The following is a 57,671-nucleotide window of genomic DNA, read 5'->3' as shown; positions in this document are numbered from 1 at the left end:
ACCTTCTCCTTCGACAGCAACCCGGAGGAGACCGCCCGGCTCGGCGACCCGGCGCTCGGCGGCGGCGGGATCCTCGACGTCGGCTGCTACTGCACGTCCCTGGCGCGGCTGGTCGCGCAGGCCGCGACCGGGCAGGAAGTCGTCGAACCGGCCGAGGTCAGCGGGATGGCGCACCTGTCCGCCACCGGCGTCGACGAGTGGGCGACCGGCCTGCTGCGCCTGCCCGGGGACATCCTCGCGACGATCTCGTGCGGGATCCGGCTGACCCGCGAGGACGGCATCCGCGTCTTCGGCTCGGACGGGCAGATCCACATCCCGCGGCCCGCGTGGATCCACCCGTTGCGCAAGCCCGGCGTCTCGCAGATCATCCTGACCCCGGCCGGCGGCGAGCCGGAGGTCATCGAGGTCGAAGCCACCCAGGGCGTCTTCGCGCGCGAAGCGGACCACGTCGCCGCGCACGTCGAAGACCGCCAGGCGCCCGAGCTGACCTGGGCGGAGACCCTGGCCAACCTGCGGACCCTGGACCGCTGGCGCGAGGCCGTCGGCTACGGACGTTCCTCGTGATCCTGATCCTCGGCGGGACCGGCGAAGCCCGGCAGCTCGCCGAAACGCTCACTGCGCGCGAAGTCCGCGTTGTCTCTTCGCTGGCCGGACGCGTCGCACGACCGAGGCTTCCCGCCGGCGAAGTACGCGTCGGCGGCTTCGGCGGCCCGGCGGGCCTGGCGCGGTATCTGCGCGAAAACCGGATCGACGCCGTCGTGGACGCCACGCACCCCTTCGCCGAGCGCATCGGCGCGAACGCGGCGGAAGCGGCCGAGCTGACGGAAACACCCCTCCTCCGGCTCGCGCGGCCCGGCTGGCGGCCGGGCCCCGGGGACGTCTGGCACTGGGCCGACGACCTCGCCGACGCCGCGCGCCGGCTGCCGGACCTGGGCGAACGCGTCTTCCTCACCAGCGGCCGCCAGGGCCTCCCGGCCTTCGCGCACCTCGACGACCTGTGGTTCCTGATCCGCTGCGTCGACCCGCCCGAGCCGCCGCTCCCGCGGCACCACGAGCTCCTCCTCGCCCGCGGGCCGTACGAGGTGGCAGCCGAGCGCGAGCTGCTCGGCCGGGTCGACGTCCTGGTCACCAAGGACTCCGGTGGGGCGCAGACCAGCGCGAAGCTGACCGCGGCCCGCGAGCTCGGGAAGCCCGTCCTGGTGGTCCGGCGGCCGGCCCGGCCGCACACGGAGACCGCCGAAACCGTCCCCGAGGCCGTCGAATGGGTCCTGCACCGATGATCGAAGAGTTCTACGAAGTCCTGCGCAAGCGGCGGGACGTCCGCGGCGAGTTCACCGGCGCGCCGATCCCCGAACCCACGCTCACGCGGATCCTCGAGGCCGCGCACGCCGCACCGAGCGTCGGGCTCACCCAGCCGTGGGACTTCGTGCTGGTCGAGGACCACGCGACGCGCGAGAAGTTCGCCAAGCACGTCCACGAGGAACGGGAGGTCTTCGCGGGGCAGCTCGGCGAAGACCGCGCGAGCACGTTCGCGAACATCAAGGTGGAAGGCATCCTCGAAGCGAGCCTCGGCATCGTCGTCACCTACGACCCGGCGCGCGGCGCGCCCGACGTGCTCGGCCGGCACGCCATCGCCGACGCCGGCCTGTACTCGGTCTGCCTCGCGATCCAGAACCTCTGGCTCGCCGCGACCGCGGAGGGCCTGGGCACCGGCTGGGTCAGCTTCTACCGCGAGCCGTTCCTGAGCGAGCTGCTCGGCATCCCGGACGGCGTCCGGCCGGTCGCGTGGCTCTGCGTGGGGCCGGTGAGCAAGCTGGAGACCGTGCCCGACCTGGAGCGCCACGGCTGGCGCAGCCGCCGTCCCCTGGCCGCGGCGATACACCACGGGCGATTCACCCCGCGTGATCCGGGGGCTGCGTCAGCCGCCGACCTCTGACCCGTTAGCGTTGCGCCGATGCGTCTGATTGCCGTAGCGCTGGGGTTGCTCTCGGCCTTGTGCGCGCTGGCTTTCCCCTTCCTGCCGGTGGTGCAGGACACGGCGGAGGTCGTCTGGCCGACCGGCAGCGACACCCGCTCCGTCAACGCGCCCTTGACCGGGTACTGGGCCCAGGACCTGCGCGCCGAGCTGCCGTGCGCGGCCATCCGCTCGGTCGACGCCCGCACGAACGGCCCCGGCCTGCTCTTCGCCACCGTGCCGGACGGCCGCACCGACCCGAAGGCCGGCAACGGGGTCGGCCTGCAGCTGCGCGTCGACAACGGCGTGCTGCTCGCCTCGAGCCAGGGCCAGCAGATCGCCCAGCAGCCGCTGCCCGCCGAAAAGTGCGACGTCGAACTGGACGTCGACGCGACGCAGATGACGCTCGCCGTCGCCGGGACACCGATCTTCCACGCGGGCGGCGACGTCCGGCCCCGCGTCGTCGGCATCTACTCCTCGATCAACTCGAGCAAGGACCCGATCGCCGGCCTGCACGTCTCGGTCGTGCCGGACACGCGGTACCAGACGTCGCCGACCGCGCTGAAGATCGTCGTCGGCGTGCTCGCCGTGCTGTCGCTGATCGGCTGCCTGATCGCGGTCTGGCGCCGCGACTCCGGCTTCGCGCGCCGCGCCCCGCGCTGGGCGCCGGTCGGCTGGTGGCGGCTGACGGCGCGGGACGCGACGGTGATCATCGCGCTCGGCGCCTGGGTCTTCATCGGGCCGGTGACCTCCGACGACGGCTACATCCTCACCATGGCCCGGGTCACCGAGGCGACCGGCTACCTGACGAACTACCACCGCTGGTTCGGGGTCGCCGAGGCGCCGTTCGGCTGGTTCTACCACGTCTTCGAGCTGATGACGCACGTCAGCACGGTGCCGCCGTGGATCCGGCTGCCGTCGTTCCTGCTCGGCGTGCTCAGCTGGCTGCTGATCAGCCGCGAGGTGATGCCGCGGCTGGGCACCCAGATCCGCACCAGCCGCCCGGCCAGCTGGGCCGCCGCGACGGTGTTCCTGATCTGGTGGATGCCCTACAACAACGGTGTCCGCCCGGAACCGGTGGCCGCGCTCGGCTCGCTGCTGGCGATCTGCGCGGTGGAGCGCACGCTGGTGACGCGCCGGCTGCTGCCGCTGTGCCTCGGCCTGACCGCGGCCGGGTTCACCCTGGCCGCGACGCCGACCGGGCTGATCGCGGTGGCGCCGTACCTGGTCGCGGCACGCCCGCTGTTCAAGCTGATCCGCCAGCGCGCGAACGAGCACGGCTGGCTGCCGGTCCTCGCACCGGTCGCCGCGGCCGGGCTGCTCGTGCTGGTCGTGGTGTTCGCCGACCAGACGTTCGCGACGGTGCAGGAAGCGACCCGGATCCGCACCCAGGTGGGCCCGAACCTCTCGTGGTTCCAGGAGCTCGCGCGCTACCAGCTGCTGTTCGCCGACCTGCCGGACGGCTCGGCGCCGCGCCGGTTCCCGGTGCTGCTGGTCGTGCTGTGCACCGCAACGTGCCTGGTGATGCTGCTGCGCCGCAGCCGGATCCCCGGCGCGTCGCTCGGCCCGGCGCGGCGACTGATCGGCACGACCGCGCTGTTCTTCCTGCTGCTGGCCCTGACGCCGACGAAGTGGACGCACCACTTCGGCGCGTTCGCCGCGGTCGGCGCGTCGATGGCGGCACTGACCGCGCTCGCGACCAGCTCGACGGTCCTGCGGTCCAAACGCAACCGCGCCGCCTTCCTCGCCGGGCTGCTGGTCGTCGCCGCCCTGGCGGCGACCGGGCCGAACACCTACTGGTTCGTCTCGCGCCTCGGTGTCCAGTGGACGAACGTGGCGCCGTCGATCGGCGGCATCGGCCTGTCCACGATCTTGCTGATCGCCGCGGCGATCGCCGGGGTGTACGCGTTCGTCGAGAACGTCCGCGCGCACCGGCCGGGCCTGCCGGACCAGCCCCAGGAAGGCCGGCTGCGCGCGCTGCGGCTCGGGTCGCTGTCGCTCGTGGTCGTCTGCGGCCTGGTCGCGGCGGGCGAGTTCGTCACGATGGCGTGGGCGATCCACAACCAGTCCGGCAGCTACAGCCTCGGCGCGGCCAACGTCGGGCACCTGTTCGGCAAGAGCTGCAACCTCTCCGACCACGTGATGGTCGAGCGCGACGCGGCGACGAGCATCCTGCACCCGCAGGCCGAGCAGCGGACCGTCGCGGAGAAGCCCAAGGAGACGGACTCGCCGCTGCCGAACCCCGACCAGGACAACGGCCGCGTCCAGACCGGCTTCCACACCCGTCCGGTCGACGACAAGGACCCCCTGGCCGAACCTCCGCACGGGTTCACGCCGGACCAGGTGCCGATGTGGTCGAGCTACCTCGACCCGGAGACGCGCGCCGGGCGGCTGCGCAGCGACTGGTACGCGCTGACGGAGAAGCCGGGAGACGGCCAGATCGTGGTGGCGGCGGCGGGTGCGGCCCGCCGTCCGACGTCGGTCAGCCTCGACTACGGCGTCGACACCCCGGACGGCGTGAAGGTCCTGCGCAGCCAGTTCATGCTCCCGCCGGGCGCGGGCACCAACGGCTGGAACGACACCCGCATCAACCTGCGCGACCTCCCGCCGGAGACGAACGCGGTCCGCATCAACATCATCGACAACGACCTGACCGAGGACGGCTGGATCGCGGCATCGGCCCCGCGCGTTCCGACGTTCACGACGCTGACGGACCGCATCGGCTCGAAGCCGGTGTACGTGGACTGGCCGGCGTCGTTCGTGTACCCGTGCGTCCAGCCGGTGACGTCCCACGACGGGATCTCGCAGGTCCCGGACTACCGCATCACGGCGGGTGGCCTGGCGGACGAGGCCCAATGGGCGTCCTCGACGAACGGCGGGCCGATCGGCTGGCTGGAGGAGCTGGCCGAGGAGCCGGAGGTGCCGAGCTACCTGATCGGCCAGCCGAGCCAGTCGTGGGGCCAGCTGCTGCAGATCGAGCCGTTCACCGAGGGCATCGCGCCGACGGTGGTGCACGGGGAGAAGACGGTGCCGGGCTGGTGGTCACCGGGCCCGGGACCGCGGCAGCCGAACGGCAAGGACCCGACGCGCTGAGAAGTGTGAGGCCGGGTCGCGGCCCGGCCTCACGTCAGTAACTGCGGGGCGTCCAGACGATGCCGTTCTCCGCGCGGGTCTTCGACGAACCCACGATCAGCAGGCACCGCATGTCCACCGTCGCCGGGTCCAGGTCGCCCAACGTCGTGATGCGGATGTCCTCCTCCGGGCCGCCGACGTCGCGGGCCACCACCACCGGGGTGCCGGCAGAACGGTGGCGGAGCAGCACCGCGCGGGCGTCGGCCAGCTGGGTGGTCCGGGTCCGGGACGCCGGGTTGTACAGCGCCAGCACCAGGTCCGCCGCGCCCGCCGCGTCGAGGCGCTTCTCGATGATCTCCCACGGCTTCAGCCGGTCGGACAGCGACAGGACGCAGTAGTCGTGCCCCAACGGCGCGCCCACCCGGGACGCCGCCGCCTGGGCGGCCGTCACTCCGGGCACGATCCGGACCCGGACGCCCGCTCCGTGCCCGGCCGACACCTGCTCCAGCACCGCCGAGGCCATCGCGAACACCCCCGGGTCGCCCGAGGACACCACCGCGACCCGGGAGCCGGAAGCGGCCAGGGACAACGCCTCGCGCGCCCGGTCCGCCTCGACCCGGTTGCCCGACGCGTGCCGCTGCTGGCCCGCCTTCTGCGGCACCCGCGCGACATACGGCCCGTACCCGACGACGTGCTCCGCGGCGTCGAGCTCCGCAGCGGCCTCTGGCGTGAGCCACTCCGGGCCCGCCGGACCGAGACCCACGACGACGACCTCACCGGCCGAAGGGGTGGCAGCAGGAGGTGACGCCGGCGAAGACCGGCGTGACGCATAAGCCGGCGAAGGCAGCAACGCCAGCGAGAAGTACGGCACCGTCGAAGGATCCACCGAGGCCAACGGCTCGATGCGCTGCTGCCCCCACGTCGCGCGCTCGACGTAGACGGCGTCGTCCAGCTTGCCCGCCTCCGCGAACGCCTCGCGCACGGACGAGAACGTCCGGCCCAGCTTCAGCACCGCCGCCGCGTCGGTGTCGGCGAGGCGCCGGGCCAGTTCGGGGGCCGGCAGCGTGCCCGGGAGCACCGTCAGCACCTCGTCGCGCTGCACCAGGGGACGGCCGAAGACCGACGACGCCGCGCTCACCGACGTCACGCCCGGGACGACCACCGCTTCGAAGCGGCCGGAGAGCCGTTCGTGCATGTACATGTACGAGCCGTAGAAGAACGGGTCGCCCTCGCAGAGCAGGACCACGTCGCGGCCCGCGTCGAGGTGCTCGGCCAGCCGCTTCGCGCTCAGCTCGTAGAAGTCGGCGATCGCGCCTTCGTACCCGCCCGGGTGGTCGGTCGTCTCGGTCGTGACCGGGTAGACGAGCTTCTCCTCGATCTGCCCCTCGCGCAGGTACGGCTCGGCGACCGACCGCGCGATGCTCCGGCCGTGCCGCGCGCAGTGGTACGCGATCACCGAGGCTTCGGAAATCAGGCGGGCAGCCTTGACCGTCATCAGTTCCGGGTCGCCGGGGCCGAGCCCGACGCCGTACAGCGTCCCGGTCATTCTTCGGCGCTCGCGAGGGCGTTGATCGCCGCGACGGCCATCGCGCTGCCGCCGCGCCGCCCGTGCACCACCAGGTACGGTGCCGGGGCGCGCTTGGCCAGCTCCACTTTGGACTCCACCGCGCCGACGAAGCCGACCGGGACGCCGATGATCGCCGCGGGCGCGCCGACGCCTTCGTCGAGGATCTCCAGCAGGCGGAACAGGGCCGTCGGGGCGTTGCCGATCGCCACGACCGAGCCGGGCAGCTTGTCGCGCCACAGTTCCAGCGCCGCCGCCGACCGGGTGGTGCCCATGCGTTCGGCCAGCCCGGGCACAGAAGGGTCCGACAGCGTGCAAAGCACCTCGTTGGCCGCGGGCAGGCGACGGCGGGTGACGCCGCTGGCGATCATCTGCGCGTCGCACAGGATCGGCGCGCCGGCTTCCAGCGCGGCGCGGCCGGATTCGACGACGTCGAGCGTGTAGCGCAGGTCGTCGACCAGATCGACCATGCCGCAGGCGTGGATCATCCGGACCGCCACGCCGGCCACGTCGTCGGGCAGGATCGCCAGGTCCGCCTCCTCGCGGATCGTGGCGAACGAGTGCCGGTAGATCTCGGCACCGTCCCGCAGGTAGTCGATCACAGCTTCCCTTCCATCTCGTCGAGCGGCACCCACCGGCCGTCGATGCGGTAGCCCCCCGCCTCGGCGACAACGTCCACATGGGACTGCGACGGCTTTCCGCACCGCCGCTCGCAGCCCGAGAAGTGCGCGCGCAGCCCGGGCCGGAACACCGCGTCGGCCCGGACGTCGGCGCGCGACTTCGCGCAGCCCGGCCGGCCGATGCACGCGGTGGTCCCCAAGGCGACGCCGCCGAAACCCAGCCGCGTGAAGACGTCGGCGGGCGCGTCCGGCAGGACCACGGACTTCCACGGCGTGACCAGCGCCGTCCCGAACTCCGCCAGCGCCCGCGCCTGCGTCGCGGACAGCTGCCCGAAGCGCGGGACGACACCGGCCGCGAAGCCGCCGTCCCGTTCGACCAGCCCGGCCGGGACCTCGGCCGCGGTCCGCGGCACCGGCGTCCCGCGCCAGGCCGGGTCGTCGAGTTCGGCGACGCGCCACGCGGCCCCGCGCACCCGGCAGAACTCCAGCGCCACCTCGATCAGCACCGCCACGGCGTCGGCGCGGGCCACCCGTCGTCCCGTGTCGCCGCCCGCGAGCAGCAGCGTCCCGGTTCCGGCGTCCACCGCCCGCCAGCAGACGTCGGCGCCTTCGCCGGCGACGTCCCCGCGTCCGTCGTCGAAGGCGAAGAGGAATCGCCCGGGCAGCGCCGCCAGCTCCGGCGTCGAGCACAGCACCAGGTCCAGCGACGCCGCCAGGCCGCGGACGTCGGCGAGGCCGCCGCGCACTCCGCTCAGCGGCGACGCGAGGACGTTCCGGACCCGCTCGTGCGACGGCGATGGCAGCAGACCCGCGTCGCTCAGCCGGGCCGCCAAGCCGGGCCGGGTGACGCCGCGCAGCTGGACGTTGCCGCGCGAGGTGAGGTGGAGGTCGCCGTCGCCGCAGGCTTCGGCCGCGTCGGCCAGCGCGTGCAGCTGCACTGCGGAAATCGTGCCGCCGGGCAGCCGCACCCGGGCCAATGGTCCGTCGGCGGCGTCGTGGGGTGCGAAAACACCGGGGCACGCGTCGGCTCGCACGCGTGCAGGGGTCGGCATGGGGTCACTGTAGCTGGCCGTTCCGGCGCTCCGGCGGGTCCGAACGCGGGCGGATCCGGGCCGTTCCGGCGTCCAGGTCCACGTCACGCCAGGGAGGCGCGCCTTCGGCGTCCTGCTCGACGAGCATCGACATCGTTTCCCGGTGTTCCAGCTCACGCCGCTTGGTCCCGTAGAGGAACGCGGTGGTCTCTTCGATGTAGGTCGCCGACAGCCGCGCCTTGAAGCGCGAGCCGTTCTTGCGCGGCCGCAGTTCGATCGCGGCCATGACCAGCAGGATCACCACGCCGCCCGGAAGGGCGAGCCCCAGCCAAGTTCCCATGCCCCGCGAACCGGATGACCGCGGGTCAAGTTCCCGGGACAGCAGAAGTCCCATCGAATGTAGTAGGTATGCTACATTCGATCGCATCAGTCAGAGGGGGTGACCGTGATGAGAGATCCAGCCGATCCCGTCGTCCGCGTGCACGGGCTGCGGATGCGGTACGGCACCAGCGACGTGCTCCACGGCGTCGAGTTCGAGGCGTACCGGGGGGAGGTCGTCGGCCTGCTCGGGCCGAACGGCGCGGGCAAGACGACGACGATCGAAATCCTCGAGGGCTTCCGCATGCGGTCGGCCGGCGAGGTGAGCGTGCTGGGCGTCGACCCGGCGCACGGCGGCGAGGACTGGCGGGCACGGCTGGGGGTCGTGCTCCAGTCCTGGCGCGACCACGGGAAGTGGCGTGTCCGCGAGCTGCTCGCGCACCTCGGCCGGTACTACGCGCCGTACTCGTCGGCGGCCCGCCCGCGGCCGTGGGACACCGACGAGCTGATCGCGACGGTCGGGCTCACCGAGCAGGCGCACAAGAAGCTCAAGCAGCTCTCGGGCGGGCAGCGCCGGCGGCTCGACGTCGCCATCGGCATCGTCGGGCGCCCCGAACTGCTGTTCCTCGACGAGCCGACCGCGGGCTTCGACCCCGAGGCCCGGCGCGAGTTCCACGACCTGGTGCACCGCCTGTCCGACGAGCTCGACACGACGATCCTGCTGACCACGCACGACCTCGACGAGGCCGAGAAGCTGGCCGACCGGATCCTCATCCTCAACGGCGGCCGGATCATCGCCGACGGCTCGGCCGACCAGCTCAGCCGGCAGATCTCCGACGAGGCCGAGGTCCGCTGGAGCGTCGGCGAACAGCGCTTCGTCCACTCGACGACCGAAGCGACGAAGTACGTGCACGACCTGTTCAAGCAGCACGGTGAGGCCGTCGCGGACCTCGAGGTCCGGCGGGCGTCGCTGGAGGACACCTACATGACGCTGGTCCGCCGCGCCGAGACCGGCGGCGAGACGGAGCTCGGCCTCCAGGAAGCGGGTGCGCGATGAACGCCAGGACCACCGCACTGCGCGCCGGGCTGGCCCGCGGCTGGATCGAGTTCAAGCAGACGTGGACCAACCTCGACGACGTGGTGGGGCAGCTGGTCTTCGTCGTGCTCTTCCTCGGTACGTTGTTCTTCATGCGCAACGCCACGCTGCCCGGCACGTCGTTCTCGCTGGGCGCGGCCACCGTGCCCGGCGTGCTCGGCGCCGGCATCGTGTTCAACGGCCTGACCGCCGCGGCGGGCTACCTGGCCGTCGACCGCGAGGACGGCACGCTGCTGCGGGCGAAGGCGACCCCGAACGGGATGCTCGGGTACCTGGTCGGGAAGACGACCGCGCTGTCGCTCGCCCAGCTCACGTCCATCGCCGCGGTCCTGGTCCCGTGCCTGTTCGCGTTCTCCGTGCTGGCGCCCGACGGGGTCTGGTCGTACCTGCACCTGCTCGGGGTGGTGGTGCTCGGCATGATCGCGACGATGCCGATCGGCGCGGGGCTGGGGGCGCTGACCAGCAGCCCGCGCACGGTCGGGCTGATCACGCTGCCGGTCATGGGCATGGGCGCGATCTCGGGGATCTTCTACCCGATCACGGCGCTGCCGGGCTGGTTGCAGGACGTCGGGCAGGTGTTCCCGATGTACTGGCTCGGCCTCGGGATGCGCTCGGCGCTGCTGCCGGACAGCGCGCTCGCCGTCGAGATCGGCCAGTCGTGGCGGCCGGTGGCGACCCTGGCGGTGCTGCTCGCGTGGGCAGTGGCCGGCTTCGCGCTGGCCCCGATCCTGCTCCGCCGCATGGCGCGGCGCGAGGCCGGCTCGTCGCTGGCCGAACGGCGGCAGAAGGCCATGCAGCGTGTGGGGTAGTGAACCTTATTCAGCCGTCGGCCGGCGCAAGGGTCACCGTAGGTGGGCAAGCTACGGTCCGTGGCGCCGTCCTTACCAGAATAAGGTTCAGTCATGAGTGAGGTCGTCTACAACCGGATCGCGATGCTGCGCGCGGAACGGTCGATCTCGCGGCGGCAGCTGGCCGAGGCCCTCGGGGTGCACTACCAGACGATCGGCTACCTGGAGCGCGGCGAGTACAGCCCTTCGCTGTTCCTGGCCCTGCGGATCGCGGAGTTCTTCGAGGTCTCCGTGGAAGTGCTGTTCTCGACGAAGCCCTTCCCGCGGTTGGGAGAGCGGTCCGCCTAGGGCTTGCGCAGGTCGGCGTGGGCCAGTGCGCGGACGACGTCGTCGCGGCGGGTCTCGCGGATCGTCCGGTTGAGCTCGACGTGCAGGAACGGCCCGCCGCCGGCGGCCTGGCCCTGGACGTTCGTCGTCCCGGCCAGGCCGCGGCAGGGCTCGGCCCAGGCCCGGCGGACGCGGAACCCGGCGGCTTCCAGGCGGTCCGCCGCCCGGCGGCCCGCATCGCCGACCGATGTGGCCCCGCCCGAAACGACGACGTCGGCCGCGGGCAGGGTGCGGTCCTTGAAGCCGTGCAGCTGGACCTGGGGCAGGCCGCGGCGGGCCAGCAGCGTGGTGACGACGTGGAAGACGGTCCGCGTCTCGTGTGCCGGGTCCTCCCGGCGGCGGTGCGCCCCCGCGACGGCCAGCACCGCGCCGGGCACCTGCCGGAAGAGCGCCAGGCCGATCAGGTCGGTCCGCAGGTCGGACGAGGGGTGCGGCACCTCGACGACCAGTGACGGCGGTGCGGACCGGTCGATCGCGTAGAGCCCCCAGGCGCGTCCGGTGCCGGGCTCCTGGACCACGAGAGAGTCGTCAGCGACGGAAAACCCCAGCTGACCGAGGTGGTGCGGGGCCCGGTCGAGGAACGCGGCGAAGCCGGTTTCGGCGGTTCTGAGCTCGGCCGCCGTGGGGTGGCGGTACGGCTGCCGGGTCGACTGCGCGGCGGTGAAGCTCCGGAGAAAGGATTCCAAGCCGCCAGGTTACCGAGGACCGGCCAACGTCACCTTGACGCACTTCGACCGGCACCGGAGAGTGAGGGCGATACCCACGCGTCGGCAGGTGGAGGAACCCGGTGAGAGTCCGGGGCGGTCCCGCCACTGTTACCGGAGAGAGGATTTCCGGGAGCCAGGAACTCCGGCCGGCGCGCCCGTCTACCCGGGGCGCGGACCCCGAGGAGGAACCTCGTGATCCTGCTTCTGTCCACATCGGACACCGACCTGCTCAGCGCCCGCTCGAGCGACCGCGAGTACCGGCTCGGCAACCCGTCCCGGCTCGACGTCGGCGAGCTGCCCGGGCTGCTCGACGGCGTCAAGATCGTCGTCGCGCGGATCCTCGGCACCCCGCGGAGCTGGCAGGACGGCCTGGACGTGCTGCGGGCGTCGGGCGCGCACGTCGTCGTCCTGGGCGGGGAGCAGACGCCGGACGCCGAGCTGATGAAGCTCTCGACCGTCCCGGCCGGCATCGCCGCCGAGGCCCACGCCTACCTCGCGCAGGGCGGCCCGGCGAACCTCACCCAGCTGCACCGGTTCCTCTCCGACACGCTCCTGCTCACCGGCGACGGCTTCGAGCCGCCCGCGGAGCAGCCTTCGTGGGGTGTTCTCGAGCGTCCTTCGCGGGCCGATGGCCCGGTCATCGGCATCCTGTACTACCGCGCGCACCACCTGTCCGGGAACACGGCGTTCGTGCACACCCTCGCCGACGAGATCGAAGCGGCGGGCGGGCGCGCGTTGCCGATCTACTGTGCTTCGCTGCGTACGCGCGAGCCGGAGATGATGGCCGAGCTGGCTTCCGTGGACGCCTTGCTGGTCACCGTGCTCGCGGCCGGCGGCACCCGGCCGTCCGAAGTGGGCGCCGGTGGTGACGACGAGGCGTGGGACGTCGCCGAGATGGCCGCGCTCGACGTCCCGATCCTGCAGGCGCTGTGCCTGACCAGCGACCGCGAGACGTGGGCGGCCAACGACGACGGCCTCTCGCCGCTCGACGCCGGGAACCAGATGGCCGTGCCGGAGTTCGACGGCCGGCTGATCACGGTGCCGTTCTCGTTCAAGGAGCTGGACGAGGACGGTCTCCCCCGGTACGTGCCGGACGCCGAGCGCGCGTCCCGCGTCGCTCGCATCGCGCTGGCGCACGCCCGGCTCCGGTACACACCTCCGCCGGAACGCCGCATCGCGCTGATGCTGTCCGCATACCCGACGAAGCACTCTCGCGTCGGCAACGCGGTCGGGCTGGACACACCCGCGTCGGCGATCGAGCTGCTGCGGCGGATGCGCGCTTCGGGTTACGACCTCGGACCGGACGCGTTCCCGGGCGTCGACCCCACCGGCACCGACCAGCCCGACGGGGACGCGCTCATCCACGCGCTGATCGCCGCCGGGGGCCAGGACCCGGAGTGGCTGACCGAGGAACAGCTCGCCGGGAACCCCATCCGCGTCCCGGCCGCGCGCTACCAGGAGTGGTTCGACGCGCTGCCGGCCGAGCTGCGCGAAGGCGTCGAGGAGCATTGGGGCCCGGCGCCGGGCGAGCTGTACGTCGACAACGGCGACATCGTGCTGGCGTCCTTGCAGAGCGGCAACGTGATCATCATGATCCAGCCGCCGCGCGGGTTCGGCGAGAACCCCGTCGCCATCTACCACAACCCGGACCTGCCGCCGAGCCACCACTACCTGGCCGCCTACCGCTGGCTGGAAGAGGAGTTCGGCGCGCACGCCGTCGTCCACCTGGGCAAGCACGGGTCACTGGAGTGGCTGCCGGGCAAGACCGCGGGGCTCTCGGCGTCGTGCGCGCCCGACGCCGTGCTCGGGAACCTGCCGCTGATCTACCCGTTCCTGATCAACGACCCCGGCGAGGGCGCGCAGGCGAAGCGGCGGGCGCACGCGACGATCGTCGACCACCTGATCCCGCCGATGGCGCGCGCGGAGTCTTACGGCGACATGGCGCGGCTGGAGCAGCTGCTCGACGAGCACGCGAACATCGCGGCGATGGACCCGGCGAAGCTGCCGGCGGTGCGCCAGCAGATCTGGACGCTGATCCAGGCGGCGAAGCTGGACCACGACCTGGGCATCGAGGAACGGCCGCACGACGCGGAGTTCGACGACTTCCTGCTGCACATCGACGGCTGGCTCTGCGAGGTCAAGGACGCGCAGATCCGCGACGGGCTGCACGTCCTGGGCGCGGCGCCGACCGGTGAGGCGCGCGTCAACCTGGTGCTGGCGATGCTGCGCGCGGCCCAGATGTGGGGCGGCAAGCAGGGCGCGGTGCCGGGCCTGCGGTCGGCGCTGGGCCTCAAGGAAGACGCGCCGATGTCCGAAGTGGACGCGGTCGAGAAGACGGCGCGTGAGCTCGTGCAGACGATGGAGATGCGCGGCTGGGACGCGACCGCGGTCGCCTCGGTGGCGCCGGACGCCCAGGTCGCGCGGGTACTTTCGTTCGCCGCGGAGGAAATCGTCCCCCGGCTCGCGGGGACCTCGGCCGAGCTGGACGCGGTGCTGCACGCGCTGGACGGCGGGTACATCCCGGCCGGGCCGAGCGGGTCGCCGCTGCGCGGGCTGATCAACGTGCTGCCGACCGGGCGGAACTTCTACACCGTCGACCCGAAGGCCATCCCGAGCCGGCTCGCGTGGGAAACCGGGCAGGCGCTGGCGGACTCGCTGTTGAAGCGCTATCGCGAGGACACCGGCGACTGGCCGAAGTCAGTTGGGCTGTCGGTGTGGGGCACGTCGGCGATGCGGACGTCCGGCGACGACGCGGCGGAAGTCCTGGCGCTGCTGGGCGTCCAGCCGGTGTGGGACGAGGCTTCCCGGCGCGTCACGGGCATCGAAGCGATCCCGCTCGCGGAGCTGGGCCGGCCCCGCATCGACGTGACGATCCGGATCAGCGGGTTCTTCCGGGACGCGTTCCCGCACGTGATCACCCTGATGGACGACGCGGTGCGGCTGGTGGCCGGGCTGGACGAACCTCTCGACGAGAACTTCGTCCGCGCGCACGTGTCCGCCGACTTGGCGGCACACGGCGACGATCGCCGCGCGACGACGCGGATCTTCGGGTCGAAGCCGGGCGCGTACGGCGCGGGCCTGCTGCCGCTGATGGACAGCGGGAACTGGCGCGACGACAAGGACCTCGCGGAGGTGTACGCGGTGTGGGGCGGCTTCGCGTACGGCCGTGACCTGGACGGCCGCCCGGCCCGCGAGGACATGGAGAGTTCGTACAAGCGCATCGTGGTGGCGGCGAAGAACACCGACACGCGCGAGCACGACATCGCCGACTCGGACGACTACTTCCAGTACCACGGCGGGATGATCGCGACGGTCCGCGCGCTGACGGGTACGGCCCCGGCGTCCTACGTGGGCGACAGCACCTCGCCGGACGCGGTCCGCACGCGCACGCTGGGCGAGGAGACGGCCCGGGTGTTCCGCGCCCGGGTGGTCAACCCCCGGTGGCTGGCGGCGATGCGCCGGCACGGGTACAAGGGCGCGTTCGAGCTCGCGGCCACGGTGGACTACCTGTTCGGCTTCGACGCCACGGCCGGCGTGGTCGGCGACTGGATGTACGAGAAGCTGACCGAATCGTACGTGCTCGACGAGGTGAACCAGGAGTTCCTGCGGCAGGCGAACCCGTGGGCGCTGCGCGGGATCGTCGAGCGGCTGAACGAGGCGGCGGACCGCGGTCTGTGGGCGGAGCCGGACCCGGCGCTGCTGGAGAAGATGCGCGAGGTGTACCTGTCGCTGGAGGGTGACCTCGAGTCGGAGTGAGCCTGCGGGTCGCAACCGCGCCGGCTCGCGCTTCCGTCACCACGCGGGAATTCGCGGCTGTTCGACAGTTGTCCACATCCGCACCGCAATGTGGACAACTCCGGCTCCCGAGGCCGATTCGCGGGTTGGCGTCGCACCCCACCGATAGACTGGACAAGGGCACGCCCCCCGGGGAGGGTGGGGGTTCCGGCAAAGTCTTTTGGCCTGTTTGCAGGGCGGGCACGGTCCTCGTTGATCATGTGATTGTCTAGGTCCCATGATCGTGTGAGAGAGCCGTGCCCGCTGCGCAATCGTGCCTGATCCCCCTCGTCCGTGATCGCCTGACCCCGGTCATCGATTCCGACACCGATCCATCCTGGGCTGGTGACCTGCGCAAACAGTTCGCCGCCATCCCCGATCCACGAGACCGACGGGGTGTACGACATTCGATCGGGTCGATTCTGGCGCTCGCCGCCGCAGCCGTGGTGGCCGGAGCCCAGTCGTTCACCGCCATCGGCGAATGGGCCGCCGACGCACCACAACCGGTGCTGGCCGCACTGGGCACCCGATTCGATCCCCGCCACGCCCGCTACGCACCACCCGATGAAGCCACCGTGCGACGGATGGCCGGCCGGGTCGACGGCGACATCCTCGACGACGTGATCAGCAGCTGGCTCACCGGCCGCGACACCAGCACCACCGACCCGGCCAAGACCGCGCCGGCGGCGATCGCGGTGGACGGCAAGTCCCTGCGCGGCACCTTCGCCCGCCCCGGCGGCGCCGGAGTGCACCTGCTCGCCGCGATCACCCACACAACGGCAACAGTGCTCGGCCAACGCCAAGTCCCCGTCGGCAGCAGCGAAATCACCTGGTTCCAGCCGCTGCTGGACACCATCGACCTGACCGGGAAGATAGTTACCGCCGACGCCCTGCACACCACCGCCGAACATGCCCGCTACCTGCATCAACGCGGCACGGACTACGTGTTCACCGTCAAGGAGAACCAGCACCGTCTTCACGGACTGCTCGACACCCTGCCCTGGCACGAGATCCCTGCCCACATCACCTGCGGCAGTGGGCATGGCCGCAGCGAACACCGCACCGTCCAGCTGGCACCCCTGGGCGAGTTCCTCGGCTACCCGGTCATCGACTTCCCGCACGCCACCCACGCGTTCCTCATCGAGCGGTACACCACCCACCACAGCAGCCGCAAACGCTCCGCCCACGCCGCACTCGGCCTCACCAGCCTCACCGGCCGCTACGCCCACCCCGCCCACATCGGAGGCTACGTCCGCAGCCACTGGCACATCGAAAACAAACTCCACTGGGTCCGCGACGTCACCTAACAAGAGGACCAATCCCGGGCCCACACCGGCACCGCACCCCGCACCATGGCCAGCCTGCGCAACCTCGCCACCAGCGCACACCGACAAGCCGGGCACACCAACATCGCCCAAGCACTCCGCCACACCGCCCGCAACCCCACCCGAGCCCTCACCCTGCTCGGAATACCCGCCTAAACAACACAAAGACTTTGCCGGAACCCTGCCGGGGAGGGTGGGGGTCGCCCTCGCGCGGGACGAGGCGGCCGCCGCACGAGGTGACCGTATTCGCCTGCACTGGAACCCGGCCTACCCCTGCGATGGCACGTCCGTCCGCGGCAACGGCTTCACCCGGAGCGCGCCGACGGCAGTTCCTACGACTTCCCCTGGAGCCCGTATCACTTCGATTTCCGCCGGTGCTGGGACGCGACAAGACGGCGAGTGCAAGGACTACGACTTCCTGAACGACAACAGCTGAACGGAAACGCCCGGGAAACGCGGGTCCGGGTTGGGTGGCGGTCATGATCACCGCCGTTCACCGGAAGACCCGCTCCTGGGCGCTTCCCCTCATCTGCCTCGGCGCCGCCGTCCTCTACGCCTGGAAGATCGGGGACGGCCAGCTCGGCAACACCTACTACTCGGCCGCCGTCAAGTCGATGACCAGCGGCTTCACGAACTTCCTCTTCGGCTCGTTCGACCCCTACGGCGTCGTCACGGTCGACAAACCGCCGATGGCCCTGTGGCCGCAAGCGCTTTCGGTGTCGGTCTTCGGCTACCACGGCTGGGCGCTGCTGCTGCCCCAGGTCCTCGAAGGCGTCGCGGCGGTCTTCCTGCTCCACCGCACCGTGCGGCTCTGGTCCGGCGAGAACGTCGCCCTGCTGGCCGCCGCGATCCTCGCGCTGACGCCGGTGACGGTGGTGATCAACCGCGGCAACAACCCCGACACGCTGCTCGTCCTGTTCCTGGTCGCCGCCGCGTACGCCCTTACCCGCGCGCTACAGGACAGCCGGCGGTGGCTGTGGTGGTGCGCCTTCTTCGTCGGCTGCGGGTTCCTGACCAAGATGCTGCAGGCGTGGATCATCGTGCCCGCGCTCGTCGCCGCGTACCTGGCCGGGACGAGCGGACCGCTCCGCCGTCGCCTGCTCGACGTGCTCGGCGCCGGGCTCGTGCTCGTCGTCTCGTCGTTCTGGTGGATCGCCCTGTACGACTGGTGGCCCGGAACCAAGCCGTACATGGGCGGCAGCGCGGACGGCTCCGCGCGGGACCTCGTCTTCGGCTACAACGGCTTCGGCCGCCTCTCCGGCAACGGCGAGGGCGGCGGCATGATGATCGTGCGGAACGGGCAGCTGACCATGTCGTCGTTCGGCGGCGACCCCGGGCCGGGCCGGATGTTCAACGACCTCGTCGGCGGGCAGATCTCCTGGCTGTTGCCGTTGTCACTGCTGGTCCTGGTCGTGGTCGTCGTGACGAGGTCGTGGGGTGACGCGCGCAGTCGCGCCGGCTGGGTGCTGTGGGGCGGCTGGCTGCTGGTGACCACCGCGGTCTTCAGCTTCGCCGGCGGCATCTGGCACCCGTACTACACGACGGCGATGGCGCCCGCCGTCGCCGCGGTCTCCGCCGCGGGCCTCGCGCAGCTCTGGCGGCACCACCGGCGCACCGCACTCCCCGTGGCGATCGCCCTGAGCGCAGCCTGGGCGTTCGTGCTGACTTCACGGGACACCTCGTTCCACGGCTGGACCCGGTGGGCGGTGCTCGGCACGGCCGCCGCCGCCATCGCGGGCCTGCTGGCCGGCCGGAGCCGGTGGGCGCTCGTGACCGGGCTCGTGCCGCTGCTGCTCACGCCCGCCGTGTGGTCGTACGCTGCCGCGCTGAGCACGTCCTCGGGCACGTTGCCCGCCGCGGGTCCCACCTCGGTGCCGACGCCGGGACCGGGACCGGCGCCGTCACCGGGTGGCCCGCAGCCCCGGATGGTGCTCGGCGGCGGAGGCGGCGACGACGGCGCGAAGCTGTCCGACGAGCAGCGGCGCATCCTCGACTACGTCCGCGCGAACGGGACCGAGATCACGCTCGCGGTGAACAGCGAAGCCGGTTCGGTGGCGCCGTTCATCATCGGCTCGGACGCGGCCGTGATCGGCATGGGCGGCTTCGGCGGCCGCGACGACGCGCCGTCGGTCGCGCAGCTCGACCGCTGGCTCGCCGAAGGCAAGCTGCGGTTCGTGCTGAGCGGTGGGTCCGCCGCTCCGGCCGGGCCCCAGCGAAGTCCGGTCCAAGAGGAACGCCGTCGCTGGATCGAACAGCACTGCGCGAACGTCGACGCGAGCGCGTACGGCGGGCGGTCCGCCCCGGGTGGCGGCCCGGTGCGCATCGGCGGCGCGGACACCCTCTACCGGTGCTAACGCCGAAGAAACACCGCCGCGGCGATCATGGCGGCATGCGGGTCCTGGTGGTGGAGGACGAGCCGATGCTCGCGGAGGCGATCGCGGAGTGGCTGCGCGACGAGTCCCACGCCGTCGACCTCGCCCACGACGGCGCCGCGGCGCTGGAGCGCATCGCCGTGCACGACTACGACGTCGTCGTGCTCGACCGGGACCTGCCGGTCGTGCACGGCGACGACGTCTGCCGCGAGCTGGTGGCGTCGGGGGTGGCCACGCGGGTGCTGATGCTCACGGCGGCCGCGGAGGTCACCGACCGCGTCGCCGGATTGTCCCTCGGCGCGGACGACTACCTGACCAAACCGTTCGCCTTTCCCGAGCTGGCGGCCCGCATCCAGTCGCTGGGGCGGCGCTGCCGCCCGGCCGCGCCGCCGGTGCTGCGTCGCTCCGGGATCACGCTCGACCCGGCGCGGCACGAGGTGTTCCGCGACGAGCGGTACCTCCCACTGTCCAAAAAGGAGTTCGCCGTGCTCGCCGAGCTGCTGCGCGCCGACGGCGCCACCGTCTCCGCGGAACACCTGCTGGAGAAGGCGTGGGACGAGCACGCGGACCCGTTCACCGGCGCGGTCCGGCTCACCATCCTCAAGCTGCGCCGCAAGCTCGGTGACCCACCGCTGGTGGAAACGGTCACCGGGGTCGGCTACCGGCTCCGGTGAGCCTCCGGCTGCGGCTGACCGTGCTCTACGGCGGCCTGTTCCTGCTGGCGGGCGTGGTGCTGCTGGGTGTCACCTACCTGCTGTTCACGCAGCAGGTGGGGCGGCGGGTGACGGTGCTCATCGGCACGCCGCCGCCCGGCCTGGCGGCGCTGCCCTTCCCGGAGGGGCTCGACGCCCAGGCCCGGCAAGTGCGTGAAGCGGCGGCGACGTCGCTGCTGACCCAGGGCGGCATCGCGCTCGCCGCGGTCGCCGTGCTCGCCGCGGCGGTCGGCTGGCTGGTGGCGGGTCGCGCGCTGGCGCCGTTGCGGCAGGTCACCGAAACCGCGCGCCGGATCGCGGCCGCGGCCGACCCGGGCGGGCACGAGCGCATCGCGCTGCGCGGGCCGGAGGACGAGGTGAAGAACCTCGCCGACGCGTTCGACATCATGGTCGAGCGGCTCGACCGGTCCTTCGACGCCCAGCGCCGCTTCGTCGCGAACGCCTCCCACGAACTGCGCACCCCGCTGACGCTCAACCGGTCCCTGGTCGAGGTGGCGATGCACCGCCGGACGGCGTCCGACGACGTCCGGCAGCTCGGCACGAAGCTGCTGCAGATCAACGCGAGGCACGAGAAGCTGATCAGCGGGTTGCTGCTGCTGGCCCGGTCGGAGAGCGCGCTGACCGAACGGTGCCCGGTGGACCTGGCGGCGATCGCGTCGCACGTGGTTCCGCCCGGCGTGCAGGAAGACTTGGGCGACGCGACGGCGCTGGGCGACGCGCTCATGCTGGAGCGGCTGGTGCACAACCTCGTGGAGAACGGCATCCGCCACAACGTCGAAGGCGGCTGGGTCCGGGTGGCGACCCGGACGCGGCTGCCTTCGGTCGAGCTCGAAGTGACGAACAGCGGCCCGGTGATCCCGCCGTCGGAGGTGCCCGCGTTGTTCGACCCGTTCCACCGCCGGGCGCGGGTGGCCGCGGACGGGGCGGGGCTGGGGTTGTCGATCGTCCGCTCGGTGGCGCACGCGCACGGCGGGGAAGTCGCGGCCACGGCTCGGCCGGAGGGCGGTTTGGTGGTGGTCGTGTCCCTCCCCGCGGCCTGACCACCCGACGAAAGTACGGGTCAGAACCGGATATTCCGCCACGTTTCACCCGCCACCTTGACTTCATTAATGGTCTAGTCCAATGATCTGTCCACCTCGATCCCCACCGGGAGGACAGCTCATGCGCAGGAGCAGACTGGCCGCCGCCGGGCTCGCCGCCGCCACTTTCGCCGCCACCGCCGTCAGCCTCGTGCTCGGCGCACCGTCGGCGACCGCGGCGTTGAGCAACAACTGGTACGCCGCGGCGCCGTACCTGATGCCCCAGAGCAACAACCCGCCCGATCCCGTGACCGTGATGAACGCGACCGGGCTCAAGGCGTTCCAGCTGGCGTTCATCCTGGCGCCGAACGGCGGCGGCTGCAGCCCGACCTGGGACGGCACCTCCGCCGTCTCGTCCGACACCGCGGTCGCGGGCGTCATCTCGCGGATCCGCGGCGCGGGCGGCGACGTCTCGGTGTCCGTCGGCGGGTACGGCGGCACGAAGCTCGGCCAGACCTGCGGGACGGTGGCCGCGACGGCCGCCGCGTACCAGCAGGTCATCACGAAGTACTCGCTCAAGGCGATCGACTTCGACCTGGAAGAACCCGAATACGAGAACACCGCCGCGATCGCGAACGAGCTCGGGGCCGCGAAGACCCTGCAGGCCAACAACCCCGGCCTGTTCGTGTCGGTGACCATGCCGGGCACCGCGGCCGGCACCGGCTGGTTCGGCACGCAGCTGATCGACCAGGCGAAGTCGATCGGCTTCACGCCGAACAACTTCTCGATCATGCCGTTCGACGGCGGCTTCAACGGCGGCTCGTCGCAGGTGTCGGCGCTGGAAGCCCTGCACGGCCTGCTGATGTCGCACCTGGGCTGGGACAGCGCGACCGCGTACGCCCACGAGGGTTTCTCCGGCATGAACGGCAAGTCGGACGCGGCGGAGATGTTCTACACCTCGGACTTCCAGACGGTGTACGACTACGCGACCAGCCACGGCCTCGGCCGCTTCACGTTCTGGTCGGTCAACCGGGACCGCGCCTGCGTCGGCACGACGGACAACGGCGTCTGCAGCAACGTCCCGCAGAACGACTGGGACTTCACGAAGTTCAGCGTCCGCTTCGCCGGGGCGACGCCGCCCCAGACGACGCCACCGGTGACGACGACCCCGACCACCCCGGGCGGCGGCTCCTGCACCGCGGCGGAGTGGGACCGGACGAAGGTCTACGTCAAGGACAACGTCGTCTCGCACAACAGCCACAAGTGGACGGCCAAGTGGTGGACGCAGGGCGAAGAGCCCGGCACGACCGGCGAATGGGGCGTCTGGCAGGACAACGGCGCCTGTTAGTTCCCTCTGCCGGCTAGAAGTCGAGGTGGGTGTTCTCGCGCTGGACCTCCGGGGTCAGCGCGGGCACCTCGACGACGTGCCGCCCGGCCTGCCGCAGCAGCTCGGTGCCCCGGGCGTCGACGAAGACCGGCGGCTCGCGCCAGGCGAACACCACCCGCGGGATCCCGGCGTCGAGGACGAGCTGGGTGCAGCTGCGCGGGTGGGAACTGCGGTGGCTGCACGGTTCCAGCGAGCTGTACATGGTCGCGCCGGCCAGGCGCGGGTCGCCGGCGCACTTGGCCAGCGCGGCCTCTTCGGCGTGGTTGCCCGGATCGCCTTCGCCGGAATGCCCGGTGGCGACGACCTCGCCGTCGGCGTCGGTGATCACGGCGCCGACCCGGAAGGTGTGGCTGGGCGGGCACTGCGCGGCGAGCGCGATGGCTTCCTTGAGGCGCTGGACGTCCCGGCCGGTCGGTTCGGCGGCAGCGCGGTACTCGAGGATGGCCATCCCCTGCAGTTCGTTCGCGGCGGTCAGGACCAGGGGGCGCGGGTAGCGGCCGGGCCCGACGAACCGCGGCGCGTCCGGCTGCCCGACGAAGAACGGCGCGATCGCGAGCCGCAGCTCGTCGGCGAGGCCTTCGGTGAGGAAACGCGTGTGGATCCCGCCGCCGCCTTCGACCAGCAGGTTTTCGATCCCGCGGGCGCCGAGGTCGTCGAGCACGTGCCCGAAGTCGGGCGGGTTCCCGGCGTCGACGACGGTGGCGACGTGCTTCAGCCCGTCGGCGGCCCCGGGCGGCGCGTAGACGATCTTTTCGGTGTCCCCGACCGTGAAGAACTGCGCGTCCGGGTCGAGGCCGCGGGTGGTCACGGTGACCTTGACGGGTTGTTCGGGCTTACCCTGCTCCAGCCGTTTCCGCCGCAGCTCCGGGGAGCGGACGAGCAGCCGCGGGTTGTCGGCCCGCACGGTCCCGGCCCCGACGAAGATGGCGTCGGCCTCGGCCCGCAACCGGTCGACGATCGCGAAGTCGTCCTCTGTGGACAGCACCAGCCGCTCGGGTGAGGTGTCGTCGAGGTAGCCGTCGAGCGACTGCGCGGCGGACAGCAGGACGTGCGGCCGGGAGATCACCCGGCCCAGTATGCCGTAACGCGCGGGGCGGTCCCCGCGTCCTACGACGTATCCCTGTCGCCCCCATCCCCCGGAGCTTTTTGACCATGACAACGCGAGGCTGGTACAAGGAGCGGACGCTCACCACGGTCGACACCGTCGGCCGGGAGGTGTCGGTGACGACCGGGCTCACCCGTGACCCCGAAGGCCGCCTGGTCGCGGCGATCGCGATCAGCGACGGGCCGACGGCGATCTACCGCTATTCCGGCGACCCCGACGAGCGGACCGAGCTGGTCACCAACGCCGCGGACACGGTCAAGGAGCTTCGCAAGCTCGCCGGCGTCCCGCCGGCACGCTGACCTGGCCCGGCCGTTCGGTTCAGGCCGGCAGGACGGCGTACTGGCGGACGTAGAGGTCGGTGTAGGTCACCGGGCCGCGGGGGCCGGGGACCTTGTCGAGGTTGATGCCGGTTTCCGGGACGGCGAGCAGCTTGAAGCCGTCGAGGAGGCGGGTCGGGGCGTTCCAGAAGACGCCCGTGCCGGTGTAGCCGTCGAAGAAGGCGTCCGCGGCCGACGCGTCCTCGGTGGTGATGCCCGCCGCCAGGCCGGAGGTGCGCTCGTTGGCGATCTCGACGGCGTCGGAGAGCGAGCCGACCTTGGCGACGGTGACGGTGGCTTCCCGGTTGGAGTCCAGCGCCCACTCGTAGCCGATCGGGTGCTCGTGCGGGGCCAGCGAAGGCGTGACGCCGCGCTCGGCGAGCGCGTCGGAGATCGCGGGCCAGGCGTCGTCGTGGATGTCTTCGTGGATGAGCAGCAGGTTCAGCCGGTTGCAGACACCCAGCCGGTCGAGGCTCGTGTAGACGAGGTCGCGCGCCTTCGTGACGTCCGCCCCGCGGTCGACGTACAGGACGCCACCACCATCGGCGTGGGCGAGGGTGCGCACGCCGTGAACGGCAGCCTCGGTGGCGAGGGCGCGGGTGCTGTCCCCGCTACCGCGCAGGATCACCAGCGGCACGAGGCCGGGCAGCCGCACGAGCGCGGACGCCGCCTCCCGTTCCACACGCGGCACGAGCTGGACGCAGTCGGCGTCGATGCCCGCTTCCGCGAGCGCCGGCGCGATGACGACCTCCCGCAGCCGCTGGGCGGACCCGAGCGCGGCCGAGCCGGTGCGCAGGACTCCGGCGTTGCGCGACTTGACGAGCTGGGAGGCCACGTCGACGGTGACGTTCGGCCGCGCCTCGTAGTTCGCCCCGATGACACCGACCGGCCGCCGCCGTTCGACCAGCCGCAGGCCGCCGTCCAGGGTGGACACGTCGACGGAGCGCTCCTGGTGCGGGGCGCCGGCCAGCAGCTGAAGCTGTTCGGCCATGCCGGTGAGCCGCTCCGGGGTGATGGTGAGCCGGTCGAGCAGGCCGGCGCTCATCCCATCGGCCTTGGCGCGCTCGACATCGGCCTGGTTCGCCTCGAGGATCTCGTCCCGGTGCGCGAGCAGCCGCTCGGCCATCCCGGTCAGTGCGGCATCGACGGCTTGGGCGCTCGCGGCAGCCAGCGACGGCGCGGCCAGCTTCGCCGCCCGTGCGCATTCCTCGACGGCCTTGGCGACCTCGTCCATCGTTCGTCTCCCTCCGCGCGGACCACCAGTTTGCCGCATGCACCCCCGTGACCGGCCACGGGCTCCACCGCCGACGCCGGGGGCGCGGGCCTGATCCGGGTGTCGCGGCCGCCGAGGGGTGACCGCGGCGGGGATGGCGACCGCCGATGGTGTGGTCGAGCCTCGCGGCGGCGCCTGGCAGCAGCCGCGGCCCGCAGACCGGCCGCGGCCCGCGGCTGCGGTGCGAGGAACGTGACCGGCCGGGGACAAGCCCGAGCACCGCAACGGCACCGCGCGGCCAGCGCGGCCAGCCGACCGACCGCGCGCGGCAGGCCCCCACCGACCGACGGGGTGCTTGAACGCCGCAACCGCCGCCGTCGGCGGCGGCCGGCGGACAGCTCGGGCTGCCGCTGGCGGGCCGCTCCAACCGGGTCGGTCAAGCCGGGACCACGCGCGACGGCGGGCGGCGGGCGGCGGGCGGCGGGCGGCGGGCGGCGGGCGGCGGGCGGCGGCAGCACACAACGCGCGCAGCTCCCGTCGCCCGGTCGGCCGAAGCCGAGCCGTGGCCAGGTGGTTTGGCGCCTCGCGGCTGGGGGCCATGGCTGCCGGCGCTACTTGGCGGCCGGCTCCAGGAGCCACAGTGCGCCGGCGATCAAGCAGCTGATCGTGGCCACCGCGAAGACCAGGACCCACAGCACCGGCGGGACCGCCGTGAGGCGGCCCAGCTGGTCCGCGTCCGAGTCGCGGGCCTGGCCGCGGCGTCGCTTGATCTGGAGCTCCGCCACCGGCCGCACGCCTCCGAACAGCAGGAACCACGTCACCAGGTAGCTGAACGGGGCCTGCAGCTCGACCGGTGCGACGAACGCGATCAGCGCCAGCACCGCCGCGCTGGCGACGACCGTGAACACCCCGTAGGCGTTGCGCACCATCACCAGCACGCCGAGCAGCAGCAGCGCGATCAGGACCAGCACCGTGCCGACCAGGTCGGCGCCCAGCAGGCCGGCGAACACCAGCCCCAGGACCGACGGTGCCAGGTACCCGGCCATCGCCGTGAACGCCATGCCCGGTCCCTCGGGCTTGCCGCGCGAGACGGTGACGCCCGAGGTGTCCGAATGCAGCTTGATGCCCTGCAGGCGCCGTCCGACCAGCACCGCGGCCAGCGCGTGCCCGGCCTCGTGCACCATCGTCACGACGTTCCGCGCCCGCCGCCACGGTGTCCCGCCGACCAGCACCACCAGCAGCGCCACGCCGCCGGCGATCAGGGTGATCACCGCGGGGGTCTGGGCCTGCTCGAGCAGCGAACCGGCCGGCGAAGTGCCGGTGGCGGCAGCCGCGCGGAAAGCTGACAGGGCGTCACCGGACGGACCGCCGAGCGCGAAATGAACGGGCGTGCTCACCCGGACACCTCACCACAGGCGATATCTGGCTACCGTGAGTCCCCACCGCTCGCCGCTTCGCGGCTTCGGGTATTGAGTCGTTGTGGTCTCCGTTCTGTCGTCGGAACGCGGGCCGCAAGTGCGCGCACGGGCCGAGGCGCCACCGCCACGCCGAGCCGGATCCGAGGTCGGCGAGCAGCTGCACCGGACGGCCGTTTCAGATCATCGCGACTCCCGCATCCGGGCCTCACCCTCGACCCGGAACAGGAACGACACCCAGCTGCGGAACGGCGCCCAGGCCTCCGCGATCTCCGCCAGCTCCGCGACGCCCGCGTCCGGGAGGTGGTACGCGTCGCGCATGATCTCGTGGAGGCGGGTTTCGCCGCGGGGGAAGACGTCCGGGTGGCCGGCACCGCGGATCAGGATCAGCTCCGCGCTGAACCGGCCGATGCCCGGCAGCAGCTGCAGCTGCTTCAGCGCCTCCTCCGCCGGCATCGCCCGCAGTGCCGCCGCGTCCAGCATTCCGTCGGCCGCCGCCTCGGCGATGGCACGCAGGCGCGGGATCTTCGGGCCCGGCAGCCCCGGCTGGTACTCCATCTTCGCCAGTGCGGCCGGCGCCGGGAACGCCCTCAGCGTGCTCCCGTCGACGTCGACTTCGGTGCCGTAGCGTTCGGTCAGGCGACGGCGCAGCCGGACCGCCTGCGTCATCCAGATCCGGTGGCTCAGCACCGCCCAGCACGCCGCCTCGTAGGGCGACGCGAACAAGACCGGACGCAGGCCCCAGCGCAACTCCTGCAGCAGCGAAACCACCGGATCACGGGCGCCGGCCTCCGGGAACGCCGTGCCGTCGACGTCCAGCGAGCACATCCGCCGCACCTGCGCCACCACGGCGTCGGTGTGCTCGGGCGGGCTGTGGACCTCCACCGTGACCTCGCCGGGCGATCTCTGCCGCAGCACCGCTCCCACCGGCGTCCATTCGCCGTCGAGCGCGAACGCCACCCGCAGCGCGCCGGGTTCGGAGTCCGGCTGCCCGGCCGGGGCGAAGCCGGTCAGGAAGCGGGCCGCCGCGGCCAGGTCGAACTCGCCGTGCACCGCGATCTCGGCCCGCGGGCCGGAAATCGTCGTCATCTGTCCTCCTCGGATCGGAACCTTGCCCGCGACGTTAGGAAGGGGCACCGACAATTCCGGGCGTCGAACGCCTGATCCCGGATTTCTTCACTCGATCGGGTGGCCCCGAGGTGGGCATACTGCCGGTATCCGAAAGCGAGGAGAACTCGTGCCGACCAGCGCATCCGACCGTCTCGAGGCCCTGCTCGAGACGCCGGCCGAGACGGACGCCGGCTACCTCGACCTGCTGGGCGCCGCGGACCAGGCCGGTCCGCCGACGGGGCTCACGCAGCGCCTGATGCGCACCACCCTGCTCCCGCAGGTCTACGAGCGGTACTGGCGCCCCACCCTCGGCCGCGCGCTCAAGGGCCCGTTCGGGCCGAGCATGGCGGACGAAGTCACGCTCGCCACGAAACTCCTCCGGCTGGCACCGGGCCGCACGGTGCTCGACGTCGCGTGCGGAACCGGCCGGTTCACCCGGGCGTTCGGCGCGGCCGTCGGCCCGGACGGGCTGGCGATCGGGCTCGACGGCGCCCGAACCATGCTCGCCAAAGCCGTCGCCGAAGGTGGCCCGGACACCGTCGCCTACCTGCGCGCCGACGCCGTGCACCTCCCGTTGAAACTGTCCACAGTGGACGCGCTCTGCTGCTTCGCCGCACTGCACATGTTCGCCGAGCCGGAGACCGCACTGGATTCTTTCGCGCGTGTGGTGAAACCGGGCGGCCGGATCGTGCTGCTGACGAGCGCCCGCCGCGGCTGGCAACCCGCGCGTCTGATCGAGTCGGCCGGCGGGGTCGTGAGCGGCCAGAAGATGTTCGACCGCGGCGAAGTCGCGGCGGGCCTGCGCGCCCGCGGCTTCACGAAGATCACCGAACGGTACGCCGGTGTCACGCAGATCGTCGCGGGCGAGCGCGGCTGAGCGCCGCGGATTGTCGGAGGTGCCGGTTAGCATCGCCCCATGACCCACGCCGACCCCGTCCCGCCTGACGACAGCTACCTGCGTTCCCTGGTCGAGGCCACCGCCGACGCCGTCGCGGCCGCTGAACCGCTGTCCTCGCCGCACCCCGGCGCGGACGAGGCGACGCGGGCCGAAGTGACCGCCGCGGTCGAGCGCAGCTCACCTGATCTGGTGGCCTTGAGCCAAGATCTGCACGCCCATCCCGAGGAGGGGTTCGCCGAACACCGGTCCGTGCGGGCCCTGGCCGATCTCCTGCGGCGCCACGGCCACGAAGCCACGATCGGCGTCGGCGGGCTCGACACCGCGCTGCGCGTCAGCACACCGCCACGAGACGGGCCGCACATCGCCGTGCTCGCCGAGTACGACGCGCTGCCCGGGCTGGGCCACGCCTGCGGTCACAACGTCATCTGCACCACCGCCGCGGGCGGTTTCCTCGGCGCCGCCACCGTCGCCGGGCGGCTCGGCGGCCGCGTCAGCCTGATCGGCACGCCCGCCGAGGAAGGCGGCGGCGGCAAGGAGATCCTCGCCCGCGCCGGCGTGTTCGACGACGTCGACGCGGTGATCATGCTGCACCCGTTCAGCCACGACATCGCGCTGCACCCGTTCCTTGGGCGGCGTCAGCTGGAGATGGTCTTCCACGGTGTCGGCGCGCACGCGAGCGCCCAGCCGTTCATGGGCCGCAACGCGCTCGACGCCGCCGTCGCGGCGTACCAAGGCGTCTCGGCGCTGCGCCAGCAGCTCCCGCAGAGCGACCGCGTCCACGGCGTGTTCACCGACGGCGGCGCCCGGCCCAACGTCATCCCGGCCCGCGCCGCGCTGCTGTTCTACCTCCGGTCCCAGACCCCGGAGACCCTGCGCGACCTCGCCGCCCGCATGACGTCGATCGCCGAAGGCGCCGCGGCGATGACCGGCTGCGGCGTCGAGCTGATCTGGGACGCCCAGGCCGCCTACCTGCCGATCCGGTTCAACACCGCGCTCGCCGCGCGGTGGACGGCCAACCAGGTGATCACCGGCCGCAAACCGCTCCCGCCGGGCATCGTGCCGGAGTCGCTCACCGGTTCCACGGACCTCGGCAACCTGTCGTACCGCCTTCCCGCACTGCACCCCATGCTCGCGGTTTCGGGTCCCACGGTGGCGTTGCACACCAAGGAGTTCGCGGCCGCGGCCGGATCGGAGACGGGTGACGCGGGCGTCCGCGACGGCGCGCTGGGCCTGGCCCTGACCGCGGCCGACTACCTCGGCGACGCCGAGTTGCGGAAGGCGGTGCACGACGAGTTCGAGGCAGCGGGAGGTGCGCTGGACGTCCCGTCGTTCTTCGCTTGAAGCCTGAAGATCAGCTGAGTTTTCTCAGCTGATTCTTCTCAGCAAAGCCTGAGGTATTTCCACAGGCTGCTCACAAGCACGAGCGCGAATCTAATCCCATGACCGAGAACGAGAGTCGGCCCGGCCCCGCCTCAACCGGTGGGCACCAGCCGCACCACAGCACTCAGCAGTACGGGCCGTACGCGCAGTACGCCTACCAGCAGCAGGCCGCGCCGAATCCGCTCTTCACCCCGCCCCAGGCTCCCGGCGCCCAGGCCCCCACGGCGCTGAAGGCCAAGCCGCGCAAGGGTGGCCGGGTCGCGATGATCGTCAGCGCGACCGCACTCGGTGCCGCGCTGGTCGGCGGCGTCGGCGGCGCGGCGATCGTCGGGCTCACGACGACTTCGGCGGACGGCGCGACGACGTCGATCAGCACGCCGGCCGCGAACGGGCAGACGGTCGCGAACTCGACCTCCGGCGACGTCAGCGCCGTCGCGGCGAAGGTCACGCCGAGCGTCGTCCAGATCAACGTCACGACCGGCCAGGGCGAGGCCATCGGCTCCGGCGTCATCCTCACTTCGGACGGCCGGATCCTGACCAACGCGCACGTCGTCGACGGCGCCCAGAACGTCGTCATCACCACGTCCGACGGCAAGAAGTACCAGGCCAGCGTGGTCGGCGCGGACACCAAGGCGGACATCGCCGTGGTCCAGGCGCAGAACGCCAGTGGCCTGACCGCGGCGAGCCTGGGCGACTCGAGCAAGCTCGCCGTCGGCCAGGAAGTGGTCGCGATCGGCTCGCCGGGCGGTCTGCAGAACACCGTCACCACCGGCATCGTCAGCGCGCTGAACCGGAACCTGTCCGACATCGGGCAGGGCGAGCAGCAGCAGCGCTCGCCGTTCAGCCGCACGTCGAACCAGAGCAACGACTCGCCCAGCTACACCGCGATCCAGACCGACGCCGCGATCAACCAGGGCAACTCCGGGGGCGCGCTGGTCGACGCCCAGGGCAACGTGATCGGCATCAACTCGGCGCTGTACAGCCCTTCGGCCTCGGCCAACGGCTCGGCGGGCAGCGTCGGGATCGGGTTCGCCATTCCGATCAACGACGCCAAGAAGATCGTCGACCAGATCGTGAACAACTAGGACGCGGACGGGCCGTGGTCGGGGCGGCCCGTCCCCGCGCTTCGGGGAGCGGGAGATCGCCGCGAAGGCCGTTTCGAGAGTCGATCGGGGGTTCTCGAAACGGCCTTCGTGCTGCTCAGAGGGTATAGGTGAGGGTCAAGTGGTGATCCTCGCCGTCGATCTCGATGTTCGCCGTCCCGGAAATCCCGGTCAGCTCGCCGGCACCGGACCCGGTGAGGATCTTCAAGGCCATCCCCGACTCGTCGGCCGTGTGGTGCAGGACGAAGCTGCCCTTGCGGCCGTCGACCGAGACCTCGAGCCGCTCGAAGCCGACGTACGCGCGCGACGTCGCGTTGGTGGCCGTCAGCAGCTCGACCTTGCTGGTCCCTTCGACCGCCCCGGTGAACGTCTTGGCGATCGCCACCCGGGCGAGCTCGTTGCCTCCGAACTCCTCGGTCGCCTGCGGCTCCCACTGGTCGACGGTGAACGACGCGGTGGCGGTGCTGGTCATGAGTGGTTCCCTCTCTTCGGTGTGGAACCACTTTTGCAGTGAAACCTGACAGCTTGCGTCAGGTTTTGTCAGCGGCGCCGGTTGCCGAACAGCCCGCGCGTGATCTCGCGGCCCAGCGCGCTCGCCGCGGACCCGCATGAACGACTTCACGGCCGGGTTCTTCATGGCGGACTCGAGGAACCCCGGTTCGTCCTTCTCGGACGCCGGCGCCTCGGGAGCAGCCTCGGGCGGGGGCGCGGCGGCGACCTTCGCGGCCAGCTTCTCGTAGGCCGACTCCCGGTCGATCGTCTTGGCGTACTTCGCGTGCAGGTCCGACGAAGCGACCGAAGCGGCAACCGCCTCGTCGCCGATCGAGCCCATCTTCGATCGGGGCGCCCGCAGCCGCGTCCACGCCACCGGCGTCGGCGCACCCCGTTCCGAGAGCACCGTGACGACGGCCTCGCCGATACCCAGCGACGTCAACGCCGTGTCGAGCTCGTAGAACTTCGTCTTCGGGTAGGTCTTCACCGTCTTGGCCAGTGCCGCCTGGTCGTCCGGGGTGAACGCCCGCAGCGCGTGCTGGATCCGCGCGCCGAGCTGCGAGAGCACGGCGTTCGGGACGTCCGTGGGCAGCTGCGTGCAGAAGAACACACCGACGCCCTTCGACCGGATCAGCTTCACGGTCTGCTCGATGCGCTCGAGGAACGCCTTCGACGCGTCGGCGAACAGCAGGTGGGCCTCGTCGAAGAAGAAGACGAGCTTCGGCTGGTCGAGATCGCCTTCCTCGGGCAGCTCCTCGAACAGCTCGGCCAGCAGCCACATCAGGAACGTCGAGAACAACGCCGGCTTCGGCTGCAGGTCGTCCAGCTCCAGCAGCGTGACGACGCCCTTGCCGTCACGTGCGCGCATCAGGTCGTGTACGTCCAGCTCGGGCTCGCCGAAGACGTCCTCACCGCCCTGGGCCTCCAGATTGGACAGGGCACGCAGGATCACGCCGGCCGTCGCCGCCGAGACCCCGCCGATCCCCTTGAGGTCCTCCTTGCCCTCGTCGCCGGTCAGGTGCGTGATCACCGACCGGAGGTCCTTTGTGTCCAGCAACGCCAGGCCGCGCTGGTCGGCCCAGTGGAAGATCAGCCCGAGCGTCGACTCCTGCGTCTCGTTCAGGCCCAGCACCTTGGCCAGCAGCACCGGCCCGAAGCTCGTGATCGTCGCCCGGATCGGCGACCCCTTGCCGCCGGTGCCCAGCGACAGGAACTGCACCGGGAACGCCGCGCCCGCCCAGTCGTCGCCGAGCTCCTGCGAACGCTTCGAGACCTTGTCGTTCGCCTCACCCGCCGCGGCCAGCCCGGACAGATCGCCCTTGACGTCGGCGAGCACCACCGGCACCCCGGCCGCCGACAGCTGCTCCGAGATCAGCTGCAACGTCTTCGTCTTGCCCGTCCCGGTCGCCCCGGCAACCAGCCCGTGCCGGTTCAGCGTCGCCAACGGCAGCCGCACGGCCGCCGCCGCGTCCACCTGCCCGTCGATCACCACCGCACCCAGCTCCAGCGCGGCACCCTCACTCGCATAACCAGCGGCGATCTCACTCGCCGGCGACTCCTGCCCGTCCACGGCCCGCTCCCCGACCTGTGTCCTGCACCACACCCAACCCGGCTCGGCGAGCGTAACGCGCCGTACGCGCAGGTAACGCCCTTCATATCCCCGTGTCGGGTTAGGGTCACCAGGTGACCGACCGCCTAGTCTGGATCGACTGCGAAATGACGGGGCTCGACCTCGGCAAAGAAGCGTTGATCGAAATCGCCGCCCTCGTCACCGACGCAGAACTCAACGTGCTCGGCGACGGAGTCGACATCGTCATCCACGCCGACGAGGAAAAACTCGCCGGGATGCCCGAAATCGTCCGCGAGATGCACGCCCACTCCGGCCTCACCGAAGAAGTCCGCCGCTCCACGGTGACCCTCGAAGAAGCCGAACGCCGCGTCCTCGACTACATCCGCGAGCACGTCCCCGAACCGGGCACCGCCCCCCTCGCCGGCAACTCCATCGCCACCGACCGCGGCTTCATCGCCCGCGACATGCCCGCCCTCGACGCCCACCTGCACTACCGCATGGTCGACGTCTCCTCCGTCAAAGAACTCGTCCGCCGCTGGTACCCGCGCATCTACTACGCCAAGCCCGAGAAGGGCCTCGCCCACCGCGCCCTCGCCGACATCCGCGAATCCATCGGCGAACTCGACTACTACCGGCGCGTCGCCTTCGTCCCCCAACCCGGCCCCACCAGCGAAGAAGCCAAAGCCGCCGCCGCTGAAGTGCAGGAACAGCACCAGAGGTAACCCCCTGCAAACCCCGCGAGGGCACCCGCTACGATTACAGCCAACGAGGTGATCGCACGCGGTCCCCTCGCAGATGGTGGGCGTAGCTCAGCTGGTAGAGCACCTGGTTGTGGTCCAGGAGGTCGCGGGTTCGAAACCCGTCGCTCACCCCATTGCCCCGGTTTGGTCGGGCCCTGGCGGGCCCTCCCCCAAACTGGGGTTTCGCCTTTTTGTGGGGGTCGAACCCCCACACCCCCGGGGGGGGGGGGGGCGGCGGCCCCCCGCCGCCGGCGGCGCGCCCCCGGACCCCCATCCGTGTGGTTGCGTCGCGTTGCCGGGTGTCCGTTTGAGGCTTGGGCACTGGGCCGTTCGTGGTAACGCTCACGACTGGATGGCTCAGCGTGCGGACGGCGGGGTGGGGATGCACCGTTGAGGCGTGGAACGTTCAGGTGGGAAGGTCAGGGGCCGGAAGAAGAAGCTTCGGTATGAGGACATCACCGTTGTTGATCGTTCTCTGCTGAAGCGGGCTGTTGGGGCTGCGGCCCTGGGCAACGCCATGGAGTGGTTCGACTTCGGGGTCTATGCCTACATTGCCGACACCATTGCCGAGGTGTTCTTTCCCGCCAGTGTGTCGCCTGGGGTTCGGCTGATCGGGACCTTCGGGGCCTTCACCGCCGCCTTCCTCATGCGGCCTCTTGGGGGGCTTGTCTTCGGGCCGCTCGGGGATCGGATCGGGCGGCAGAAGGTGCTCGCCGTCACCATGATCATGATGGCCATCGGCACGCTCTGTATCGGGTTGATTCCGTCCTACAGCTCGATCGGGGTCTGGTCGCCGATCCTGCTCGTGCTCGCGCGGATGGTTCAGGGCTTCTCCACCGGTGGGGAGTACGGGGGCGCCACCACCTTCATCGCCGAGTACTCGCCCGACAAGCGGCGGGGCTTCATGGGCTCGTGGCTCGAGTTCGGGACGCTGTCGGGGTACGTGCTCGGGGCGTCCGTCGTCACCGGGATGAAAGCCTGGGTGCCGCACGAGACGTTGCTCGACTGGGGCTGGCGCGTTCCGTTCCTGGTCGCCGGGCCGCTCGGCATCATCGGGCTCTACATGCGACTGAAGCTGGAGGAGACCCCCGCCTTCCAGAAGCACGCCGCGGAGGCCGAGAAGCGGGGGAAGTCCGGCGAACCGTTCTGGAAGATGTTCACCGAGTACTGGCCCGCGCTGCTCGTGTGCGTCGGCCTGGTGCTCGTCTTCAACGTCACCGACTACATGCTGCTGTCGTACATGCCGACGTACCTGTCCGAGCAGCTGCACCTCGACGCCACCCACGGGCTGCTGCTGATCATCGTCGTCATGGTCGTGATGATGCTCATCATCATGGTCGGCGGCCGGATCACCGACCACGTCGGCCGCAAACCCGTGATGATGGCCGGCTGCCTCGGGTTCCTCGTGCTGTCCTGGCCGCTGATGCTGCTCGTGCACGACGGCGGCCTCGTCCTCACCTTCCTCGGGCTGATGGGGCTCGGCCTGCTGCTGCTCTGCTTCGAGGTGTCGATGCCCGCGGCGCTGCCCGCGCTGTTCCCGACGGCCATCCGGTACGGCGCGCTGTCCATCGCGTTCAACATCTCGGTGTCGCTCTTCGGCGGCACGACCCCGCTGGTCATGCAGTCGCTGATCTCCGCCACCGGCCACGACTTCTGGCCGGCCTGGTACCTCATGGCGGCCGGCGCGATCGGCGCCGTCGCGGTGTACTTCAGCCGCGAAACTGCGAACAAACCGCTGTGGGGCTCGGGACCCGCGGTGTCGACCGAGGCCGAAGCGCGGGAGCTGGTCCGCGACTCGGGTTAGTTCGCCGCCGTCCGCCACTCGTCCCAGGACAGCTGCCAGACGCTCCAGCCGTCGGTCGGCTCGAGCTTCGGGCCGCCGCTGTTCTGCACCGTGACGACGTCACCCTTCTTGGACGTGTCCATCAGCCACTTCGTGTTCTCGGGCGACAGGTTCAGGCAGCCGTGGCTGACGTTGCTGTGGCCCTGCTGCCGCACCGACCACGGCGCGGAGTGGTAGAAGATCCCGCTGTAGGACAGCCGGACCGCGTACTGGACGAAGGTGCTGTAGCCGCCGGGCGCGTCTTCGGGCACGCCGTAGGTGGCGGAGTTCATCGTGTAGCCGGTGTGCTCGCTCATGACGGTGTAGGTGCCCTGCGGCGTGTTGTGACCGGGCTTGCCCATGGAGGTCGGCATGGTCTTGACCTCCTTGTCGTTGATCGTGACCGTCATCTGGTGGGTCCCGCCGTCGGCGACGGCGACGAGCTTGTCGCCGACGGTGACATTGGCGCCCTTGTCCTCCCGGCCGTAGCTGCCACCGCCGAGCGGCTTGCCGTAGACGGCGGCGTCGACCTTGATCTTGGTGCCGCTCTTCCAGTAGTCCTTCGGCCGCCAGGTGACCTGCTTGTCGCCGGACCAGCGGAAGGCGCCCTCGGTGGCCGGCTCCGCGGAGACCTTCAGCGCTTTCTCGGCCGCGGCCTTGTCGGTGACGTTGCCGGTGAAGGTGAAGATCAGCGGCATCCCGACCCCGACGGTCTCGCCCTCGACGAGGTTCACGGACACGCCGAGCTGCCGGGCGGGCTTGACGGTACTGAAGGTCGACTCCGCCGTGACCGGCTTGCCGTCGGAGCCGGTGGCGGTCGCGGTCAGCTTGTAGGTCTTGCCGTAGCCGAGCGGCTCGGCGGAGTCCCACCCGGAGCCGTCGGCCCGCGGCTTGCCGGCGACGACCTTGCCATCGGCCCCGGTCAGCTTGACGTCCCCGACCTTCCCCTCCGCGACGGCGACGCTCACCGGCTCCCCGGGCGCAACGTCCTTCGCGTCCTTGGCGGGCGTGAGGGTGAGCACGGCGGGCTTCGGCGCGGGCTTGGGAGCGCTGCTGCTCGCGGAAGCGGTCTCCCGCGGAGGTTCACCCGAAGGGCTACTGCTGCACCCGGCCAAGGACAGGCCGACCACCCCGGCGGCCACCAGCAACCGCACCGTCACACCCCGCATGCCCACCCGCCCGTTTCGCCGTCGATGTCCGACTACAGTGTGCCCGACCAGCCCCGACACCGGGGCGGCAACGCCGGAACCGGGTAGGGGGACCCCCCTGAAACGGGCCTGGAGAGCGGGTGCTAATCTTTTCCACGTCGCCGAGGGAAGCCTCCGGCAGACACCGGCGCCATTAGCTCAATTGGCAGAGCAGCTGGCTCTTAACCAGCGGGTTCGGGGTTCGAGTCCCTGATGGCGCACCCTCACTCCCCAGGTCGAAGACTTCTTCGACCTGGGGTTTTGTGTTATCTGGAGTCACTTCTTCCACTTCCTTTCTGTCCACACTGGCCGGTAAAGAGCCCGAGATGCGCCCGAGCGGTCGCGAGGCCGTCCGGGTGATGATCTTGGTGGTCGCCTCGGCAGTGGCTAGCGCAACCTCGGCCAGCACGGTGATGTACGTGTCCATCGTCACGGTGATCGACGAGTGCCGCAGCATGTTCTGCACGTGTGGGGCTCGAAAAGTCGTCGCTGCAGCTCAGGCGGCGTATCGGTACTCGTTGATGACTCCTGCGAGGACCGGGGTCCGCAAGAGTCTGCGGGCCTCAAAGTCTTGGATGCCACAGGGCTGTTCCTGGACGTCGGGTGGTCGCTGGCCTTGAGACCGGTGTGGTCGATGCCTGTTGTAGTGCTCCTGGTACTCGGCGAGGACCCGTCCGGCGTGCGCCTCGTTCATGATCAGAATGTGGTCGAGGACCTCGCGGCGAATGGTCCCGATCGCGCTTTCGCAGTGAGCATTCATCCGCGGAGCCTGAGGCGCAGTAAGGAGCACCTGCATCTCCTCGGCTTCGAAGACCGCGTCGAAGGAACCGGTGTACTTGCTATCGCGATCGCGAAGGACAAAGCGCAGCGACTCGACTCGGCGGCCCAGGTCGCTGGCGAGGTTACGAGCTTGCTGGGTCGCCCATTGCGCGGTGGGGTGCGCAGTGACACCGGTGATGTGGAGCTTGCGGGTGCGATGCTCGAGGAACGCCAGCGCATACAACCGCCTGCCGGTGATCGTGTCCACGTGGAAGAAATCCGCAGCGATGATCCCCTCGGCCTGGGCGGTGAGGAACTCGCGCCAGCTCGGACCGGTGCGGCGCGGAGCCGGGTCGACACCAGCCGCATGCAAGATCTCCCAGACCGTGGACGGCGCGATCCGGTGTCCCAGCCGAGCCAACTCACCCTGAACTCTGCGGTGACCCCATCGCGGGTTCTCCTGTGCCAAACGCAGCACCAGCCTCTGCAGCGCAGCCGCTGTAGGTGGACGCCCGGTGCGTCGACGTCGAGCGGTACAGTCCCACTTCCTGGCGATCAGCCTGCGGTGCCAGCTCAGCAGCGTCCCTGGAGTGACCAGGAAGACGCTGCGCCAGCGGCGGCGCGGAAGCAGCGACGACAGCGCGGCCAGCCAGAACCGGTCTGCGGGCTCATAACGGACCGGACCGTTGACCTGTCGCCGCAGCACCGCGTTCTGATGTCGGAGAACGAGCAACTCGACGTCCTTGCCGGCGTCCCGGCGCAGCAGGATCGCCGGCACGGACAACAACGCACGAGTTGTCCGGTACAGCAAAGAAATGATCATCCCGGTAGCATCTCAGCCGCCGAAGAGAAGCTGCGCACATGTGCTCCCACCAGCGGCGATGACTTCTCGAGCCCCACAGTCCTGATACATACAGCACTCACGCCTGGTCACCACCGTCGATAGGGCTGCAGCCAGGTCACCACTCAAGCAAAATCAACTATTCACTCCTCATACGAGATGCAATGTCGAGGAAAACTGCATTCGAACCAATCTCTGGATATTTTCGCTCTATGCAGTCAACAAGGGTCAAGCTCGCCAACCTGACCCCCTTCCGCACGTCTTCACGACCGACAAATCCAACCGTGCCAGGAAGATAACTGCACTCCATTTTAATGCCAGCCTCTTGTTCGGATAGACTAATCCAATCGTCACTCTCAGTAAAATGGTAAACTTTTACCTCTCCGAGCACAAGCCGTTCAACCATCAAGTCGATATTGTTGGCGAAGCTCAGCAGAGGAATCCAGCCAAAATTAGCGCTCAAATCGACGTTACCGGCCTGAATTGATACATTGCCGGTGAAGCACGAGTACAACATGTCAACACTTGACGCCGTGGAGGGTTCGGTTCGATCCTCCCGACGCAGTCCAGGGACTCCGGCTAATTCGTACGCAATTTTAAACATTCATCTACTTTCACCTAACGGATTGGAAAGACCGTTCCGAGCAGCCACCCGCCATCCGGTCCCGGGTTTATCCACACGCCAATTCGGGAGGTTCTCTGCCCATTGACTGCGCCAATGGTGCGCCCAGTGTCCCATTCATGAAAGTGGCCGATTCTGTCTTCGTTCCACTTGGTAACAGGCCCTCTAACTCCGTCGTAAACCAAGTTCATAATATCTTCATTCGACATGTCGTCGAACTTCGAGCCCGTACTTCCCGTACGAAACACGTGCAAACCCGCTACGTGCCCATCAATACGTTCCTGCACCTGCCAAGGATCGAGCTCCAACGGTCCACAGTTGTGCACCAACACCGGCACACTGTCGGCGAGCACATAGTAGGTGTGAACAGTTTCGACAGTGAGGTTGTAGGTGAGATTGCCCCCAGTGTATCGACGCACGGATCCAACGGCGACAAGGCCGGCGCCCGGCGTGGAGAGCAGGTCACCGGTCTTGAGGTCAGCCGCGTCAGTCCAGGCCTGGTCCGTGGCATTCCAGAAGGGGCGGTGAGCCGTCGTACGAACTGTCCGCGGGCCGACTGGTGTCTGCACCGTGATGTCGACGAAGTCGTGGTCGTCGTCTCGTCGGTGATGTGTAGCGCCGTCACGACATGTCGTTGAACGAGGCGGTCCGCAGGTTCGGCGTTGGCGACTTCGTCGCCCACTTTGACCTCGGCAATCGGCTTACTACTACCATCTGCCATCAGCACCGGTGTATCACCGGTAAAGCTGTTCACACACCGTGCTGCCGCGCCCCCACCTCGGGAACCGCCGAAGAACCTGTTCTTGTCCGGTCAAGCCGACGGCAGTGTCCCACGGGTCACTGCCTTAGGGCTCCCGCCAGCGCTTACACGGCGTCAGTCCGCCGCCTTCACCGTGGCGTAAGCCGTGCCGTGGTGATCAGCCAGCTTCCAACTCAGGCCACCCGAAATCGTCCGCATCGCAATGACCTGACCGTAGGTTGAACCGCCGATATCCGACTTTGCCTCAGTCCCGTATCTCCACCACTTCCGACGCCGCGCCGACGCGCCAGCCAGCCGATTAATGATCAGGGAAAGTCAAGCCTATCTCAGTAATTGCTTTACCCAGCGAGTCATTATCCCTCAACTCCGGAAATCTCACCAAAAGCGAGCTAAGAAGATCCCGCAAACTGGTCAGAGATATAGTCAGTAAATCTCGATAAGAAACCTCCTGCTCGTTGGATGAATATGAGCAGGAAACTCGCACTAGATCACCTCTTGACTGAAGTTTGATCCAATCGCTATCTTCCTGGAAGTCAATTGTCGATTCTCCATTGACAGGCAACTCTCGAACAGTGCGATAGAACGCGATAGCGTACCCAAGTGTTGCGATCCAACCAAAATTAGTCCTGAAGCTAACCCCATTCAGCGAGAGGTCAAGGTCACCCATGAAGCAGGAGAAGAACAGTTGGTAGCCTGGAGCCGTCGACAAGTCCAGCCCCAACTCAGGACCCTCAAACCCAGGATTAGTTGACAGTAGATAGGCCGCACTAGTCTCAACCATGCCACCAGTTCTCCTATCTCAAAATCGGAAATGTCGTACCCAGGCTACCAGCATCATCAACAAATACGCGAATCCACGAGGTCGGCATTCCGTCCACAGTACCAAATCCAGGAATTCCCGTGTCGTACTCGTGAATATGCGTCCCCGGAATCCTTCCGGGCCCCACCAGCGTATCCTTATTCACACCAGCCATCACCTGGTCAATGACATCCTCTGGCGAGGTGCCAACCCCGAACTTACTCGCCGTACCGTTTGCAGATCTTGCGGGGGTACCGGGGCCGTGAAGCCTCCATATGTGGCCATCCTTTGCGCCGGAGACCCGATCTGCTACCTGCCACGGATCTCCCAGACCGCCGCAGTTGTGAACGAGAACTGGCGTATGACCAGCGAGTACATAGTACGTGTGAACTGTCTCGACAGTAAGGTTGAAGGTGCGATTCGCCCCAGTGTAGCGACGCACGGATCCGACAGTGACGAGGCCGATGCCCGGCGTGGAGAGCAGGTCACCGACCTCGAGGTCAGCCGCGTCGGTCCAGGCGTGGTGCGATGCGTTCCAGAAGGGGTGGTGAGCCGTCGTGCGAACTGTCCGCGGGCCGACTGGTGTCTGCACCGTGATGTCGACGAAGTCGTGGTCGTCGTCGGTGATGTGTAGCGCCGTCACGACATGTCGTTGAACGAGGCGGTCCGCAGGTTCGGCGTTGGCGACTTCGTCGCCCACTTTGACCTCGGCAATCGGCTTACTACTGCCATCTGCCATCAGCACCGGTGTATCACCGGTAAAGCTGTTCATACATCGGGCTGCGGCACCCTCACCACGAGCCGCCGCGGCTGCGATCTTCGCTGCGGTAGCCGACGCTCCGAGGTCTCCGAGCGCGCCGGCGCCGACACCGCCGGCGACGGCTCCACCAGCCGCGACTGATCCTTCGATGCCGGCGACCGCCCCGGCGACGAACTCGCCACCGATGCGGAACACCGCCCCCCACGGGATGAGGAGCGTCAACGCCATGATCGCTCCTTCGACCGAGGGCGGCCCATCGTGCTCAGGACGTGTTTCACATTCGCTCAAGTCGGAGAATTCAGAGCAGAACGCCGCTTTAAATTGGTCGTAGTCCGGCGGACGCCGGTCTGGCGGCTCGAGCGACCAGTTGGCAAACTGGGTCTCCCAGCGCGCTCGTCGTTGCTTCGGCGTCAACTCATGGTTCTCTTTGCCAACAAAAGCGGGATACGTGGGAGGAGTTTTATGCGTCACGGCAACTGCCCAGTTTCGGGCGACACCGTAGTTGTACTGGTAAGCCCGCGCCCAGTTTGCCGGGCTCATTGACCTCATCGCGTCCGAACCGATATACGCCGGCCGACCGTCGATCTGCAGGACCATGCCGGTCGGGTCGCTGAACGACACCGGGCTGTTGTTGCCGTAACTGTAGGCGTTCAACGCCTGGGGATTGCTGGTGTCGAGTACCGGGTCCGCGGTCATGAACCGCCCGGTCAGCGGGTCGTAGTCACGGGCACCGATGTGCGTCACGCCCGTGGTGTTCTGGTAGCCGCCAAGGAAGCCGTGTTTATCCGGCCATGTCGACGCCGGGGTGCCACGGTCACTACCGTAGGGGTCCTGCCAGCGCTTGCTCACGGCCAGGTTTTCCGCGTCGACCGTGGCGTAGGTGGTGCCGTGGTGATCGGCCAGCTTCCAGCTCAACCCGCCCGAACTCGTGCGCGTCGCAATGGTCTGGCCGTTGAAGCTGTAGAACCGGGTCCCGGATGCGAAGAACCCACCGGTGGGAACCCACAATTCCGTGTCGCCGATCGACAGGGTCGTCCCCGACGGGTCCTTGGTGATGAGGAGGTTTCCGTCGGCGTCGTAAAGGTACTTGCTTTCTGCGCCGTTAGCTTCTTTCGCGGCGGCGACGTGGCCTTCGGCGTCGTAGGTGAACGTCTGCGCAGAACCGGCGGGGCCGCGGGTCTCGGTGCTGCCCGCGTCGGTGTAGCTGTAGTTGGTTTGCGTCTTGCCGTTCGGGCCGTCGGTGGTGACGGCCTGGACCGCGTGCGGGCGCTTCTCCCCCGGGGCGGGATAGGCCGAGTTGGTCGTCACGTCACCGGCGGCGGTGTGCTGGACCTGCGTCTTGCGGTTGCCGGTGTCGTCGAGGGCCCAGGACGTCCAGTACGGTGCCGCGCCGCCGATACCGACCTTGGTCGGCTGGGCCGCGCAGTCACCGGACGAAGGGGTCCAGGCTCCGGTGAGGCGTTGCAGGTAGTCCTGCCGGAAGCACTGCGTGTCCGCCGGTTCGTCGGGTGGGGTATCGGCGATCTTGGTGGTGTTGCCGACCGCGTTGTAGGTGTAGACGCGGTTGGTGATCCAGAAGTTCGACGACGTCGATCGCTGGGCCTGGACCGTGGCGAGCCGGTTGGTGCCGTTTTCGTAGGTGTTGGTGACCGCGACCTGGTAAGGGCTGGCGGAGTCGTTGAATTCGGTGCGCAGGGGCTGGCCGAAGGGGTTGTAGCCGGTGTTCGAGACCAGCTTGGTCTCGGCGCTGGAGTAGAGGGTTTTGGGGGCGCCGCCGGTGTAGTAGCCGATCGATAGTGTTTCACCGGGCAGGCCGCCGACCTCGGGGCTGCTGGTGGTGCGGATGGCGCCCGAGCCCGGGTCGTAGGTGACGCCGAAGTTGTACGTTCCGGCGATACCCCGGTCCCCTGCCGGGATGGTGACCTTGCTGCCGGTGGGTCTGCCCGCGGTGTCGTAGCCGGTGGTTTCCTTGGTGTAGGCCTTGCTGTCGATGTAGCGGGTAGAACTGGTCGGCTGACCGGGCAGCAGGGTGTCGTAGGTCCAGCCGGCGAGCTTGATGCCGGTCGTGGCGGGGCCGTCGTACTCGGCGGTCTTGCGGCCGAGGTTGTCGTAGGTGTAGCTGACGAGCCGGTTGCGGGCGTCGGTGGTGGCCAGCAGGCGGTCCCCGACGTCGTAGGTGAACGTCGACTTTCCGGTGTCGGGGTCCGTCGCCGAGGTTTTCCGGCCGTGCAGGTCGTAGTCGAAGGTCCAGACGTTCTTGCCGGTGGTGTCGGTGACGGTCGCTTGCTGGCCGCTGCGGGTGTAGGTGTAGGTCGTGGTGTCGGCCGGCGACCCGGCGGCGGTCTTCGCGGGGTCCTTGTACTGCAGCTGCTGGACGGTCTGGCCGAGTCCGTTGGTGACCGTGGTGGTGGCGGTGCCGCCCTCGGGCGGGATCGTGGTGGCCCGGTCGCCGTCCGGGATCGTTGTGGTGCGCCACTGTTCGACCGAATTGAGCAGATAGGCGCTGGCCCGAGCGGCACCGGCGCTGTCGAACGTCGTCAGGGTGGTGTTCGGGACCGAAACGTCGGTTGTGACGTAGAGCGTCGTCGACGGGGCCGCGCTGTTCCAGTAGGCGTTGTGGGTCTTGTAGGCCCGGCCCTGGGAGTCGAAGTAGGTGTCGGTGATGATCCGGCCTGGCCCGTCGTCGGTGCGCGGTGCCTGCGTCTGGATCGTGCGGCCGAGACCGTCGTAGAGCGTGTACGAAGTCGCGTACTGCCCGGTGGCGAGCAGGGTTTGCGCGGCGACGGTGCTGACGTCGCCGGTGTTCTTCACCGTGTAGGTGAAGATGGCGTCGGCCGGTGCGTTCGCTGCCTTGCTGTGGCCGGGTTTCCAGACGGAGATGATGCGGCCGAGGGCGTCCTGCGTCGCGTCGGTGCGCAGGCCGCTGGCGTCCTTGCCGGCGATCGAGATCCCGGAGATCGGGTCGATGTACTTGGTGGCGGTTAGCCGGGTCGGGTCGGTGGTGCTGATCGGTGGCGTCGTGGTGTCGACCTGGGTGAGCGGGCCTCCGGTCGCCGGGGTGTAGGCGGTCGTGGTGGTCAAGCCGAGCACGTCGGTCACGCTGGTCGAACGGCCGTAGTCGTCGTAGACAGTGGTCGTTGCCGGGGCCGTCCACTTCTCGGTCCCGGCGGCGGGCCAGTCATCGAGGGTGTCGGTCCGGGTGATGGTGCCCTTGACCGGCGCGACGTCGAAAGCTTGAGTGTCGTAGTAGTTGCGGACGTCGCTGATGATGTTGGCGGGTCCGGCCGGGTTGGTCTTGGTGTCACAGACGCCGGAGAACTTCTGCGACTGGCTGGCGTAGCTGACCAGCCACGCCTGGGTGTTCTCGAGGTAGGTCGTGGTCGTGCAGCTCGTCTGCTGGGGGTCGGCGGTGTCGCCCTCGGTTTGCACCGCGGTCGCGAGGCCGTATTTCCCGTAGGTGGTGTGGGTCCGCGAGATCCGCCAGGTCTTGGAGGTGTCCAGCCAGGTCCGGGTGCGGCTGGTGTCCTTGCCGGTGTAGGCCGACGTGCGGCCGTAGACGTCGGTTCCGGTGGGATCCGACACCCACGGATCGTTCAACGTGCCGCCGATGACAGCCCCGTCGCGGTAGGTGACAGTCTCGCGGAGGAACCCCGCCATTTCCTTGCGATCGGTGACCGACTCGTGCCAGTTGCCGCTGGTCACGGTCGCGCCCTCCATACCGCGGAGGTAGAACGCCTCGGTCACCACCGGTGGCCCGGACGGGTCACCAGCCGAGACACCGAGGCCCGTGGTGGTTTTGACGTCGCCGTAGCCGCGCCATTGGGACCACGTGCGGTACTTCGGATCGGTGAACGGGTCATCGTCGTAGTGCCAGGCCGCCCCGCCGAGATAGTCGTAACGGGTGACGGTGTGCTGCTCCTGGCGGGTCGTGTGCGCGTCCTCCTCGACCAGCTTCACCCGGAACTTGTTGAAGTAGTCCAGGACGGGGGCATTGGCGCCCGGCGGCGTCCAGTACTCCGGGTAGCACGACAACGTGTTGTCCTTGAGATTCGCCGGGTCGGGCATTCTGCCGCCCGGCACGCACTCGGGGTCGTCGTAGGCGATGGTGGTCAAGCCGCCCTGAGGGTTGGTGATCGCGTCGATCCGGTTGCGGGTCAGTGCGGTGTACTGACCCGGGTCGACCCGGTTGGCCATCGCCCGCGGGTGGAAGGTCGTCGGCGGCAGTGTGACCGGCGAGCCGACGGTGTTCGGGCTCGCGATCTTCCCGGTCTCGGTGATCGAGTCCAGCCACAGGGCAGTCTTGTTCCCGTCCGTGGTGGGCGGGAAGGACTGCGCGAGTGCCCATTCACGGGCGGGTTTCCAGCCGGCGACGCCGTCAGAGACCTGGGTGGTGATCTTGGTGTAGCGCTTGCGGGAGAAGAAGCTCGGTGAGCCATACGTGCAGACAGCACCTTGCGCGCAGATCGTTTCCGACGGCACATCCGGCCAGGACGTGGCCGTGCCGGCATTCAGCTGGCTCGGGTCACAGGTGGTCGCGCCGCTGGGAAAGCATCGCTCGGCGGTGTCGAACAGGATCTGGGCCGGTGCGTGGCCGAAGGTGTCGCCCGCGTGGGTGTTGAACCCGTACTCGATCTTCTGCAAGGACCCGCCGCGAGTGTAGGGAGTCCCCGGGTTGTTGGCGGTCGACGCGTTGCGGTTCAGTCCGTAGTAGTTCGTCTCCGGCTGGTAGTAGTACGCGATCGCGTTGCCGCGCGGGTCGACGACGTAGTCGAGGTTCCAGCGCCACGCACGGTCACACCACGACGCGGCATAGGTCGAGGCGTTACAGGGTTCACCGCCGTTGTTCCCGAACACCGGCACGGTCCACGTCGACTGCGTCTCCGCCTTGCCCGAAGCCCAGCCAGGCAGGTGGTTGAGACCGAAGAAGTACTGGACACCGTCGGGCGTGGTGACCTTCCAGTACTCGCCGAACTTGTCTCCGTTGGCACCACTGGTAAGGCGTTCGACACGGGTGCCCTCATCGTCCTTCGGGTGCCACGTCCCGGTGTTCTTGTCCAGGATCAGGTCACCGTTGGCGCCGGAGAATGAGATGGTGGCGTTGTCGTTGAACCAGCACAGGTCACCGGTCTTGGTCTGGCCGTTGTTGCCGCCCAGGTCCTCGCCGCAGCCCTTGTACCGGCGCTCGATGAACCCGCTGCCCGACAGCTGCCAGCCGTCGCCGACGCCTGAGGCCTGGTTGTTGGTCGCCGAGGTCAAGCCATCGACCGCGCTCGAGGAGTAGTTCAGCTTGACCGAGGGACCGGTTCCGCCGACAGCGGCCGGTGTGCTGATCGGGTAGGAGTAGCTGAAGTCCGCCGACGAGCCGCCGGCCGTCCAAGCGCCGGAGGGCTTGAGGTCGGTCGCGCCGAAATCGCCGCCACCGCCCTTCGTGTCCGCCTCGACCGCGACGACCATGGAAGTCCCCGCGGCGCCGCGCTGCGAGCTCGACTGAACGATAGGCAAGGTGACGTCAGCGGTGACGTGACGGGTTTTGCTGTCGTTGGCCGAGTTCAGAGGCGCGCCGACACGGCACTCAGGCCGGTCCGGCGTGGACAGCAGACAGGACGGATATTCCACCAGGTGCAGACGGCCGCCGAAGTCACCGCCGAAAGCGTCGCCGAACGAGCGGTAGTCGACGTCGACCTGTACCGCTCCCCCGGTGTCACCGGACTCCGGGGTCACTTGCACCAGGACACCTTTGATGCCCGTCTTGGCGGTGGCGACCTGGTCGAGCGTCCTCACACGGATCTTGCCGGCGGCATGCGGATCGCGGTCCGCGGCCTGCACCGTCGCTTTCCCTTGCTGCCGGGCAAGTCCACGGGAGACGGTCACCGGCTGTGCCGGGACTGCCCGGACGGAGTCGACCGTTCCGCTGGTCGCGGGCAAGTCGACGTGGGCGTCGGCCGCGGCAGGCCACTTCACTGTCGCAGGCACTGCCGACTTCGGCGTCGTGGCGGCGGGCGGCTGCAAACCGCCGTCCTTGCCCTCGACCGACCGGGTCTGCTGCAGCGGCGGCAGGTCCCAGCCGAGACCGTGCCAACCGCCCCCAGCAGCTTCCGCAGCCGCAGTCTGCGCCGAGCCGAACATGACGACAGCGACACCAAGTGCCGTTGCCCGGCTCCATCTGGTGGAGCGTCCAACGCCAAGCGAAAAGCTCATGTCAACCTGCCTGGATCCAGCCGGCGCTCGACACGCCGAAGTCAACGGGGGCTAGTGGACGATGCCGAAGAGATCGCCCGGATCGTCGAGTCGTCGGTCGGTATTGATCGCGTCGGTACCGCGGAGGCCGGAGAACACCCGCACGCCCGCCACGGCACCGTGGAGGTTGTTGGTGCGCTGCCCGGTCCAGATCCCGCTACCGATCAGCACTCCCCCGGTGCTCGCCCCCACGTCCACCCCGGTGGCGTTCCCGGAAGCGGTGGAGAACCGACCCTGTTGCAGGACACCGTTGACGTAGAGGGACATTGTCTTGCTGGCGACGTCGTAGCTCGCGGCGAGGTGGGTCCACTGGTTGTCGACCGCGTCGAGATCGCTGTACTCGATGGACCCGAACACCCCATCGGCACTGGGCACCGTCAGGATCAGGCTCCAGGCGCCGTGGTCGCGGCCGGCCTCATCCTCATAGGGGCGGTAGCCGAGGAAGAACGGGGAGAACTGCGCCTCGTCCGTACTGATCAGCGTCCTGGTCGCGGGGTCGACCGGGCCGGAGGCGTTGATGTCGGCCGCAGTCCAGGTGTGCTTCACCCAGCCTTCGACGGTGAACGACTTCTCCGTCCGGAAGTTCGCCGGGCGGGGGCCGACCAGCCGGCCGGTCCAGGTGTTGTCGAACTGTGCGGCGCACCCCGCCGGCTCGCCGCCGTTGCCGCTCTCGGCCGCGAGCGACACCCCGCCGCTGGCCGTGGCGGTCACGTTGGTGACGGTGTCGACGTACTTCTGGCCGGTCAGCGCCGCGATCTGGTCGTCCGTGAGAGTGTGCGACCACACCTGCCCTTGGTCGAGCACTCCCTTGAACAGATTCTTCCCACCGGGCGCGGCCCCGAGCAGCAGCGGCCCGCTCGCTGTCCACGCCGACGCCACCGTGGCGTCGGCTTCGTGCTTCCCGTTCACCGACAGCCGGAACCGCCGGGTGACTTTGTCGAACGCCGCGGTCAGCAGCGTCCACGTCCCGGCCTGCGGAACCGAGGTACCCATCGCCCAGGTCATCGCCGCCGCGGTGTTGTCGGCCGGGGACATCCCGAACGCCCACCTGTTGGCCGTCTTGTCATAGCGCAGAACGAAGTTGGTGGCTTGGGCGCCGGCCTGGGACAGCACGGTGTGATCGGCGTTGAGATCGGCGAGGTTGACCCAGGCCGATACGGTGAAGGACCTGGCTGTGTCCACCACCGGACCACTGGTGGATCCATAGCCGCTCGATGCGTCGAGCTGCAGCCCGCCGCCGTCGTGGCCCGCTACCCAGGCGTGACCGCCGGTGAGTGTGATGGTGTTGCCGTAGCCCGTGCTGTCGGTGGCCGTGTTCCCGCTGGTCTGCCCGAGCGCCCAGCTCGCCTGCAGCGACGGGACGCGCGATGTCGCTGAGGTCAGCTCCGGTCCGCAGCCTTCGGCAAAGCCGTAGTTCGCCAGGGGCACGGCCACGCCGGCCAGGTCGTGGACGTCCTGCCCGGACAAAGCCCGCTGCCACACCTGCAGGTCATCCAGCGACCCCTGGAAGTAATCGGCGCGGGCCCCAGCCCATTTCGCTGCACCCAGCTCCGCCGTTCCGGTCGCCGCCCAGGGCTGGGCGATCACTGTGCTTTGCTTCGCGCCGTCGACGTAGAGCGTCGCAACATGGGTCGACGCGTCATACGTCCCCGCCACATGCGTCCACACCCCGATCTGGGCTGGTCCGCTCGAGAAGGCCCAGGCAGCCGCCGGGGTGGCCGAATCCTCTGCCGTGACGCGCAGCGCCCAGGCGTTGGTTTCCAGGTTGTACTGCAACGCGACCGCCATCGCCTGAGTGCCGTCCTGGGCGATGATGGTTTGCGAATGCGTCGTATCAGTGAGCTTCGCCCAGGCCGCCACCGAGAACGACTTCGACAGGTCGAGCACCTGATCGCCGGTCTGGGCGTAGCCACTCGTGCCGTCGAGGCCGATCGCGCCCTTCACGCCATCGCTGTAGCCGCTGGTGTCGGGGTGCGTCCAGCTGGTGCCGTGGTTGTAGCCCACACCTCGGTTGACACCGCCGGACACGGTGGCCGGATGGGTGGGCAGCGTCGCGTTGTCCGGTGTCGACGACGCACTGTCGATCAAAGTCGCCCCGGACGGTTCATCGGCGCCCCAGGCCGCGACCAGGTTCTTGCCGGGCGTCAGCGGCTGGACGTGGTAGGAGCAGGACGGGCCGTCCAACGCCGGGTTGGAGTTCGGCAGCACCACGCAGGTGGCGTTGGGGCTGGGCATGCCGGCCTTGTTCACCGACTTGACCTTGATCAGGTTCTGGTTGCCGTTGGCCGCCACCACCTTGATCGCCGTCGTGGCGACCATCTCGCCGTTCGCGTCGACACCTTCGGTGGCCGGCGCGGTCGGTGAGCCCTGGGGCTGTGGCTCGGAACCGTCGGTGGTGTAGATGAAGTGGTCGATGTCGTAGAGGTTCTCGGTGGCCATGCCGGTCCACACGCTGAACTCCACCGCGTCGCCCTGAACCTTCGGGTTGGTCCACGCCGCCATCGCCAGCACCGGCGGCATCGGCACCTTGGTGTCCACAGTGAACTCGCAGTTGCCGACCCAGTTCGACCACAGCTCACCGTCGGTGGCCTGCATCGACCAGTTGTAGATCCCGTCCTCGTTGATCCACCCCGGCGGCACCGCGGCCAGCTGCGCGGTCGCCTCCTGGTTCGACCCGCCCGTGCCCACCGGTACGAGGTTGCCGCCGTTGTCGTGGACATAGACATTGTGGCCGAGCGCGCCGTAAGCGAGGGCGAACTTGCCGTAGACGGTGCCACCGTCCGGATCGGACAACCGGCCCGCGATCTGCGGCGTCTTCGTGTACACCCACGGCCGGTCCGGTCCCGACGTGCACGGCAGCGTCCCGTTCTGCATCGACAGCGCCGCCGGCGAGTTCGGGTAGGAGTTGTAGTTCACCGCGAAATACGGGTTCAGGTCGAACCGGCGCCACGCCGCCATCCCGTCACCATCGTTGGCGGCCGCCAGCACGAACCACGTGCTCTGCCACCTGTTCGCCGCAGCGTCCTTCGCCGCCGAGGTGGCTTCGAACACACCCGACACGTCCGGCGCGTCGTGGCAGTTCGCGGTGTTCATGGTGGACACCTGGTAGCTCCAGCCCGGCTGCGCTGCCCACGTCGTGTCCGGTGAGGCGGGATTCGACAACCACAGTCCGGTCGGCTTCGCGTCCCCATCACACTTGGCGCTGTGCTGGATCTTGGTGTTCAGCGTCGCGCGGTTCACCACCGTGCCACCCAGGCGCGCGGAGTTCATTTCGATGTAGGACCGCGACGTCCCGGCGGTGTCGTAGTTTTCGTAACCCGCCTTGAGGTTGGACAGGTCCTTGTCCGTGCGGTTCCAGTTGTGCGCGTCCCGGAACCCGGACTGGACCACCACATGCGCCTGGACCCCGCACGAATCGCACCAGCTGTCAGGATCCAGCAGAACCGGATACCGGGTGGCCGGGTCGGTCAGGAACGCCTGATCCGGGGTGATGGTCACCTTGTCGGGAGTGAGGGCAACGTCCATCACGGCCTCGCGCCGGCCGCCGCCCTCGCCGAGCTCCCGCTCTGCGGGGGAGCCGTCACCGGAGGAATCCCACATCCGCGAGGCATCCCCGGAAAACACAACCCGCCCGGCCGTGTCCCTGACCTCCAGCCCATCAGCCGGGGCAGCCTGCGTACCACGACCATCGCCCGCCGCGACCGTGACAGTCGTGTTGCGCGTGTGGAGACCGAACGGAATCTCCCGCAACTTCGGATTCTTCGCCGCCTCCGGCGTCTTGATCACCAGGTTCTGGGTGAACCCCTCAGCCACCGCCTGCACCGTCAGGTCAACGCCCGGAAGCACCTCTGAGTAGGTGGCGGTGTCACCGTTCAAGGCCGGGGCCGGCAAATCGCTCGTCCACTTCAGGCCGACCTCTTTGCCATCCTGCCCCGCCTGCACAATCGGAACAGCCGCGGAGCCGGTACCACCGGGGTTCAGCCTGACGTCGATCGTGACCGCCTTCGGCCCCACCGACCCGTCCGCCCGCCGCACCAGCGTGGTGTCGACCGGCGCCCACGCACCGGCCTGCTTCACCCGCACCGGGTGGACGTACTGCGTCATCGTCCACGAACCGTCCGGATTCGCCATCACCTGCGACGTCTCCGTCGTCTCCGACGCCACCTCGACCGGCTTACCACCCTCACGCGCATACGCGGTCGCCGTGACCTCGTCCGGAGCCGAACCCGGAACAACCCGAGGCGTGTCCGCATGAGCCGGTTCGACCGTCACCACGGTCCCGACACCGACGGCAACGCACACCAAAAGAGCGCGCCAACGCGCACCAAAACAACGCACGAGATCCCCCTCGCCCAAGAGCACCAGCACACAGCCGGGCCCCCGACGAACCCAAGATCACCCTGACGGATCAGGCCACCGAAGAAAAGAGACCAAGTGGGGTATTCACGGCAAAGCCGCTGCTCGCATGAGTGTCGCTCTACGCCACCAGACCTGCCATTTGCGATATATCGGTCATTTCGCCGTCTCTTCACGACCTGTGCCGGTGTGCAGTGCAGACCGGCGCGACGCCCCGCCGATACCGAACGTTGCTGTACGTCGGCCTCGCCGCGACCGTCCTCATCATCTCCGCCGGCGTCATCCTGATCGTCAAACTCCCGAGCGGGCCGCCACCGGTCGGCTACACCGTCGGTGCCACCGGCAACATCAGCGCCGCTTGGGTCTCCGAAGACAGCGACGGCCAACTCGACCTCACCAACGGCGGCAACAGCGACAAAATCCGGGCCGGCTCTCTTACGCTCACCGTCCTCTCGACCATGCCGAGTGGCGCCAGCTGCAGCATCGTCGACCCAGACGGCAATCTCGTCGACGCTCAGGTCACCTCTCCCACCCGCGGCGCGACCGGCGCAGCCGCCTCGACCATGGTCACCTGCAGCACCAAGAAGCATTGAGCAGCACAACCGCAGGGTCGAGGTCGAGATCGCACCAGCGCAGCCTGGTCGCCTCACCGCGCCGCAACCCGCGCCTCGGTCCACACCACCGCACGGCGGTAGCTCCACCAGTTGCGCCGGGTCCGCTCATTTCGGCGAGTGCGCGGTGTCCAAGGTCAGCCTCACCCATTGCGCCAACGATAATCGTGGCCTGCGATGCGCCCCCACAACCCGCTCGGGTTTCCGCTGTGCCTACCAGCAGGAATTGAGACATCCATCCCGTTGCACGATGTCGCATTTCATGGCTCGCACAAGTGGAGTCAGCCGTTGTCGACACCCTGACCTGCGACGGAAAGCCTTCAACAGGAGCACGAGTGCGCGACTTCGCCGATGAACACAGTGCCCTGTTGCGCGAAGTGGGATTTCGTGTCCTCTCCAGCACGTCGATAGCTTCGGATTCATGGAATCGAGCTTTTGCACCGCCGAAGAACTCATTGCCGCGTTGCGGGGTGGTTCGGTCACCTCCGTGGAACTGACCGATGAGGCCATCGCCCGGATCGAACGTGACGATGACGTGGTCAACGCGATCTGCGTGCCGGACTTCGGTCGGGCGCGGGCTGCCGCGGTTCGGGCCGATCAGGCACGGGCGCGTGGTGAAGACCGGCCTCTTCTCGGTGTTCCGGTCACCGTCAAAGAGTGCTACAACGTCGCCGGGTTGCCCACCACCTGGGGCATCGTGGCGCACCGGGACTTCCGGCCCGACGAGGATGCCGTGCAGGTGTCGCGGCTCAAGGCCGCCGGGGCCGTGGTGCTCGGCAAGACCAATGTGCCGCTGGGGCTGCAAGACATCCAGAGCTTCAACGACATCTACGGCACCACCACCAATCCGTGGGACCCCGGCCGCACGGCGGGCGGCTCGTCCGGCGGCTCGGCGGCGGCCCTGGCGTCCGGGTTCGGCGCGCTGTCCATCGGCTCCGACATCGCCGGCTCGCTGCGCACCCCCGCGCACTTCTGCGGCGTTTACGCGCACAAGCCGACACTCGGGCTGGTCGCCAACCGCGGCATGGTCGCGCCGGGCGAACCGGCCTTGCCGGTCGAACTCGACCTCGCCGTCGTCGGTCCGATGGCGCGCAGCGCCCGGGACCTCACACTCCTGCTCGACGTCATGGCCGGGCCGGACCCGCTGACCCTCGGGGTGGCGCACGAGCTGGCCCTGCCGCCCGCCCGTCACGAGAGACTCGGCGACTTCCGGGTCCTGGTCCTCGACGAGCACCCGCTCATCGCGACCGGGGCCGCCGTTCGGGCGGGCGTGCACCGGGTGGCCGACGCGCTCGTCGACGGCGGTGCCCGCGTCGAACGGCACAGCCCGCTGCTGCCCGACCTGACCGAAGCGGCGACGCTCTACATGCGACTGCTGATTTCGGGCTCCGTGGCGCGGTTTCCCGTCGAATCGGACGAGCAGCTGCGGACCCGCGTCGCCGGGCTGAGCGCGGACGACCGGAGTCTCGACGCCGTGCGGCTGCGCGCCATGCTGTCCGGCCACCGCGACTGGCTCGAGGCGAACCACCGCCGCGAGGTCCACCGCCACGGCTGGCGGCAGCTGTTCACCGAGTTCGACGCCGTGGTGTGCCCGATCACGCCGACGCCCGCGTTCCCGCACGACCACACGCCCAACCCGATGGCACGGCGCATCGACATCGACGGCGTCGCGTACCCGTACTTCGACCAGCTCGTCTGGGCCGGCCTCGCCACCATGCCCGGCCTGCCCGCCACCGCCGTGCCCGCGGGCCGGTCCCCCGAGGGCCTGCCGGTCGGCGTGCAGCTCATCGGCCCGATGTCCGAGGACCGCACCCCGCTGCGGCTGGCCGAACTGCTCGAGCCGAAGACCGGCGGCTTCCAGGCACCGAAGCAGGTCGTACCGGCCGCGCGCAGTGGCGACGGCCGCCCCGGTGCGGCCTGAGGCCGGGCGGTGGCCGGGACACCGGCCCGGTCGGTCACCGGCGGCTGGCACACTCAGGCCGTGCTCCTCGGATACGTCCTCGCGGTGCTGGCCGCCGTCGCCTCGGGTAGTGGCTCCATCCTGGAGTCCGCCGGCGTTCGGCGGGCCGGTGCCTTCGGCGGCTCGCCTCAGGACCTGGTCGCGCTGCGCCGGCAGCCGCTCTACTTCCTCGGGGTGGGAGTGGACCTGCTCGGGTTCGTCTTCGCCGCCGCCGCGCTGCACCGCCTGCCGCTGTTCCTGGTCCAGTCGGTGCTCGCGTTCAGCGTCGGCGTGACCGCGACGATCTCCGCGATCCTCGGCGTCCGGCTGGCCGGTGCCGGGTGGGCCGCGCTGGGAGTCGGGGCGACCGGCCTGGTCCTGCTCGGCCTGTCCGCGGACCCGGGTCCCGCGCGGCCGCTGCCGCCCGGCTGGAAGCTGCTGCTGGTGGGCGTGGCGGTGGTGATCGCGGCGATCGCGTTCACCGCCCAGCGCCGGGACGGCCGCTGGGCGCCGATCGTGCTCGGATTCTGCGCCGGGCTGGGGTTCAGCGTCGTCGGGATCTCGGCGCGCACGCTCGACGCGTCCGGGCCGGTCTGGCACCTCGCCGTGGAGCCGGCGCTGTGGGCGATGATCGCCAACGGGCTGGTCGCGGCGGTGGCGTTCGCGATGGCCCTGCAACGCGGCCGGGCGACCGCGGTCACCGCCATCATGTTCACCACCAACACGGCGGTGTCCTCGCTCATCGGCGTGGTGGTGCTGGACGACCGCGTCCGCGAGGGCTTCACCGTCGCGGCCGCGGTGGGTTTCGCCCTGGCGGTCGCCGGGGCCATCGGCACCGCGCACTACGCGGCCGCCCACCAGGTCGAGCCCCGGACCTCCGCCGCGTGAGTCAGGTCCTCGGGATGAGGACCGTGCGGTCGAAGGGCCCGCCGTGGGCGGCCGCGTGGGTGACGGCGTCGTTGACCTGGTCGAGGCCGAAGCGGGTGACGCGCTCGGGCGTGAGGTCCAGGGCGCCGGTCGCGACGAGCCGGATCATGCCGGTGTTCGCCGCGCGCGGGTACATCCACTGGCCGCGCACGGTCACCGAGTTGCGCATGATCCAGGGGTAGGGCAGGGCGAGGTCCGCGCCGCCGAGCATGCCGACACCGCCCATCAGCACGACCCGCCCGTACTCGCGCACGGTCATGGCGGCGGCACGGGCCGCCGAGCTGGGCGCCCGGGGCGGGAGGAGGTCGAGCACGAGGTCGATCGGGCCGCCGGCGGCCATGGCCGCGCGGTCGCCGTCCTCGTCCCCGCTGAGCACGACCGGGCTCACCCGGGAGCCGAACCGGCCGGCGAGCAGGTCGAGGGCGGCCCGGTTGCGGCCCGGGGCGATCACGTGCCCGGCCCCCATGGCGAGCGCGACGGCTACCGCGCTGCTGCCGAGGTTGCCGGTCGCCCCGCTGATCAGCACCGTCTCCCCGGCCGCGAGCCGGCCGGCCAGCAGCCCACCGTAAGGAATGGTGTGCACGCCCAGCGCGGACCAGCGCGCGGGATCCGCCGCGGCGGCGGCCGGCAGCGGGTGGACGTTCTCGGTGGGCACCCGCATCAGTTCGGCGAACGGCCCGTCGTGCAGGTACCGGGCCAGCCGGGCGCCGCCCTCACCGCGTGAGCTCCAGCCCTGCAGCGTGATGTCCGGCGTCAGGGCGTCGTCGCGGGCGCGCACCGTCGAGTCGCACCACACCAGATCGCCCACCTCGAGCTTGGTCGCGTCCGGTCCCACGCGTGCCAGCCGGCCGATGCCACCGACGCCCGGCACGACCGGTGGTTCCAGCGGATAGCGCCGTTCCCCGCTGAACACTTCGGCCGCGTACGGGGGCACACAGGTGGCCAGCACCTCGACCAGGACCTCCCCGGTGCCGGCTTCCGGGTCGGGTGCGTCGTGCACCTCGAGCGGGGAACCGAACGCGGTCAATGTCGCTGCACGCATGGAAAACCCTTCTGTCTCGTCCTCCGCCACGGTAGGGCGGCCCGGGGTATGCGGGAAGCGCTGATCGCGCATCTCTGCTATGCGTAGTAGGCATGGATGTGTCGAGCACGAGCCTGCGGGTGCTTTGCCGGATCGCCGAGTCGGGCAGCTTCACCGCGGCCGCCGCGGCGCTGGGCTACACGCAGTCCGCGGTGTCCCGCCAGGCGGTCGCCCTCGAACGCAGCGCCGGCGCCACCCTGTTCGAGCGGCGGACCGACGGGGTACGCCTCACCCAGCCCGGGCTGACCCTGCTGCGCCACGCGCGAGCGATCCTGGAGTCGGTCGACGCGGCCGAACGCGACCTGATCGGCGCGGCTCCCCGCACGGAGGTGGTGCGGCTCGGGCTCGTCCCGAGCGCCGGGCCGGTCATCCTGCCCGCCGCGCTCACCCGGCTCGCCGGGACCGCGCCGGGGGTCCGGGTCACCACCCGCGAAGGCACCACGCCCGGCTTGGCCCGGGCGTTGCGCACCGGCTCGCTCGACCTCGCCGTACTCACCTCCCGGCCACCGCACCGGCCGCCGGACGGCGAGTCACCCCGCCTGCACGTCACGACCGTCCGGGACACCGAACTCCTCGTGGCGGCGCCGGCCACCGGCACGTTCGCGGGCCGCGCGTCCGTGGCCGTCGACGAACTGGTCGACGCACCCTGGATCGCCACCCCGTCATCGAGCGCGGAGCCGCTGCTCGGCGTCTGGCCGGGTCTGCCGGGGCGAGCGCGCATCGTCCACAGCGCCCGCGACTGGCTGACCAAACTGCACCTGGTGGCCGGTGGTTTCGGGGTCACCACGATCCCGGACGGCCTGGCGCCGGTCCTCCCGCCCGGTGTGCTCTCCCTGCGAGTGGAAGGCGCACCACCGGAGATCCGCCGGGTTCTCGTGGCCCGGCTCCCCGGTGCCGCCACGCCCGCGGTCGCCGCGGTCACCGCGGCGATCACCTCGACCGTTCGACCGTGACGGCGAGCCGCGCCTACGGCCATTCGGTTAACGCTAACAGCGGGCGGGGACGACACCGGCGACGAGTATCCGGCCTCTGGGCGTCCTCCGGCTGGACGTGACGAAGCGCCGTGCGCCTCGCTGAACTGGATCTTTGGGTCAGTAGTGCGCGGGGACGACGTATCGGAGGCGCCTCGGCCGAGCGCTGAGCACGGCTCCCGGCTCTGAAAAATTCAAGGCTTCCGCCGCCGGAATGTGAGCGATAACATTCGCGCCGTCAACGAAGATGGGAACCGCCTCATGGGGTATCGAACTCGCCCGGTCCGGCGCCGCCGCTTCACCCGGTGGGCGGCGACGGCCGCGGCGGCGACGTCGTTCGCGGTTCGGCTCAGGCGCAGCGCTTCTTCGGCGGGTAGCGACTGGGTTCCCGGTGGTGTCAGGGCAAGGATCGAGACGTCGATGCCCTGTGCGTCCATGGTCGCGATCCGGCCCGCGCCCAAGTCCCGTAGCCGTTCCTGGTGGTCCCCGCGCAGTACCGGCGCGACTCCGGCTGGGGCCGGGCGCGCCG

The 57,671-nt window shown here is 69.8% G+C and carries 38 protein-coding genes, 2 tRNA genes, 3 pseudogenes and 1 riboswitch (1 of these 44 running past the window's edge); of the genes and pseudogenes, 25 read left to right on the top strand and 18 right to left on the bottom strand.

The genetic code is table 11. The features are described from left to right. The 4 genes in view from ACFVYA_RS18070 to ACFVYA_RS18055 are tightly spaced (at most 18 nt apart) and all read left to right on the top strand, a layout consistent with a single transcriptional unit that may run on beyond the window. Positions 1 to 564, top strand: the 3' portion of a protein-coding gene (locus ACFVYA_RS18070) for a Gfo/Idh/MocA family protein (RefSeq protein ID WP_387046268.1). The gene continues 453 nt to the left of window position 1, outside the view; only the last 564 of its 1,017 coding nucleotides appear in the window; its start codon lies beyond the left edge, outside the window; its stop codon occupies positions 562 to 564. Further along, complete coding sequence (locus ACFVYA_RS18065) at positions 561 to 1,280, top strand: cobalt-precorrin-6A reductase (protein ID WP_387046266.1); 720 nt, start codon at positions 561 to 563, stop codon at positions 1,278 to 1,280. Before ACFVYA_RS18070 ends, ACFVYA_RS18065 begins: the two co-directional genes overlap by 4 nt. Then, positions 1,277 to 1,936 carry a 5,6-dimethylbenzimidazole synthase gene (bluB, locus tag ACFVYA_RS18060; RefSeq protein ID WP_387046264.1) on the top strand — a complete coding sequence of 220 codons (660 nt, stop codon included), beginning with the start codon at positions 1,277 to 1,279 and terminating at the stop codon, positions 1,934 to 1,936. Before ACFVYA_RS18065 ends, bluB begins: the two co-directional genes overlap by 4 nt. 18 nt (positions 1,937 to 1,954) lie before the next feature. Continuing rightward, positions 1,955 to 5,047, top strand: a complete 3,093-nt coding sequence (locus ACFVYA_RS18055; RefSeq protein WP_387046262.1) for an arabinosyltransferase domain-containing protein — start codon at positions 1,955 to 1,957, stop codon at positions 5,045 to 5,047. 34 nt (positions 5,048 to 5,081) lie between these two features. Here ACFVYA_RS18055 and ACFVYA_RS18050 read toward each other — a convergent pair whose 3' ends face one another. Genes ACFVYA_RS18050 through ACFVYA_RS18035 form a run of 4 tightly spaced genes read right to left on the bottom strand, consistent with a single transcriptional unit; the run spans position 5,082 to position 8,581 of the window. After that, a complete protein-coding gene (locus tag ACFVYA_RS18050) occupies positions 5,082 to 6,572 on the bottom strand; it encodes a precorrin-2 C(20)-methyltransferase (protein WP_387046260.1) in 1,491 nt (496 codons plus the stop codon). Beyond that, positions 6,569 to 7,192 (bottom strand): precorrin-8X methylmutase, encoded by a 624-nt coding sequence (locus ACFVYA_RS18045; protein ID WP_285985489.1) that lies wholly within the window; start codon positions 7,190 to 7,192, stop codon positions 6,569 to 6,571. The genes ACFVYA_RS18050 and ACFVYA_RS18045 overlap by 4 nt, the downstream gene beginning before the upstream one ends. Next, on the bottom strand, positions 7,189 to 8,262 hold the full coding sequence (locus ACFVYA_RS18040) for a precorrin-3B synthase (protein WP_387046258.1): 1,074 nt from the start codon (positions 8,260 to 8,262) through the stop codon (positions 7,189 to 7,191). The genes ACFVYA_RS18045 and ACFVYA_RS18040 overlap by 4 nt, the downstream gene beginning before the upstream one ends. 4 nt (positions 8,263 to 8,266) lie before the next feature. Continuing rightward, a complete protein-coding gene (locus ACFVYA_RS18035) occupies positions 8,267 to 8,581 on the bottom strand; it encodes a DUF6191 domain-containing protein (RefSeq protein ID WP_285985491.1) in 315 nt (104 codons plus the stop codon). A gap of 108 nt (positions 8,582 to 8,689) precedes the next feature. On the opposite strand from ACFVYA_RS18035, the gene ACFVYA_RS18030 reads away from it, so the two are divergent. From ACFVYA_RS18030 to ACFVYA_RS18020, 3 genes are all read left to right on the top strand, one after another. Continuing rightward, positions 8,690 to 9,616 carry an ABC transporter ATP-binding protein gene (locus ACFVYA_RS18030; RefSeq protein WP_387046256.1) on the top strand — a complete coding sequence of 309 codons (927 nt, stop codon included), beginning with the start codon at positions 8,690 to 8,692 and terminating at the stop codon, positions 9,614 to 9,616. Next, positions 9,613 to 10,464, top strand: coding sequence for an ABC transporter permease (locus tag ACFVYA_RS18025; protein ID WP_387046254.1), 852 nt, complete (start codon positions 9,613 to 9,615; stop codon positions 10,462 to 10,464). The genes ACFVYA_RS18030 and ACFVYA_RS18025 overlap by 4 nt, the downstream gene beginning before the upstream one ends. Positions 10,465 to 10,557: 93 nt before the next feature. Then, entirely contained in the window at positions 10,558 to 10,791 is a 234-nt protein-coding gene (locus ACFVYA_RS18020; protein ID WP_013228830.1) for a helix-turn-helix transcriptional regulator, read from the top strand. Here ACFVYA_RS18020 and ACFVYA_RS18015 read toward each other — a convergent pair. Next, the gene (locus tag ACFVYA_RS18015) at positions 10,788 to 11,516 is read right to left on the bottom strand and encodes a hypothetical protein (RefSeq protein WP_387046251.1); all 729 of its coding nucleotides are present in this window, start codon (positions 11,514 to 11,516) and stop codon (positions 10,788 to 10,790) included. The two genes, ACFVYA_RS18020 and ACFVYA_RS18015, sit on opposite strands and share 4 nt — an antisense overlap. A gap of 91 nt (positions 11,517 to 11,607) precedes the next feature. After that, positions 11,608 to 11,680, top strand: a riboswitch (cobalamin riboswitch). Positions 11,681 to 11,729: 49 nt separating this feature from the next. Here ACFVYA_RS18015 and cobN point away from each other — a divergent pair. From cobN to ACFVYA_RS17985, 6 genes and pseudogenes are all read left to right on the top strand, one after another. After that, on the top strand, positions 11,730 to 15,293 hold the full coding sequence (cobN, locus tag ACFVYA_RS18010; protein ID WP_387046249.1) for a cobaltochelatase subunit CobN: 3,564 nt from the start codon (positions 11,730 to 11,732) through the stop codon (positions 15,291 to 15,293). A gap of 389 nt (positions 15,294 to 15,682) precedes the next feature. After that, positions 15,683 to 16,792, top strand: a pseudogene (locus ACFVYA_RS18005) (ISAs1 family transposase). A gap of 323 nt (positions 16,793 to 17,115) precedes the next feature. Further along, entirely contained in the window at positions 17,116 to 18,990 is a 1,875-nt protein-coding gene (locus tag ACFVYA_RS18000) for an ArnT family glycosyltransferase (protein WP_387046247.1), read from the top strand. Positions 18,991 to 19,025: 35 nt separating this feature from the next. Continuing rightward, entirely contained in the window at positions 19,026 to 19,682 is a 657-nt protein-coding gene (locus ACFVYA_RS17995; protein ID WP_387046245.1) for a response regulator transcription factor, read from the top strand. Then, positions 19,679 to 20,761, top strand: coding sequence for a sensor histidine kinase (locus tag ACFVYA_RS17990; RefSeq protein ID WP_387046243.1), 1,083 nt, complete (start codon positions 19,679 to 19,681; stop codon positions 20,759 to 20,761). Before ACFVYA_RS17995 ends, ACFVYA_RS17990 begins: the two co-directional genes overlap by 4 nt. A 121-nt stretch (positions 20,762 to 20,882) precedes the next feature. Further along, positions 20,883 to 22,088 (top strand): chitinase, encoded by a 1,206-nt coding sequence (locus ACFVYA_RS17985; RefSeq protein WP_285985500.1) that lies wholly within the window; start codon positions 20,883 to 20,885, stop codon positions 22,086 to 22,088. A 13-nt stretch (positions 22,089 to 22,101) separates the two neighbouring features. Here ACFVYA_RS17985 and ACFVYA_RS17980 read toward each other — a convergent pair whose 3' ends face one another. Then, positions 22,102 to 23,193: a dihydrofolate reductase family protein gene (locus tag ACFVYA_RS17980; RefSeq protein ID WP_387046241.1), complete on the bottom strand. Its 1,092-nt coding sequence runs from the start codon at positions 23,191 to 23,193 to the stop codon at positions 22,102 to 22,104. Positions 23,194 to 23,279: 86 nt separating this feature from the next. Between ACFVYA_RS17980 and ACFVYA_RS17975 the strand changes: the two genes are divergently transcribed. Next, the gene (locus ACFVYA_RS17975; RefSeq protein ID WP_285985502.1) at positions 23,280 to 23,531 is read left to right on the top strand and encodes a hypothetical protein; all 252 of its coding nucleotides are present in this window, start codon (positions 23,280 to 23,282) and stop codon (positions 23,529 to 23,531) included. 19 nt (positions 23,532 to 23,550) lie between these two features. Here the strand turns inward: ACFVYA_RS17975 and ACFVYA_RS17970 are convergent, their stop codons facing one another. The 3 genes from ACFVYA_RS17970 to ACFVYA_RS17960 form a co-directional block, all read right to left on the bottom strand. Beyond that, on the bottom strand, positions 23,551 to 24,783 hold the full coding sequence (locus ACFVYA_RS17970; protein ID WP_387046238.1) for an aldehyde dehydrogenase family protein: 1,233 nt from the start codon (positions 24,781 to 24,783) through the stop codon (positions 23,551 to 23,553). Positions 24,784 to 25,373: 590 nt separating this feature from the next. Then, positions 25,374 to 26,159 carry a M50 family metallopeptidase gene (locus ACFVYA_RS17965; RefSeq protein WP_387046236.1) on the bottom strand — a complete coding sequence of 262 codons (786 nt, stop codon included), beginning with the start codon at positions 26,157 to 26,159 and terminating at the stop codon, positions 25,374 to 25,376. 201 nt (positions 26,160 to 26,360) lie between these two features. Continuing rightward, a complete protein-coding gene (locus tag ACFVYA_RS17960; RefSeq protein ID WP_387046234.1) occupies positions 26,361 to 27,266 on the bottom strand; it encodes a DNA-3-methyladenine glycosylase family protein in 906 nt (301 codons plus the stop codon). Between the two features lie 148 nt (positions 27,267 to 27,414). On the opposite strand from ACFVYA_RS17960, the gene ACFVYA_RS17955 reads away from it, so the two are divergent. From ACFVYA_RS17955 to ACFVYA_RS17945, 3 genes are all read left to right on the top strand, one after another. Next, on the top strand, positions 27,415 to 28,164 hold the full coding sequence (locus ACFVYA_RS17955) for a class I SAM-dependent methyltransferase (RefSeq protein WP_387046231.1): 750 nt from the start codon (positions 27,415 to 27,417) through the stop codon (positions 28,162 to 28,164). A 39-nt stretch (positions 28,165 to 28,203) separates the two neighbouring features. After that, positions 28,204 to 29,526, top strand: coding sequence for a M20 family metallopeptidase (locus tag ACFVYA_RS17950; protein ID WP_387046229.1), 1,323 nt, complete (start codon positions 28,204 to 28,206; stop codon positions 29,524 to 29,526). A 98-nt stretch (positions 29,527 to 29,624) separates the two neighbouring features. Then, on the top strand, positions 29,625 to 30,650 hold the full coding sequence (locus ACFVYA_RS17945; protein ID WP_285985508.1) for a S1C family serine protease: 1,026 nt from the start codon (positions 29,625 to 29,627) through the stop codon (positions 30,648 to 30,650). Between the two features lie 115 nt (positions 30,651 to 30,765). Here the strand turns inward: ACFVYA_RS17945 and ACFVYA_RS17940 are convergent, their stop codons facing one another. Together ACFVYA_RS17940 and ACFVYA_RS17935 are read right to left on the bottom strand one after the other, a co-directional pair. After that, the gene (locus ACFVYA_RS17940; protein WP_285985509.1) at positions 30,766 to 31,140 is read right to left on the bottom strand and encodes a DUF3224 domain-containing protein; all 375 of its coding nucleotides are present in this window, start codon (positions 31,138 to 31,140) and stop codon (positions 30,766 to 30,768) included. A gap of 68 nt (positions 31,141 to 31,208) precedes the next feature. Next, positions 31,209 to 32,730 (bottom strand): annotated as a pseudogene (locus ACFVYA_RS17935) (helicase HerA-like domain-containing protein). Between the two features lie 113 nt (positions 32,731 to 32,843). On the opposite strand from ACFVYA_RS17935, the gene orn reads away from it, so the two are divergent. The 3 genes from orn to proP all read left to right on the top strand — a co-directional run bounded on the left by orn (position 32,844) and on the right by proP (position 35,274). After that, a complete protein-coding gene (gene orn, locus ACFVYA_RS17930; protein ID WP_071831683.1) occupies positions 32,844 to 33,452 on the top strand; it encodes an oligoribonuclease in 609 nt (202 codons plus the stop codon). 76 nt (positions 33,453 to 33,528) lie between these two features. After that, positions 33,529 to 33,604 (top strand) — tRNA-His (locus ACFVYA_RS17925). Positions 33,605 to 33,867: 263 nt separating this feature from the next. Then, complete coding sequence (gene proP / locus ACFVYA_RS17920; protein ID WP_285985511.1) at positions 33,868 to 35,274, top strand: glycine betaine/L-proline transporter ProP; 1,407 nt, start codon at positions 33,868 to 33,870, stop codon at positions 35,272 to 35,274. On the opposite strand, the gene ACFVYA_RS17915 is transcribed toward proP, so the two are convergent. Then, on the bottom strand, positions 35,271 to 36,461 hold the full coding sequence (locus tag ACFVYA_RS17915) for an Ig-like domain-containing protein (protein ID WP_387046225.1): 1,191 nt from the start codon (positions 36,459 to 36,461) through the stop codon (positions 35,271 to 35,273). The two genes, proP and ACFVYA_RS17915, sit on opposite strands and share 4 nt — an antisense overlap. Positions 36,462 to 36,627: 166 nt before the next feature. On the opposite strand from ACFVYA_RS17915, the gene ACFVYA_RS17910 reads away from it, so the two are divergent. Further along, positions 36,628 to 36,700, top strand: a tRNA-Lys gene (locus ACFVYA_RS17910). Between the two features lie 275 nt (positions 36,701 to 36,975). On the opposite strand, the gene ACFVYA_RS17905 is transcribed toward ACFVYA_RS17910, so the two are convergent. The 5 genes and pseudogenes from ACFVYA_RS17905 to ACFVYA_RS17885 all read right to left on the bottom strand — a co-directional run bounded on the left by ACFVYA_RS17905 (position 36,976) and on the right by ACFVYA_RS17885 (position 51,421). Further along, positions 36,976 to 38,061: an integrase core domain-containing protein gene (locus ACFVYA_RS17905; RefSeq protein WP_387046222.1), complete on the bottom strand. Its 1,086-nt coding sequence runs from the start codon at positions 38,059 to 38,061 to the stop codon at positions 36,976 to 36,978. Positions 38,062 to 38,218: 157 nt separating this feature from the next. After that, the gene (locus tag ACFVYA_RS17900; RefSeq protein ID WP_387046220.1) at positions 38,219 to 38,596 is read right to left on the bottom strand and encodes a hypothetical protein; all 378 of its coding nucleotides are present in this window, start codon (positions 38,594 to 38,596) and stop codon (positions 38,219 to 38,221) included. A gap of 101 nt (positions 38,597 to 38,697) precedes the next feature. Further along, positions 38,698 to 39,285: pseudogene (locus ACFVYA_RS17895) on the bottom strand (polymorphic toxin-type HINT domain-containing protein); the annotation flags it as partial. Positions 39,286 to 40,255: 970 nt separating this feature from the next. Further along, a complete protein-coding gene (locus ACFVYA_RS17890) occupies positions 40,256 to 47,218 on the bottom strand; it encodes an RHS repeat-associated core domain-containing protein (protein WP_387046218.1) in 6,963 nt (2,320 codons plus the stop codon). A 51-nt stretch (positions 47,219 to 47,269) separates the two neighbouring features. Then, positions 47,270 to 51,421, bottom strand: coding sequence for a LamG-like jellyroll fold domain-containing protein (locus ACFVYA_RS17885; RefSeq protein WP_387046216.1), 4,152 nt, complete (start codon positions 51,419 to 51,421; stop codon positions 47,270 to 47,272). Between the two features lie 386 nt (positions 51,422 to 51,807). On the opposite strand from ACFVYA_RS17885, the gene ACFVYA_RS17880 reads away from it, so the two are divergent. From ACFVYA_RS17880 to ACFVYA_RS17870, 3 genes are all read left to right on the top strand, one after another. After that, positions 51,808 to 52,206, top strand: a complete 399-nt coding sequence (locus tag ACFVYA_RS17880) for a hypothetical protein (RefSeq protein ID WP_387046214.1) — start codon at positions 51,808 to 51,810, stop codon at positions 52,204 to 52,206. 439 nt (positions 52,207 to 52,645) lie between these two features. Further along, positions 52,646 to 54,145 carry an amidase gene (locus ACFVYA_RS17875; protein ID WP_387046211.1) on the top strand — a complete coding sequence of 500 codons (1,500 nt, stop codon included), beginning with the start codon at positions 52,646 to 52,648 and terminating at the stop codon, positions 54,143 to 54,145. 60 nt (positions 54,146 to 54,205) lie between these two features. Then, complete coding sequence (locus tag ACFVYA_RS17870; RefSeq protein WP_387046209.1) at positions 54,206 to 55,051, top strand: hypothetical protein; 846 nt, start codon at positions 54,206 to 54,208, stop codon at positions 55,049 to 55,051. A 1-nt stretch (position 55,052) separates the two neighbouring features. Here ACFVYA_RS17870 and ACFVYA_RS17865 read toward each other — a convergent pair whose 3' ends face one another. Further along, positions 55,053 to 56,132, bottom strand: a complete 1,080-nt coding sequence (locus ACFVYA_RS17865; RefSeq protein WP_387046207.1) for an alcohol dehydrogenase catalytic domain-containing protein — start codon at positions 56,130 to 56,132, stop codon at positions 55,053 to 55,055. Between the two features lie 92 nt (positions 56,133 to 56,224). Here ACFVYA_RS17865 and ACFVYA_RS17860 point away from each other — a divergent pair, with 92 nt between their 5' ends. After that, positions 56,225 to 57,124 carry a LysR family transcriptional regulator gene (locus ACFVYA_RS17860; protein WP_387046205.1) on the top strand — a complete coding sequence of 300 codons (900 nt, stop codon included), beginning with the start codon at positions 56,225 to 56,227 and terminating at the stop codon, positions 57,122 to 57,124. Positions 57,125 to 57,671: the final 547 nt, after the last annotated feature.

Source organism: Amycolatopsis sp. NPDC058278, assembly GCF_042881395.1.
In the GTDB taxonomy this organism is placed as follows: domain Bacteria; phylum Actinomycetota; class Actinomycetes; order Mycobacteriales; family Pseudonocardiaceae; genus Amycolatopsis.
Note: the sequence above shows the minus strand (reverse complement) of the source record. Positions and strands in the feature narration are given on the sequence as shown.

Coding starts and splice junctions, on each gene's coding strand:
- ACFVYA_RS17940 (WP_285985509.1), bottom strand. CDS start 31,140: ATGACCAGCACCGCCACCGCGTCGTTCACCGTCGACCAGTGGGAGCCG.
- ACFVYA_RS18055 (WP_387046262.1), top strand. CDS start 1,955: ATGCGTCTGATTGCCGTAGCGCTGGGGTTGCTCTCGGCCTTGTGCGCG.
- ACFVYA_RS18020 (WP_013228830.1), top strand. CDS start 10,558: ATGAGTGAGGTCGTCTACAACCGGATCGCGATGCTGCGCGCGGAACGG.
- ACFVYA_RS18030 (WP_387046256.1), top strand. CDS start 8,690: ATGAGAGATCCAGCCGATCCCGTCGTCCGCGTGCACGGGCTGCGGATG.
- ACFVYA_RS17975 (WP_285985502.1), top strand. CDS start 23,280: ATGACAACGCGAGGCTGGTACAAGGAGCGGACGCTCACCACGGTCGAC.
- ACFVYA_RS18025 (WP_387046254.1), top strand. CDS start 9,613: ATGAACGCCAGGACCACCGCACTGCGCGCCGGGCTGGCCCGCGGCTGG.
- ACFVYA_RS17905 (WP_387046222.1), bottom strand. CDS start 38,061: ATGATCATTTCTTTGCTGTACCGGACAACTCGTGCGTTGTTGTCCGTG.
- ACFVYA_RS17945 (WP_285985508.1), top strand. CDS start 29,625: ATGACCGAGAACGAGAGTCGGCCCGGCCCCGCCTCAACCGGTGGGCAC.
- ACFVYA_RS17995 (WP_387046245.1), top strand. CDS start 19,026: ATGCGGGTCCTGGTGGTGGAGGACGAGCCGATGCTCGCGGAGGCGATC.
- ACFVYA_RS17860 (WP_387046205.1), top strand. CDS start 56,225: ATGGATGTGTCGAGCACGAGCCTGCGGGTGCTTTGCCGGATCGCCGAG.
- ACFVYA_RS17915 (WP_387046225.1), bottom strand. CDS start 36,461: ATGCGGGGTGTGACGGTGCGGTTGCTGGTGGCCGCCGGGGTGGTCGGC.
- ACFVYA_RS17950 (WP_387046229.1), top strand. CDS start 28,204: ATGACCCACGCCGACCCCGTCCCGCCTGACGACAGCTACCTGCGTTCC.
- ACFVYA_RS18035 (WP_285985491.1), bottom strand. CDS start 8,581: ATGGGAACTTGGCTGGGGCTCGCCCTTCCGGGCGGCGTGGTGATCCTG.
- ACFVYA_RS17900 (WP_387046220.1), bottom strand. CDS start 38,596: ATGTTGTACTCGTGCTTCACCGGCAATGTATCAATTCAGGCCGGTAAC.
- ACFVYA_RS17960 (WP_387046234.1), bottom strand. CDS start 27,266: ATGACGACGATTTCCGGCCCGCGGGCCGAGATCGCGGTGCACGGCGAG.
- ACFVYA_RS17865 (WP_387046207.1), bottom strand. CDS start 56,132: ATGCGTGCAGCGACATTGACCGCGTTCGGTTCCCCGCTCGAGGTGCAC.
- ACFVYA_RS17970 (WP_387046238.1), bottom strand. CDS start 24,783: ATGGACGAGGTCGCCAAGGCCGTCGAGGAATGCGCACGGGCGGCGAAG.
- ACFVYA_RS18040 (WP_387046258.1), bottom strand. CDS start 8,262: ATGCCGACCCCTGCACGCGTGCGAGCCGACGCGTGCCCCGGTGTTTTC.
- ACFVYA_RS18050 (WP_387046260.1), bottom strand. CDS start 6,572: ATGACCGGGACGCTGTACGGCGTCGGGCTCGGCCCCGGCGACCCGGAA.
- ACFVYA_RS18000 (WP_387046247.1), top strand. CDS start 17,116: ATGATCACCGCCGTTCACCGGAAGACCCGCTCCTGGGCGCTTCCCCTC.
- bluB (WP_387046264.1), top strand. CDS start 1,277: ATGATCGAAGAGTTCTACGAAGTCCTGCGCAAGCGGCGGGACGTCCGC.
- ACFVYA_RS17890 (WP_387046218.1), bottom strand. CDS start 47,218: ATGAGCTTTTCGCTTGGCGTTGGACGCTCCACCAGATGGAGCCGGGCA.
- ACFVYA_RS17875 (WP_387046211.1), top strand. CDS start 52,646: ATGGAATCGAGCTTTTGCACCGCCGAAGAACTCATTGCCGCGTTGCGG.
- ACFVYA_RS17985 (WP_285985500.1), top strand. CDS start 20,883: ATGCGCAGGAGCAGACTGGCCGCCGCCGGGCTCGCCGCCGCCACTTTC.